The organism is Olsenella sp. An293 (genome assembly GCF_002159495.1).
In the GTDB taxonomy this organism is placed as follows: domain Bacteria; phylum Actinomycetota; class Coriobacteriia; order Coriobacteriales; family Atopobiaceae; genus Thermophilibacter.
In genome coordinates this window covers 113,849-170,885 of the sequence record NZ_NFIT01000003.1, presented here as the reverse complement: position 1 = coordinate 170,885, position 57,037 = coordinate 113,849, and the positions used below count along the sequence as shown (strand labels likewise).

The following is a 57,037-nucleotide window of genomic DNA, read 5'->3' as shown; positions in this document are numbered from 1 at the left end:
GATCATCCTCGTGAACGACGGCTCGCCCGACGGCTCGCTCGAGCTGCTGAGGGACTACGAGACGAGAAACCCCGGGGTCGTGCGCGTGGTTGACCGGGAGAACGGGGGGCTCTGGAACGCCCGATGGAGCGGCACGGACGTGGCGCGGGGCGACTACGTGACCTACGTCGACAGCGACGACCACGTCGACCCCACCTTCGCGAGCGACCTCTACGAGACGGCCGTAAGGGAGGGCGCCGACGTCGTGGTCTGCGGCTTCAGGCGCGTGGCCGAGAAGGACGGGGCAACCCTCTCCACCGAGATGGACGAGCCCAGGCCCTCCTTCGTGGCGCACGACGAGCCCGTGCGCCTCATCGAGATAAACCCCGCCGCCTGGAACAAGTGCTTCCGCCGCGACCTGCTCATGAGGATGCGCCGCCTCGACGCCCCTCCCAAGATCCTCGAGGACGTCACCTTGAGCCAGCTCGCCTACCTCGCAAGCGACGGGCGCGTCGCCTTCACCGGCACGGCCCCCTACCGCTACGTCATCCGCGAGGGGTCCATGATCAACACCGTGACGCCCGAGCAGGTGGAGAGCGTCAAGCGGGCGCTGCTGGAGGTGCGCCGCGACTTCGAGGCGGACGGAGCGAGCGAGGCCCTGCTCCAGGAGCTCGACGCGACGGTCTTCCTCCACCTGGGGGTCTCCATGTCCTTCAGGCTCTCCTGCTCGAGGGAGGTCGACCTGAGCAGAGCCGTCTCGCAGACGACCGCCTACCTCGACGAGCACTTCCCCACCTGGTCGCGCTCTCCCTACCTCGAGCGCTCCTGCGTGCGCGCGCACGGCGGGGCGCTCAGGAGGCTCCGCTTTGCCCGCTCGGTCTACCGCGCCGGGCTCATGCCCGCCGCGCTCGCGGTCTACCGCTTCATGATCGAGCGGCTCCACGTCGACATCAAGTGGTGACGGGCCGGGCGCGAGGGGCGCCGGCCCCTAGAGGTCGATCGGCACGCCCCTGAGCCTGCGCAGGCCGAGCACCAGGTACCACTGGATCGGCGCGAGCAGGTAGCGCACCCTATGTCGCCGCTCCGCCATGACCTCGCGCAGCGCGTCGGAGAGCCGAAGGGAGCAGCGCCCGTCCGCGGCCCACTTGAGCAGAAACCGGTAGCAGGTACGCTTGGCGCAGTCGACGGCCTCGGGCGTGCCGCGGAGCTCCGCGTAGCGGACGAGCGCCCGACCGTAGGAGATCTCCGCGCGGGCGTAGGCCTCGTCGAAGCGCACGCGCGAGGAGTAGCTGCTGCCCCCGCTCCGGACCACGTGGCGATAGGCGGACCAGTCGCTCTGCAGGCAGCGCACCCGTCCCTCGACGAGAAGGGAAAAGGCGTTGCGGCGGTCGCCGGGGTAGTAGGTCCCCGGCTCCATGAGCCCGAGCAGCTCCGCGCGGCCGCGCAGGTAGGGCTCCCTGCGACAGAGCATCGTGGCGCTCTGCCCGGGCATGCGGCTGTAGAAGAACTCCCTGAGGGAGTAGTCGTCATGGGGGCACTGGGGGTAGCGCTCGCCGTTTGGCCTCGAGTCCTCCCCCACCACGTGGCAGCGCGTGTAGACCGCCACGTAGTCCGGGTGCGCCTCGAGGAAGTCCACCTGGGCCTGCAGGCGCCCGTCGAAGGTCCAGAAGTCGTCCCCCTCGACGTGCGCGAGATAGGCGCCCCGCGCGCGCCGGTAGAGGTCCTCGCCGTTGGCGGCGGCGCCGAGGTTCTTCTCGCGGCAGATGATGGTGAAGTTGCCCGGCAGCTCAGGCTCGAGGCGCCGGAGCACCTCGGCCGTCCCGTCCGGGGAGCAGTCCTCGCCGACGATGACCTCGAACGGGAAGCTCGTCTTCTGGGCGGCGATGCCGCGCAGGCACTCCTCGACGTAGGGGGCGTGGTTGTAGACCGAGACCACGATGGAGACGAGCGGCGTCTCGCCCATGAGCGCCCCCTCGCTAGCGCCGCGCGCCGAGGACGACGTCGCAGACCCAGTCCACGTCCTCGAGCGAGAGGTCGGCGTACATGGGCAGCGTGAGCACGCGGTCGGCCACGTGACGGGCGACGGGCGTGAGCGCGGAGTCGAAGCGGCCCTCGTAGCACGCGTAGTCGCTGATGAGCGGGTAGAAGTACTTGCGCGGGTGGATGTCGAGGGCCATGAGGGCCTCGTAGACCTCGTCGCGCGTGGCGCCGAACTCACCCTCCTCAAAGACGACCGGCAGGTAGGCGTAGTTGGGGGTGACGCCCGGCTGGGGCAGGCTGAGACGGACGCCGGGAACGCCCTCCAGGCGCTCCCAGTAGCGCTCGGCCACGTGCCGGCGCTTCTCGATCTCCTCGCGGACATGGCGCAGGTTGCAGATGCCCATGGCGGCGCAGAACTCGTTCATCTTGGCGTTGCCGCCCACGTACTCGACCGACTCGGTGCCCGTGATGCCGAAGTTCTTCCACTGCTCGAGCAAGGGGGCCAGGGCGGGGTCCGAGAAGCACACGGCGCCGCCCTCGACGGTGTTGAAGACCTTCGTGGCGTGGAACGAGAACATCGAGGCGTCGCCGAACGCGGCCGCGGAGATCCCGTCGCGCTCGACCGCGAAGGCGTGGGCCGCGTCGTAGATGACCTTGAGGCCGTGGCGGCGCGCGATCTCTGCGAGCGCGTCGACGTCGCAGAGGTTGCCGTAGACGTGGACCGGCATGATGGCGCAGGTCTCGTCGTCGACGAGGCGCTCGACGCACGCGGGGTCGAGCGTGTAGTCGTCCGGCTTGATGTCGGCGAAGACGGGCGTGAGGCCCTTCCGGACGATGGCGTGGGTCGTGGAGGCAAAGCTGTAGGGAGTGGTGATGACCTTGCCCGAGAGTCCCATCGCCTCGATGACGCACTCGAGCGCGCTGTGCCCGTTCACGAACAGGGCGATGTGGTCCACGCCGAGAAACGACCGCAGGTCCTGCTCGAGTTGGTGGTGCTTCTCGCCCATGTTGGTGAGCCAGTGGGACTCCCAGAGGGAGGCGATCTCCGCCTCGTACTCCTCGAGGGGCGGCATTGACGAGCGGGTGACGAGGATGGGCGTCGCGTGGTGCATCGATGCTCCTAGCTTGCGTGGACGCGGGGTGCGCGGAACCTCTCCATACTAGCCCTCATTTGCCCCTCGTGCCGAGCACGCCGCGCGCCGTGCGCACGAGGTAGCCGAGCTCCTCCACGCGCAGCAGCGCCGCCACGCCGAGGTACGCGACGACCATGACGACGACCTGGCAGACGACGAGCGCCGCATCGGGCAGGCCCGTGAGGGAGAGCGGCCAGGCGATCGCTGCGGCGAGGGCCGAGAGCAGAAACGCCGGACAGATGTCGCGCACCTGCTCGAGGTAGGCGTAGCCGATGACGCGGCGGTTGGGGGATGCGTTCACGAAAGTGCTGAGCACGGCGGTGACGATGTAGCCGGCCACGATGGCGGTGAGGTCGCGCAGGACGAAGGTCGTGAACGCGAGGATGCAGATGCCGAGGAGCTTCTTTATGACCTCGAGCCTGAGGAACAGGTCGCTGCGCCCCATGCCGTTGAGCACCTGCAGGTTGGTGGACTGTATGGGCAGCAGGGCGTAGACGATGCAGTACATCTGCAGAAACGGCACGCACGGCAGCCACGCCTCGCCGAGCAGCAGGCGCACGAGGGGCTCGGCGACCACCGCGAAGGCGAGCATGCCCGGCGCCACGAAGAAGGTGCTCGTCTTGAGGGCGCGCCGCGCGAGGCGCTTGACCATGTCGCGGTCGTCCTGGACGCGCGCCGCCGCGGAGAGCATGACCGGCTGGATCGCGCCGTCGAGCAGCGCCCCCAGGGCGTTGGGGTAGCGCTTGCCCTGGCTCACGTAGCCGAGCTCGGAGGTCGAGAAGACCTTGCCGATGAGCAGGTCCGAGAGGCCCTGGTAGCCCTGCTCGAGCATGCCGGAGGCGAGCAGCTTCCACCCAAAGCGGAAGAAGCGCGCCGCGCGCTCGGGCCGAAAGACCGCCCGCGGCTTCCAGGGGACCTGCGCGGCCAGCACGAGGCACTTGACGAGCTGCTGCGAGAGCTGCTGGGCCACGAGCGCCCAGATCCCGCCCCCGGCGAGCGCCACGGCGACGCCGACGACGCCCGAGGAGACGCCCGCGCTCACCGTGGCGCGAAACGTCTTGCGGAAGTCGAGGCTGCGGGCGACGATGGCCTCCTGGATCGCGTTGTAGGCGTTGACCACGAGCACGAGCAGCAGCACCCGGAGCGGCGCCACCGCCTGCGGGATCGCGTAGAACGCCGCGATCGCCGGCGCCGCGACAAACAGCGCCGCGTAGAGCGCGAGCGAGACGGCGAGGCTCATCCAGAAGACCGTTGAGAAGTCGTCGTCGCTCGCATCGGGCGCCTGGATGATCGCGGTGTTGAGGCCGCTCGTCACGATGACGTTGCCCACGTTGACAAAGACGAGCATGATGGCGAGCACGCCAAACTCCGTCGGCGCGAGCAGGCGCGCCATGACGACCTGAACGAGCAGGGTGACCACGGAGGCGCCCCCCTGCTCGAAGAGCTTCCAGAGGAAGGAGCGAATCGTCGTCGCCTTGAGCTCCTCCGCGCGCACCTCGCCCCCTCTCGCTCGTCTCCCCCGCGCGTCCGCGCAGTATCATCTATTCTGACAGTCTCGCGCCGACAGTCCAGCCCCGTCGGCGCGCCACGGGCAGACGATGGGGAGCACGCGATGGACCACGCAGGCATGACGCTCGAGGAGATGCTCGAGGACGGCTTCACGAGGCGCTTTGCGACGCGCCATCTCGAGACCCTCGAGCGCGAGCGGCGAAGCGGCCTCTATGACCCCGACTACCTCGCCTGGGCCCACGAGCGGGGCTTTACCGGGGAGTCCGCCTGCGCCTACGGCCTGAGCGAGCAGAACGTAGGCTCCTACCTCTCAGACTACGACTACGCGCGCCTGTGGCCCCTCAACGGCTGGCAGCGCATCTGGATCAACGACAAGCTCACGCTGAACGCCCTCGTCCAGGGCTCCGAGCTCGAACGCTACGTCCCGACCTACTTCTACTACACCGAGCCCGGCCGCCTGCTGCCGCTCTCCGGCAGCGGCTACGCCCCCGGGGTCGAGGGGCTTCTCGCGACGCTGCGAGAGCGGGGCGAGTTTGCCTGCAAGCCCTGCAACGGCTCGCTCGCCAAGGGCTTCCACCACCTCGCGTGGCGCGACGGGGGCTACCTGATCGACGGCGAGCAGGCGGGGCCCCGGGAGATCTCCGCGTTTGTGGCCGACCACCCCAACTACGTCTTCACCGAGTTCATCCGGCCCGAGGCGAGCCTCGCGCGCGTGAACCCCCTCATCCACACCATACGCGCGCTCGTGCTCAACCCCACCGGGTGCGACCCCGTGCCCGCGATGACCTACCTGCGCTTTGGCAAGCAGGACGGCGCGCACGGCACGGGCGCCAACTACGAGGAGCCCACGACCGGGGACGTGAGCTCCTTCAACGTTCACGTTGACGTCGCGACGGGCACCTACGGCGACGGCCGGCTCGTCTATGCCAACCGCGTCGAGGCCTGTCCCGCCCACCCCGTGAGCGGCGTGCTCGCCGAGGGCGTCGTCCCGCGCTGGGACGAGCTGCTCGAGATGCTGCGCGAGCTCGCCCTCAAGGTGGGCGCCTGCGAGTACCTGGGCTTCGACGCATGCATGACCGAGCGCGGCCCCCAGATCATGGAGATCAACTCCCACACGGGCATCAAGTACCTGCAGCTCTTCCGCCCCGTGTTCGACGACCCCGTCGCGGGGCCCTACTTCCGCGAGAAGCTCGCGCGCCTCGACGCGCTCACGCCCGAGCAGCGAGCCGCCCGGGCGCAGATCGCGCGCTAGCCGCGCAGCTCGGCGCGAAGCGAGGCCAGGTACTCGGCGAGCTCGTCCTCCCAGTCGCGCGGCGAGAAGCCCGTGGCCTCGAGCTTGGAGAGGTCGAGCGCGGAGTGCTCCGGGCGCGGGGCGACCGGGCCCTTGGCGCTCGCGTAGTAGGCGGCCGTGGTCACGGGGACGACCTTGTCGCCGTTGCCGTTGGCCGCCTCAAAGGTGGCGCGGGCGATGTCGGCCCAGGTGCGCACGGCGCCCGAACCCGTCATGTCGTAGAGCCCAAAGGGCGCGCCGGCGTCCAGCAGGTGGAAGATCGCGGCGGCCATCTGGTCGGTGAAGGTGAGGCGCCCCTCCTGGTCGTCCACGACGGTCACCTGCGCGAGCTCGCCCGCGGCCACGCGGTCGGAGAGGCCCCACATGGTGCGCACGAAGTTCTTTCCGTCGCCGATGACCCAGGAGCTGCGCAGGATGTAGTGGCGGGGGCACCCCATGACGGCGAGGTCGCCCGCCGCCTTGGACTGGCCGTAGACGGAGATGGGCGAGAGGGGCTCCTTCTCGTCGTGCAGCGCGCGCGTGCCGTCGAAGACGTAGTCGGAGGACACGTGCACGAGCGTGGCGCCGTGAGCGGCGCAGGTGCGGGCGAGCAGGCTCGGGCCGGAGGCGTTGGCCCGCCAGCAGCTCACGCGGCCCTCGGGCGTCTCCGCGGCGTCGACCGCCGTGAACGCGCCGCAGTTGATGACCGTGCCATAGGCGTCCCAGTCAAACTGGCCGTAGGCCGCCGGGTCGCCCATGTCAAAGGTGTCGATGTCGCAGAAGTCAAACTCCCCGGCGACGCCGCGCCGCTCGGCGAGCGCGCGCACCGCGCGCCCGAGCTGGCCGTAGCAGCCGGTGACGAGGGTCCGCTTGGAGCCCATTTCTTCTCGCCCTCCCCTACTGGCCCTGCTTGGCGTACTTGGCCTCCGTGGCCGCCTTGGCGGGGCGCCACCAGGCCTCGTGCTCACGGTACCAGGCGATCGTGGACTCCAGGCCGCTCTCGAAGTCGGTGTGCTGCGGCTGCCAGCCGAGCTCGGTCCTGAGCTTGGTGGAGTCGATGGCGTAGCGGCGGTCGTGGCCGGGGCGGTCGCGCACCCAGTCGAAGTCGTCCTCGGGCCTGCCCATGGCCTTGAGGATGGCGCGCAGGACCGTGATGTTGTCCTTCTCGCCGTCAGCGCCGATGAGGTAGGTCTCGCCGATGCGGCCCTTGGTGAGGATGGTCCAGACCGCCGAGCTGTGGTCCTCGGTGTGGATCCAGTCGCGGACGTTCTTGCCGTCGCCGTAGAGCTTGGGGCGGATCCCGTCGATGATGTTGGTGATCTGGCGCGGGATGAACTTCTCGATGTGCTGGTAGGGGCCGTAGTTGTTGGAGCAGTTGGAGATCGTGGAGCGGATGCCGTAGGTGCGGGTCCAGGCGCGCACGAGCATGTCCGAGCTCGCCTTGGAGGAGGAGTACGGGGAGCTGGGCTTGTACGGGGTCTCCTCGGTGAAGCGCGCCGGGTCGTCCAGGGCGAGGTCGCCGTAGACCTCGTCGGTGGAGACGTGGTGGTAGCGGACGTCGTGCTTGCGGCAGGCCTCGAGCAGGCGGAAGGTGCCCACCACGTTGGTCTGGACGAAGGGCTCGGGATCGGCGATGGAGTTGTCGTTGTGGGACTCCGCCGCGTAGTGGACGATGGCGTCGTGGCCCGGGACGATGCGGTCGAGCAGCTCCGCGTCGCAGATGTCGCCCACGACGAGCTCGACTCGGTCCTCGGGCAGGCCCGCGATGTTCTCGGGGTTGCCGGCGTAGGTGAGCTTGTCGAGCACGGTCACGTGGACCTCGGGGTGCTCGCGCACGACGTGGTGCACGAAGTTGGACCCGATGAAGCCGCAGCCGCCGGTGACGATGATGTTTCTGGGCTCGAAGGTCTCGGGCATGTCTACTCCTTGTCGTTGTAGGGGCGGTCGGGCGCGATCTTGCCCTCGGCAACCGTGCGCAGGTGGGCGCCGTAGTTGGACTTGCCGTAGCGCTCGGCGCACTCGAGCAGGCGCTCGCGGCTGACCCAGCCGTTCTCGTAGGCGATCTCCTCGGGCACCGAGACCGGCAGGTCCTGGGCCGTCTCAACGGTGCGGACGAACTGCGAGGCCTCGAAGAGGCTCTCCATGGTGCCCGTGTCCAGCCACGCGTAGCCGCGGCCGAGCGTCACCACGTCGAGCGAGCCGTCCTCGAGATACATCCGGTTGAGGTCGGTGATCTCGTACTCGCCGCGCGCCGAGGGGGTGACGCGCGCCGCGAAGTCGGTCACGCGGGAGTCATAGAAGTAGAGCCCGGTGACCGCGTAGTTGCTCTTGGGGTGCGCGGGCTTCTCCTCGATGGAGATGGCGTTGTAGTTCTCGTCGAACTCGACGACGCCAAAGCGCTCGGGGTCGTCCACGCGGTAGCCAAAGACCGTCGCGCGGCCCGCCTCGGCGTTGGCCGCGGCGCGACGCAGGTGGCGGGAGAGCCCGTTGCCGTAGAAGATGTTGTCGCCGAGCACCAGGGCGCAGGCGTCGCCGGCGCAGAACTCGCGACCGATGACGAAGGCCTGGGCGAGGCCGTTGGGGACCGGCTGCTCGGCATAGGACAGGGAGACGCCGAAGTCCGAGCCGTCCCCGAGCAGGCGCTCGAAGTTGGGGAGGTCGGCGGGCGTCGAGATGATCAGGATGTCGCGGATGCCCGCCAGCATGAGCGTGGAGAGCGGGTAGTAGACCATGGGCTTGTCGTAGACGGGCAGGAGCTGCTTGCTCGTGACCGTGGTGAGCGGGTACAGACGGGTGCCGGACCCGCCGGCGAGGATGATGCCCTTCATGGGTTGCCTCCAGGAGATGCCGAGAAAAACGTCGGCACCATCATACGACTACGGTTGCTACTTCGCCTCAAGCCAGTGCTTGCGGCTCACGAAGTTCCAGATAGAGACCACGACGGTGGCGGCGAGCTTGGTCAGCGTCACCGGCATGGGGCCGTCGCCGAAGGCGGCCGTGCCCGCCCAGATGCACAGGGAGTTGATGACGAGGCCGATGACCGAGAGCGTCACAAAGATGACGAGCTCGCGACGGCGGGAGAGGTCGTCGCGGCGCTCGAAGACAAAGTGCATGGAGGCGAGGTAGTTGAAGACGAGCGAGATGGTGAACGAGATGACCGAGGAGATGACCGGGTCCCACCCGACCACCTGGGAGAGCAGCATGAGCAGGCCGTAGTCGATGACGAAGGCGACGCCGCCCACGACGCCGAACTTGAGGAACTGCTCGACAAGAGCCTTGATGTCCACGCACGCCTCCCGACTCGTCCCGCAACCGCGGCGCCTCTTGCCCCGCACCTGCGGCGCCTTATGCCCCGCACCCCATAATCATACAGAAGAGGGGCCCGCATGAGCGGACCCCTCCCAAGTCGCCGAAAGCGTCTCTACTAGAGCTTGCGGACGTTGGAAGCCTGGAGCTTGCCGTTCTGGCCGGTGGTGATGTCGAACTCGACAGCCTGGCCCTCGTCCAGCGTCTTGAAGCCGTCCATCTGGATCTCGGAGTAGTGGACGAACAGGTCGTCGCCGTCCTCACGAGAGATGAAGCCGTAGCCCTTGTCCGGGTTGAACCACTTGACAGTACCCTGTGCCATGTCGTGCCTTTCTTTCTCTGCCCCGCGGGGCAAAAGCTGCGCTTGCGCGCGATACCCGTGGCCGAAAAGCCACGAGGGATATGTTACCCCGAAACCGCGCCGCCAATCTCGACAATCCGTTGGGGGTCAAAACAGCGCCGCCCGGCAGCGAGCGCTTACGGCAGGCTTACGCCCATCGCGAGCGCGCCTCGCGACGCCTACGCGTGGGAGCGCTCCTCGGGGAGCAGCGCGCGCTTGACCTTGTGCGCGAGCGAGAGCGGGCCCTCGCGGCGCAGCGTGGAGCCCACCTGGCGCACGAGGTGGCGTCGCCATGGGCCGCGGGAGAACTTGGGCGTGGGCAGGCCCATGACGTCGAAGAAGAACTTCTTGCGGTGCGGGGCGAGGTCGTCGATGCCCGCCACGAGCTCGGGGCGCATCATCGAGAACACGCGCAGCGCGCCCTCCTTGACGAGCTGGTTGTCCCAGCCGTCGTCGGAGATGGCGCCAAAGGTGTAGTTGAACCCGCGCAGATAGTGGGCCTTGAGGATGCGCTCGTCGGTCACGCCCAGGCGGTTCAGGACGCCCATCATGTCGATCCAGCGGTCAAACGGCCTGGTGACGGCGTCCGCCGTCTTGTGGTTCTTCGTGGAGCCCGGCAGGTCGCAGCGGTAGTTGTAGTAGGGCTTGTCCAGGTAGACGATGGCCTTGGCCTGGCACATGGTCTCGATGAGGAAGGGGTTGTCCGCCCAGCCGGCGCCGGGGAACGGGATGAAGCGGATGCTCTTCTCGTTGAGGAAGTCCCTGCGGTAGATGGCCGACCAGATGGAGGGGTGCATCTCGATCAGCGCGGTCTGCTCGCCGATGGTGAAGGGCCTCGCGGAGGTCTTCAGGCGGTGCACCATGGTGCTCGGGTAGGCGCGCTGCTTCTTGGGGTCGTTCCAGTTGCAGATGTCGGTCCAGGGGGTCTTGATGACGTCGATCGTCTCGTCGAAGCCCGCGGCAAAGGAGAGCATGTCGCCGTACATGCCGGGCTCGATCCAGTCGTCGGGCTCGATGATCGAGACCCACTCGCCCTTGGCGAGGCCAAGGCCCATGTTGCAGCCCTCGCCGTAGCCGCCGTTCTTCTTGTCGATGAGGCGCACGCGCGAGTCCTTCTCGGCGTGGGCGCAGATGATGTCCCGCGAGCCGTCCGTGCTGCCGTCGTTGATGCAGAGGACCTCGAGGTTGCGGTGGGTCTGGGCCTCGATGCTGGAGAGGCACTGGTCGAGGTACTTCTCGACGTTGTAGATGGGCACGATGACGGAGACGAGTGTCTGGGAGACGTCGGGCATGATACCGTCCTTCATTTGAGCGGGAGACGCGATGTCGGCCGGGTGCGGCCGCACCCCATGATAGCCGAGACGTGCCGCCGGCGGCGGGCGATGGGTTGAGGGACGCGAGAAGGACAGATCCGCTCGGCAGGAGATGGCCCCCGCTCGAGGAAAACCCGCCCGGAGAAAAGTTCGCCTGACATGATCAAATGTCGGACGCGGCCGAAGCAGCTTGCCCAGCTCGTATGACAGCACCAACATATTCCCGACGGCCTCCTACGTCTTGATGGGCTAGGCAGCGCCGTTACTTGGAGATTGGGCCGCTAGCGCTTGCGCTTGCGGCCCTTCCGTTTACGTACTCGCCTACGCGCTCTGGGAAGGGCCGTCGCCACCGCACCCGCGAAGCTGACCAAGGCGGGCCGCAGTGCAATACGCTAGCTAAAGCCAGCAACTGGGACACGTTCCCCACGATGAGCTCATCTGGTGCGACGGCATCTGCCTGCGCGGGACCGAGACGGACGCGCGGGGGCGCCAGCGTTGCGGAAAGCGGGGCCAGGGCGCACTGGCACCGTTGGAACGTAGCAGAAAACGGGGTCGTGGCAGGGGGCTTCCCGGCCACGACCCCATTTGGCGGGTCTGTCCTTATGGGAGACAAAGGCTCTTGCCCTATCAACTGGGCGTTCTTCTCGGCAGAGCCTCGTCTGGAGGCGGCACGGCATCAGCGTTTGGCGATGCGTCACGGGCGGTCGTGACCTCACCCCAAAATGCGCAACGCCGCAGTCCGCCGGTAGTGACCTGACCGAGAAAAGCGCGACGCCGCGCCCGTCGCAGCCCGCCACCGCCCGCCGCGCTCCCCTACCCGAGCGCCTCCACGGCGGCGCGCAGCTCGTCGACGCGGTCGCAGCGCTCCCAGGTGAACTCGGGCAGCTCGCGGCCAAAGTGGCCGTAGACCGCGGTCTTCTCGTAGATGGGCCGGCGCAGGTCGAGGTCGCGGATGATCGCGCCCGGGCGCAGGTCAAAGACCCGTCCCACGGCGGCCTCGATCACACCGTCGGCCACCGAGCCCGTGCCGAAAGTGTCCACCATCACGGAGAGCGGGTGGGAGACGCCGATCGCGTAGGCCAGCTGCACCTCGCAGCGCCTCGCCAGCCCCGCCGCCACCACGTTCTTGGCGACCCAGCGCGCGGCGTAGGCGGCGGAGCGGTCCACCTTGGTGCAGTCCTTGCCGGAGAAGCAGCCGCCGCCGTGGCGGCCCATGCCGCCGTAGGTGTCCACGATGATCTTGCGGCCGGTGAGGCCGGTATCGCCCATCGGCCCGCCCACCACGAAGCGGCCGGTGGGGTTCACGTAGACCTCGGCGTCGTGCCATTCGATGCCCACGGTGTCCATCACGGGAGCGATCACGTAGTCGACCATGTCCGCCTTGATAACGTTCATGTCCTCGATGGCGGCGTCGTGCTGCGTGGAGACCACGATGGCCGTGACCTCGACGGGGCGGTCGTCCTCGTAGCGGACGGTCACCTGGGTCTTGCCGTCCGGGCGCAGGTAGGGAACCTGGCCGTTCTTGCGGACCTCGGTGAGGCGCTCGGCAAGGCGGGAGGCAAGGTAGTGCGGCATGGGCATGTAGACGTCGGTCTCGTCGGCGGCGTAGCCGAACATCATGCCCTGGTCGCCGGCGCCCACGAGGTCAAGCGGGTCGGTCGTGCGGCCGGCCTGGGCGTCGAAGGACTCGTCGACGCCGGCGGCGATGTCGGGGCTCTGCTCGTGAATGAGGTTGAGCACGCCGCAAGTGTCGGCGTCAAAGCCAAACTTGGCGCGCGTGTAGCCGATGCGGCGGATGACGTCGCGGGCGATGCTCTGGACGTCGAGGTAGGCCTCGGTGCGAATCTCGCCGGCGATGATCACGGTGCCGGTGGTCACGAAGGTCTCGCAGGCGCAGCGGACGTTGTCGACGTTGGCGGGCACGCCGGAGGGAGAGACGTAGCCCTCGCTCTGGAGCTGCGCCTCCTTGGCGAGAAGGGCGTCGAGGATGGCGTCAGAGACCTGGTCGCAGATCTTGTCGGGGTGGCCCTCGGTCACGCTCTCGGACGTGAAGAGGTAGCTGCGAGGGGTGGTGCTGGCGGAACGATCGAGCTGGGACATGGCGCTTCCTTTCGCTGGACGAGGCGGGCGGCCGTTACCATTCCGTCCGTCGCCGTTTCAAATGCCTAGTGATGATACCCCGCGGGTGCGGAGGGCATGCGCGCGCCGGTGCGAATCCGGTGCAAATCGCGCCAGATTCACACCGGAAGGCTAGATTCGCTTCGCGCGGACTTCCTTCAGCATGCCCTTCTTGAATTGGGACCAGCTACCGAAGAACTTCTCGTCGGTGGCGGTGGATGCCTTTCCCTCATACTTGAGCGCCGTGAGCTCGGCGGCGCAGATGTAGTCTGCCGCCTGCGAGAGTCGGTAGTCGGCCGCCGAAGCGGGGCGGTACGTGGAGCGCGTAGTCAATCGCCTTGTGAAGTGCCGCAGCGATAGACTGCTGGCCGTCGTCGTAGTAGATCTTCACGCTGTCAAAGGCCTGGAAGTACACAAGATTATCAAAAAGGAAGTCCACGATCTTTCGCCTCATGGCCGCCTCGACGTCGGCGAGGGTCGAGTACTCCCGTGTCCTGAGCACAATGAGACCGTAGCGCACGGGAAGGTGCCGGAAGAAGACGCGGAAGGTCGTGGGCTTTGACAACGCCGAGCTCTCCACGATGCTCACGCCCACGCTCACCACGGTCAACCAGCCGCGCTACCGCATGGGCTACTCCGCCTGCAGGATTCTCATCGACCTTCTCGCCGGATACGAGCTGGGGTCGCGCTCGATGGTCCTCGAGACGGAGCTAATCGTTCGCGAGTCCACCGCGGGCGAGGCGGTCGCCTAGGCGTCAGAGCCTGCCGCCGCGGTCGAGCCCGCGCCCGCAAACCTCTCCCGCCCTGCATTGGTCCCGATCCCGCAGAGCGCGAGGCCCAGGACGTCCTCGGCGGTTGCCCGCACGTCCACCCGCTCAAAGACCAGGAAGGCACCCGCGACCGCCGCCGCGGCGAGGCGCGCGTTGACCTCGGGGCGCACGAGCCCCTCCGCCTTTGCGCGCTCGATCTGGGCCTCCAGCACGTCCACTATGCGCGCGAGGCGCGGCCCCTCGACCGGAGCGGAGCCGGCACCCGCCCCGGCAACGGCCAGCATGAGCGGGCCTCCCGGGCGGGTGGCCTCGGCGAGGGCGTCGAGCAGGCCGGCGATGGAGTCCGCTGCTGAGGGCGCCGTGGAGACGATCCTCTCGACGCTTGCCACCAGGTCGTCCACCGCGCGGTCGAGCACCGCGCGAACGAGCTCAGCGCGGTCGGAGAAGTAGTAGTAGAGCGAGCCCTTGGACATGCCGCAGCGGGCGGAGACCTCCGCCATCTGAAAGTCCGCCGAGCCGCGCTCCGCCATGAGGGAGGTCGCGGCCGCCATGATCTTCTCGCGCGTGGCCGCGCTCTTGGGCGTTGCCGTGCCGGGCCTTGCCGCCATGTCCTTCTCCGTTCCCTCGTGCCGCGCCGCCAGGCGCCGTCGTGCCAACGCGTCAATCTTAGCATCTGTTCAGCTGTTTTGAACTTGGCTCAAAATTATTGGACTCCTGAATAAAACTCGCCCCGCGGGGTACCTCTTGAGCCATTGAACGCGTAACACGTCTCGCTCAAGGGAGCCTCTCATGGGAACCATCGCGCGCATCCTCGGCCGCGACCTCAAGCGCCTGGCGGCAAGCCCCGTCGCCCTGGTGGTGGCGGTTGGGGTCTGCCTCGTCCCCGCGCTCTACGCGTGGGTGAACATCCTTGCCAACTGGGACCCGTACCAGAGCACCTCCACCGTGCCCGTGGCCGTGGTCGTGGAGGACAAAGGCGCCGAGGTCCCCGGCATGGGAGAGGTCAACGCCGGCGACATGGTAAGGGAGAGGCTCGAGGAGAACCACCAGCTCGGCTGGACCTTCGTGGACCAGGACGAGGCGCTCGAAGGCGTCCGCGCCGGCCGCTACTACGCCGCCTTTGTCATACCGCCCGACTTCACCTCGACCCTCGCGGGCGTGCTGGACGGCCACCCCACGCAGGCCCGCATTGGCTACTACGTCAACGAGAAGGCCAACGCGGTGGCGCCCAAGGTGACGGACACGGGGGCAACCACGCTCGAGGACCAGATCGCCGGGCAGTTTGTGTCGCTCGCCGGTAAGACCGTCACCCAGAAGCTCCAGGGCGCGGTGGGGTCCGCCGCGGGGGATGTCGACGGGGCGAGGTCGTCCGCGCTGAAGAGCCTCCGAGCCACGCAGGGGCGCCTCGACGACCTGGCGGACTCCCTCGAGGACGCGGGCGGGACCGTGGATGCGGCCCGCGAGGCCGTGGGCCGCGCGCGTGAGACGCTCTCCGCCACGGCGGACGCGGCGGGAGGGCTCGCCTCGTCGATGGACTCCGCGCTCGGGTCTCTTTCCGACGCGCGCGAGGGGCTGCGCTCCTTTGCCCGCGGCCTTGACGACAGGCTGGGCGAGGGCGCCTCCGCGATCTCCGGACTGTCCTCGACGGCGAGCCAGGACATCGGCCGCATCGCCGGGGACGTGGGCTGGGCGCAGGGGCGCCTCGACGCGGCGCTCTCGCGCCTGCGGGCGGCAAACGACGACGTGACGGGCATGGCGGAGTCGCTCGGGGCGGCGCGCGACAAGGTCGCCTCCCTCGAGCCCGCCGACGACGCGCAGCGCGCCCTCCAGCAGCAGGTGGTCTCCGCGCTCGACGAACAGGTGGCGCTTCTCGAGGGGCTTGCCAGCGGGCAGGCCTCCGCCCTCGACGAGCTCCAGGGGATAAGCAACGAGGTGAGCGACGGGGCCAAGAGCGTGGACGGGCTCGCCACCTCGGTAAACGACGCCGTCCAGGCGGGCACGGGCTCGCTCGACGCCCTGCGGACGGACCTCGCCACGGGCGCGGCACCCGAGCTCTCCTCCGCGCTCGACGCCCTCGCGGACGCGGGCGGTCGCCTTGCCGGCGGAACCGGCTCGCTCGTGCCGATGATCGAGCAGGCGGACGCCGGGCTGGCCCAGCTCGACGCGCTTCTCGCCCAGAGCCAGTCCACCCTGGCGGAAACCGCCGACTCCTTGAGGGGCTCCGCCGATCGCATGGGCGCGCTGGCAGACGACCTCGCCGCCGTGCAGAGCGCACGGGCCCTGCCCGCCGTGGGCGACGTCCTCTCCCTCGACCCCGCCTCCACGGGCGCGGCGCTGGGCTCGCCGGTCCAGATGGTCGACGAGCCGGTGTTCCCCGTTGCCAACTACGGCTCCGGGGTGGCGCCGTTCTACACCAACCTCGCGCTGTGGGTGGGCGGCTTCGTGCTCGTGGCCATCTACAAGCTAGAGGTGGACCGCGAGGGGCTGGGCGACGTCGAGGTCACGCCCACGCAGGCGTTCTTTGGGCGCTGGCTCCTGCTCGCCCTCCTCGGCCAGGTGCAGGCCCTGACGTGCTGCGTGGGCGACCTGGCGCTTGGCGTCCAGTGCGTCTCCCCCGTTGCGTTTGTGCTCGCGGGCATGGAGGCGTCGCTGGTCTACGTGCTCGTGGTCTACTCGCTCGCCGTGGCGCTCAAGCACGTTGGCAAGGCGCTCGCGGTGCTGCTGGTGGTGCTGCAGATCCCCGGGGCATCCGGCCTCTACCCCATCCAGATGCAGCCCGCCTTCTTCCGAGCGCTGGGGCCGTGGCTCCCCTTCACCTACGGGATCGGCGCCATGCGCGAGGCGGTGGCGGGCTTCTATGGCACAAACTACGCGCGCGACCTCGCCGTCCTTGCGCTCTTTGCCGTTCCCGCGCTGCTTCTGGGCGTGGTTGCCAGAAGGAGGCTCCTCGGGGCAAACGCGCTCTTTGACCGCAAGATGGCCCAGACGGACCTCCTTGTGACCGAGCGTGACGGCGAGAAGGACGCCGGGCGCCTGGCGCTCCTGGTGGACGCGCTCGCCTCCTCCCCCGCCCACCGCGAGGCGTTCCTGGCACGGGCCGCGCGCTTTGAGCTGGCGTACCCGCGCCGCGTGCGGCGCGGCGTCGTGGCGCTGCTGGCCGTGCCGCTGGCCCTTCTCGCCCTGCTCTTTGCCCATCCGGCAAAGCTGTTGCTGCTGAGCCTGTGGGTGGTCTCCCTGGTTGCCGCGAGCGCGTACCTCATCTGGCTGGAGTACGTGCACGAGCGGCTGGCGGAGCGCGCCGGGCTGGCACGGATGGACAGAGACGAGCTGGTCGCGCTGGCCGAGGACGCCGCGCGGGCCGAGAAGGGAGGCGAGGCACGATGAGAGGGGTCTGGGAGCTTGTGCGCCGCGACGCGCGTCACGTGCGGGCCAACGCCATCGCACTAGTGGTCTTTGTGGGAATCGTCGCCGTGCCGTCCTTCTACGCGTGGTTCAACATCGCGGGCAGCTGGGACCCGTACGGCAACACGGGCAACATCCGCGTGGCCGTTGCCAACGAGGACGAGGGCTACTCCGGGGAGCTGGTGCCCCTGACCGTCAACATGGGCGAGCGCGTGGTGGCCGAGCTGCAGGGTTCCGACTCCATTGGGTACGTGGTCACCTCGGAGGCCGACGCCGTCGAGGGCGTGCGCTCGGGCGAGTACTACGCGGCCGTGGTGATTCCGCCGGACTTCTCGCGCGACATGATGACCACCTTCTCCGCCGATCCCGTCCGTGCCGAGGTGCGCTTCTACCAGAACGAGAAGGCAAACGCCATCGCCACCATAGTCACCGACAAGGCGTCCTCGGCCGTGATGGCGCAGATCGACTCCGGATTTGCCGAGGCGGTGAGCGCCGTTGGCGCGGGCGCCCTCAAGGAGCTGGGCTCCGCGCTCGACGACGACGCGGTGACGGGCCTCGCGGCGCGCCTCGACGCCGCGGTGACGGACTCCGCCGACGCGCTCTCCGGAACGGCGGGCTCCGTGAGGGACTTCGCGGACCTGCTCGAGTCGACGCGCGGGCTTCTGGGCAGCGGCGCGGGGGTGGCCGACGCGGCGCTCTCCCCCACGGCGGACGCCGGCGAGGTGCTCGGCGAGACGGCGTCGGGCCTTGCGGGGGCCGGGTCGGCGATAGACGACGCAGAGACATCCGTGGCCGGCGCGCTCGAGTCCGCGGGCGCGGGGCTCGACGGAGTGGACGCAGCGATAGACGATGCACTCGACGTCGCGGGCGCGCAGGAGGCAAGGATCCAGAAGGGCCTCTCCGCCGCGCGGGACGCCGTAGGCGAGCAGATCGATGCGCTCGAGCGGCTGGACGGCGCGCTTGGGGAGCAGCTCGACCTCATGCGCGAGCTTGAGGGGACGCTTCCCGAGGGCAGCCCCGTGCGCGAGGGGCTCGGCAGCGCGATTGCGGGCGTGGGCGGTCTGCGCGACCGCGTTGACCGGGCGCTCGTTGAGCTGCGCGACCTCTCTGACGGGCTGGGCCAGACGATGGACGACCTCGACGCCGGGGCAGCGGACGCCGAGGAGGCGCGCGAGCGGCTTAAGGGCCTCGTGGACGAGGCGCGCACGGCGGTGGGCGGCGCGGGGCAGCTCTACGACGACGAGGTGCGCGGCAGCCTCGGGAACCTTGCTGGGCAGGTGGCCGAGGCCGCCGAGCAGGCGGACGCGATCGAGGGAAACCTCGCCGGGACCCTTGCGGCCGTGGGCTCCGCGGCAAAGGACGCGAGCGACGGGCTCGCCGGGGCACGCGACGACCTCGACGAGACCGCGGACAGCCTGGACGCGGCGGCCGAGAAGCTCGATGGCCTGCACGAGCGGCTGCGCTCCGCGCTTGACTCGGGCGACGCGCGGCAAGTGAGGGAGGTTCTGGCGTCTGGCCCGGAGGGGCTCGCCGAGTTTGTGGCGGCGCCGGTCTCGGTCGAGCGCACGGCGGTGTTTCCCGTTGAGAACAACGGCTCGGCCATGGCGCCCTTCTACACGACGCTTGCCATCTGGATCGGCGGGGTGGTGCTCGCGGCGCTGGTGCGCGCGAAGCCCTCCGAGGCCGCGCTCGAGGAGACGGGCTGCTCGCACGCGCAGGCCTACGTGGGACGCCTTGCGCTCTTTGTTGTCGTGGGGCTGGCCCAGGCGGCGCTCATCTGCGGCGGAGACCTCTTCTACCTGGGAGTTCAGTGCGAGCACCCGTGGCTCATGCTGCTTGCGTGCCTGGCGTCGTCGCTCGTCTACGTCAACTTGATCTTCTCGCTCACGGCGTCCTTTGGCGACGTGGGCAAGGCCGTTGCCGTGGTGCTCATGGTGGTCCAGGTGGCCGGCTCGGGCGGCACGTTCCCGCCCGAGATGCTGCCCGCTCCGTTCCAGGCGGTCTACTCGTGGCTGCCGTTTGTGCACAGCGAGGCGGCGCTGCGGGCGGCGATGTTTGGGGTCTGGGACGGAGACTTCTGGCGCGAGCTGGGCGTTCTTCTCGCCTACCTGGTGCCGGCGCTGCTCCTGGGCCTGGTGCTGCGCCGTCCCGTGATCCGCCTGAACGAGTGGTTTGAGCACCGCCTGGAGCGCACGCGCCTCATGTGAGGCCGCGCGGGCGACGCGCGGTGCCGGTGGAGCCGAGAAACCCGCTCGGTTGCGACGGACTCGCCGGGCGCGAGCCCAAAATCGGCCATGGTTGCGACGAAATCAGGGCGATCGCGTCGCAGCCACGGCGGATTCCAGGCTCATCACGGGCCACGACTGGGCATCACCGTCGCAGTCGCCGCCGATTCCGGGCTCGACGCCGGAGCACGCGTCGCCGCTCGTCGCAGTCGCCGGCAATTCCGGGCTCGCGGTTGCCGTGCGGACATCGTCGGGACGTCGCCGTCCTTCTCGCCGGCGCTGTATACTAGGTGCGTATGTGACGATAAGAACCACGGAGAGGAACCTCATGTCCGAGACCCCCGTTCGCGTGCGCTTTGCGCCCTCGCCCACCGGCAAGCTCCACGTTGGCGGCGCGCGCACCGCAATCTACAACTGGGCGTTTGCCCGCGCCAACCACGGCACCTTCATCCTGCGCATCGACGATACCGACCCCGAGCGCTCCACCGAGGAGAACACCCAGATCATCCTGCGCGCCATGCGCTGGCTGGGCCTCGACTGGGACGAGGGCCCGGAGGTGGGCGGCGACTTCGGCCCCTACAAGCAGACCGAGCGCGCCCAGATGTACCGCGACGCCGCCCAGCGCCTCTGGGACGAGGGCAAGGCGTACCCGTGCTTCTGCACGCCGGAGCAGCTGGCCGCCGACCGCGAGGCCGCGCAGGCGCGCAAGGACCCCTTCCAGGGCTACCAGCGCCGCTGCCGCGACCTCGACCCCGCCGAGGCGAAGCGTCGCATCGACGCCGGCGAGCCCTACGTCCTGCGCATCAAGGTCCCCGAGGACCGTGGCGACGTCGTCGTGCGCGACGCCGTCCACGGCGACGTGACCTTCGCGGCGCGCGAGCTCGACGACTTTGTCATCCAGCGCACCGACGGCACGCCCACCTACAACTTCGCCACCGTGGTGGACGACGCGATGATGGGCATCACCCACGTCATCCGCGGCGACGACCACCTCTCCAACACCCCGCGCCAGGTCATCGTCTACGAGGCCCTCGGCGCGCCGGTGCCCACCTTCGCTCACATCTCCATGATCCTGGGCGCGGACGGCAAGAAGCTCTCCAAGCGCCACGGCGCCACCAACGTGGAGGAGTACCGCGACGCGGGCTATCTCTCCGATGCATTTGTCAACTACCTGGCGCTTCTCGGCTGGTCGCTCGACGGCGAGACCACGATCATCCCGCGCGACGTGCTGGCCTCGCAGTTCTCGCTCGACCACGTGTCCAAGAACCCGGCGACCTTCGACCCCAAGAAGCTCGACTGGATCCAGGCCGAGTACATCCGCTCCATGAGCGACGCCGACTTCGCCGACCAGGTCATGCTGCCCGAGCTCCACGAGGCCGGCCTGGTCTGCGACGGCTTCGAGGCCGACGAGGCCTGGGTCGACGCGCTGGCCGCGATCGTGAAGCCGCGCACCAAGTTCCCGGCCGACGTTGTCACCGTGGCGGCGCCGGTCTTCGCGACCGCCGAGACGCTCGCGTATGACGAGAAGAGCGTCGAGAAGGGCCTCGCCAAGGAGGGCATGGGCGCGGTGCTGGACGCGGCGCGCGCGGCTTTGACTGGGGTCGACGAGTGGGCGCCGGCCGCGATCGACGCGGCGCTGGAGACGCTGCCCGAGGCGCTCGACATGAAGAAGCGCCTGGTCTTCCAGGCCGTGCGCGTGGCGGTGTGCGGCAACATGGTGTCGCCGCCGCTCGGCGAGACGATGGCGCTCGTGGGCCGCGAGGACTGCCTGGCCCGCATCGACCGCGCGCGGGGCATGGCGCTGTAGGAGCCCCTCATACGACCGACGTCCGGGAGCTGCTTCGTTGAGGTGCGGCTCCCGGACGTTTTTCTGGGAAGAGTGTCGCGTTCCCGCACGTCAGCGGGTGGGGTGCGGAAATGCGACGATCTTCTCGGCAGAACCGTCGCATTCCCGCACGTCAGCGGGAGGGGTGCGGAAACGCGACGATTTCAGACCGAGAAGGACCCGCCTACTGCTCCGTGCCCTCGCCGGCGACCACGGCGTCGTCGGAGCCCGCGACCGCGGCACCGATCATGGCGGTGAGCCCGGCGACCATCATGTCCACGCTCATGGACGCGGTGCCCTCGCCCATCCCCACGACCTGCTCGGCCGCGTAGGGCACGTGCACGAAGCCGCCGCGCACGCCGGGGTGGCGCGTCGCGAGGCAGTGCAGCAGCTCGTAGAGGACCTCGTTGCAGCAGAACGTGCCCGCCGTGTAGGAGACGGCGGCCGGCACGCCCGCGGCGCGCGCGGCGTCGGCCATGGCGAAGACCGGCACCGTGGCGAAGTAGGCGTCGGGGCCGTCCGCCTCGAGGCGGCCGACGGGCTGGTTGCCCTCGTTGTCGGGGATGCGCGCGTTGGCGTAGTTGATGCCCACGAACTCGGGCGTGATGTGGCTGCGGCCGCCCGCCTGGCCGATGCACAGGACCACGTCGGGGCGCTCGGCGTCGATCGCGGCCTCCACCGCGGCCGGGCCCTTTCCAAAGACCACGGGGATCTGCGCGGTGACGACCTCGGCGCCCGCGACCTCGCGCGGCAGGCGCTGCACGGCCTCGAGCGCGGGGTTGATGGTCGCGCCGCCAAAGGGCTCGAACCCGGTGACCAGTACCTTCATGAGAATCCTCCCTTTCCTAGGGGCCGGGCACCGCTTGAGGGTATGTACACCGCCGCTTGAGGGTATGTACACCGCCCCGGATGGGTCCGGCCAAAGACGTGCAGGTCAGAGGGCTGCCGAGAAGAACGTTCTTCTCGGCGCGCGTACATACCCTCAGGGGCGGTGTACATACCCTCACGAGGCGCCCCGCGGGGCGCCGACGGCTACAGGCCAAAGACGATCATGTAGACGATCTGCGCCACGAGCATGAACAGCGCGATCGGAACCTGCTTCTTGATGACGCCGTAGGAGTCCTTCATCTCGAGGATCGCCACGGGCACGATGTTGAAGTTCGCGGCCATCGGCGTCATGAGGGTGCCACAGAAGCCGCAGGTCAGCGCCACCGAGCCGATGAGCGCGGGGTCGGCGCCGAGCGCCAGCACAAACGGTGCGCCGATGCCCACCGTCATCACGGTGATGGCGCCGTAGGCGTTGCCCATGACCATCGTGAAGACCGCCATGCCGATGGCGTAGACGATCACGCCCACGACGGCGTTGCCCTGCGGGATCACGCCCGAGACCAGCTCGGAGATCACGTCGCCCACGCCCGCGGCGGTAAAGATCGCGCCCAGCGCGGCGAGAAGGACCGGCAGCATGGAGAGCGGGCCCACGGTGTCGAGCATGCGGCGCGTGTCGTCGAGGAAGACCCGTGGGGTGTTCTTGCGCGAGAAGGCCATGAGCAGCACGCCGCCCACCACCACGCCGAAGGTCAGGCCCACGAGCGAGCTGATGTTGGTGAACAGGGCGAAGACCAGCGCCATCACGCCCAGCGAGAGCGCCGGCACGAAGAGCTTCATGCCGATCTTCTCGTAGTTGCCCTGCATCTCCTCGGCCGTGGGCTCGCCGCCCACGCCGCGGCCCACCTGCTTGAGGATGGGCGGGATGACCATCAGCACCACGAGCACGCCCGCCACGGTGGACGGGACCCAGCGGCCCACGATGAACAGGATGCCGAGCACGCACCAGAAGAAGGCGGTGCCCAGGCGCTTCTCGTTGGTCTGGTCCATGGCGTTGCGCACGCCCGCGTAAAACGCGATGAGGCCGATGAGGATGTAGACGACCTCGAGGAGCTTGTCGGAGAGCGTCACGTCGGCACTCTGGAAGAACTGGACGAACTCAGTCATCGGGCGTCACCGCCCTTCTCGGCGCGCTCGTCCTTTGACGCGGCCTCGGCCGCGGCGGAGGCCTCCTCCAGGCTGGTGGAGCCGGTCGCCTTGATGACCTTGGAGCGGCGCCTCATGAGCCGGCGGTCGATGACGTTGTAGTAGACGATGGCGGCGAGCATGGCCACGATGGCCACGGGGACCTGCACCGCGGCGAGGTCCGCCAGGCTCACGTCGTAGCCAAGACCCGCGAGCGTGCCCTGGACGAGCAGGCCGCCGGAGCCGCCGATGAACAGCACCTGGCCGAAGAACCACGCGACGTTGTCGATGCCCGCGGAGATGCCCTTGAGCTCCTCGAGGTGCTTCTCGCCGATCTTGCTGCCGTCGCGCTCGACGGCCGCCTGCTCCATGGGCATGACGACCGGGCGGATGAAGCCCGCGACGCCGCCGAAGTTGACGTTGAACGCGGCAAAGGCCACGCGCACGATGCCGTATGCCGACACGATCATGCCGGCGGAGGCGTTCTTGAGCTTGCGGATGAGGGCTGCCGCCGCCTGGCGCAGGCCGCTGCGCTCGAGCGTGCCGGTGATGACGAACGTCATGATGAAGATGCACATGCTGCGGTTCGAGACGAAGCTCTCACCAAGGGTGTCCAGGAACGCCACCGGGTCCATCCCGCCCACCACCGCAGTCGCCACGGCGGCGACCATGATGATGAGGATGGAGTCGAGCTTGAGGGCAAAGCCCGCCACGACGATGACGATTCCCAGGAGCTTGATCAGCTCTGCGGGATCCATCGGTCCTCCTTGCTTGCAGGTAGACAGTACGACTTGGGTATCGTATCCAAGCCCGCGCTCCGGGCGGGCGGCGCGGGCGGGGCTTCCCCAATTGGTAACAGTGCCGCAAGGGCGGCCCAAGCCAGCCCGCACCCTGCTAAGCTAGCTGTCGAGAACAATGGCCCGCCGTCACGGGAGACGCATATGGCAGCGAAGCCCCAGACCCTTGCCACCACCTCAGCCTTTGAGGTGCTGGGCCCCGTCATGGTGGGCCCCTCCTCCTCGCACACCGCCGGCGCCCTGCGCTGCGCGCGCGTCGCGGCGTCGCTCGTGGGCGGGCGCATCGCGCGCGTGCGCTTCACGCTGTGGAACTCCTTCGCCCACACCTATCACGGCCACGGCACCGACCGGGCGCTCGTGGCGGGCGTGCTGGGCCTAGACACCGACGACGAGCGCATCCGCGACGCCTTTGACCTGGCGCGCGAGGCGGGCCTGGACTTCGAGTTCGTCGAGGCCGGGGACGACTCCTCGGTGCACCCCAACACCGTGGACATCGACATGGAGGGCGCCGGCGGCCAGCGCTGCCAGGTGCGCGGCGAGAGCCTCGGCGGCGGCAAGATGCGCATCAGCCGCATCGACGGCGTGGGCGTGGACATCTCCGGGGCGTACGCGACGCTCTTCGTGGCGCACCGCGACGCCCCGGGCATCCTGGCCTCGCTCACCCACCTGCTGGCCATGGCCGAGGTCAACATCGCCTTCTGCCGCACCTACCGCACCGAGCAGGGCGGCCAGGCCTACTCGGTCTTCGAGACCGACGGATCCCCAGACGCCTCCGTGCTGCCCATGATCCGCCGCATCCGCGACGTGAGCTTCGCGACCTTCATCTCCGTGCCGGGCTCTGCCGTGGCCCCCGGCGTCACCGCGGCGGAGCTCTTCGACGACGGCGCCCAGCTGCTCGAGGCCTGCGCCGAGCGGGGGCTTTCCATCGGCGGCGTCATGCGTCTGCGCGAGCTCGGCCTCACGGGCGAGGAGCGCGCCGAGGCGTCCATGCGCCGCGTCATCGAGGTCATGCGCGAGGAGACGAGCGCTCCCATCTGCGCGCCGGCGCGCTCGCTCGGCGGCTTCATCGGAGGGGAGGCGCGCCTCGTGAGCGAGGGCTCCGGGCGCTGGGCGGAGGCACTCATGGGCGCCGCGCAGACCGACGCCGTCGCGCGCGCGATGGCGGTGCTCGAGCGCTCGGCCGCGATGGGCGTCATCGTGGCAGCTCCCACCGCGGGGTCGGCCGGCGTGGTCCCCGGCTGCGTGCTCGCCGTCGCCGATGCCGTGGGCGCAGGCGACGACGCCGTCGCCGAGGCGCTCTGGTGCGCCGCGGCGGTGGGCCTCAACATCCAGACGCACGCCTGCGTCGCCGGCGCCGAGGGCGGCTGCCAGGCGGAGGTGGGATCTGCGGCGGCGATGGCGGCCGCGGCGCTCGTGGAGCTGCTCGGCGGCACGCCGGAGCAGGCGCTCTGCGCGAGCTCGATCGCGATCTCCAACCTGCTGGGGCTCGTCTGCGACCCGGTGGGCGGCCTCGTCGAGGTCCCCTGCCAGGCGAGAAACGCCATCGGCGTGGCGGCGGCCTTCTCGGCGGCGCAGCTCGCCCTCTCGGGTATGAAGTGGCTCGTGCCCTTCGACCAGGTCGTCGCTGCGATGGCCGAGGTCGGTCACGCCCTGCCGTCGCGCCTGCGCGAGACCGCCCGCGGCGGCCTCGCGGCCACGCCCGCGGCGCGCGCGGCGTGCGCGGGCTGCGCCGGCTGCGCGTAGGGGGACGGTGCGGGGCGGCACGTTCTTATCGGCCCTCCCGCACTTCTCGCTATACGCCGGGAGCGAGCCCGCACTTCTCGCTTTTCATATCCAGTGCGGGCCACAACGCACTGGATGCGCGCACTCAAGAAGATCCGCCAAAAGCGAGCCCGCACTCGATGCCCATAGCCCCCGATTTTGCCCGCACTTCTCGCCCGCCCCTCAGGCGCGGGCATCGACGCCAAGGAGGCCTCGCGTGTACGAGCTGATCCAGGTCACCGACCGAACCTTCTACATCGAGAGCCCCGCCAAGATCGGCCTGGTGCGACTCGACGAGACCGACGTGTGCCTCATCGACAGCGGCAACGACAAGGACGCGGGCCGCAGGGTGCGCAAGCTGCTGGACGAGCGGGGATGGCGCCTGACGGCGATCTACAACACCCACTCCAACGCGGACCACATCGGCGGCAACCGCTACCTGCAGGCGCAGACGGGGTGCCGGGTCTTTGCGCCGGGCGTCGAGTGCGCGTTCACGCGTCGGCCCGAGCTGGAGCCCGCGTTTCTCTACGGCGGCTACCCGTGCCGCGACCTCAGGCACAAGTTCCTCCTGGCACAGGAAAGCGACGCCGAGCCCCTGACGGCCGAGGAGCTCCCCGAGGGCCTCGAGGCCATCGGGCTGCCGGGCCACTTCTTCGACATGGTCGGGTATCGCACGGCGGACGACGTCGTCTTTCTCGCCGACTGCCTCTCGAGCGCCGAGACGCTCGAGAAGTATCGGGTGAGCTTTGTCTATGACGTCGCCGCCTACCTCGAGACCCTGGAGATGGTCAAGGGCCTCTCCGCCCGGATGTTCGTCCCCGCCCACGCGCCCGCCACGGAGGACGTCTCCGAGCTGGCGCAGCTCAACATCGACACGGTGCACGAGGTTGCCGAGAAGATCGTGGGGCTGTGCGCCGAGCCGCGCTCCTTCGAGGGCATCCTGCAGCGGGTCTTTGCCGACTACGGCCTGCGGATGACCTTCGAGCAGCACGCGCTCGTGGGCAGCACCGTGCGCTCGTACCTCTCCTGGCTGCGCGACGCGGGGCGCGTGGGGGTCGAGTTCGAGGACAACGTGCTGCTCTGGCGGCAGGCGTAGGGCTCGGGCGGCGACGCACAAGTTCTCCAAAAAAGACGCTTGCGCGGCCGACGTCTTTCCCGTATAGTGTTTTCCCGCGCTGAGAGGCGCATGAAGTGGCAAATTGGGACTTCGTCTAGTGGTAGGACAGCGGATTCTGGTTCCGTCAACGGGAGTTCGACTCTCTCAGTCCCAGCCATTTGCCCCTTCCAATCGCATATGTGGCCCGTTCGTCTAGCGGTTCAGGACGCCGCCCTCTCAAGGCGGAGATCACCAGTTCGAATCTGGTACGGGCTACCAAATGGCCCGTTCGTCTAGCGGTTCAGGACGCCGCCCTCTCAAGGCGGAGATCACCAGTTCGAATCTGGTACGGGCTACCAACAAGACCGCAGGTCAGGGGATGCGTCCTCTGGCCTGTTTTCTTTTGAAGCCTCATCGCTCCTCCTTCGTGGGACACAATCTGGACACAACGGGGACTGGGACACAATCCGGGGCGCAATCGCCTTAGACCGCGACCCTGAGAGCTCCTTCCTGCCTTGCCTGCTCGCTCGGCGTTTCGGAGAACAGGCTGCCGATGAGCTGAGCCGCCTGGGCGTCGTTCTCGGGTAGCGCGTGGGCGTAGAGGTTCATCGTCAGGGTTGCCGAGGCGTGGCCGAGCCGGTGCTGGACGGTCTTCATGTCCATGCCGCCGGCGACGAGCTGCGTTGCCTGGGTGTGCCTGAGCTCATGGAACTTCAGGCCCTCGAAACCGTGGGCCTTCGTGAAGGACCGCCACCAGCGCGAGAAGTTCGTCGGGGCGATGAGGCCGCCTTTGTCGTTGCAGCAGACGGGTGTGTCCCTCGTCTGTTCGAGCGACAGAATGGCGAGCTCTTCTCGCTGGAACTGCTTCCACCGCCTCAGGTGCTCGATGGTCTTCTCGTCCACGGCGATGACGCGCTTCCCCGCCTCGGTCTTGGGCTCCTTCACCTCACCGTAGGTCGTGACCGACTGGGTGACGCGGATGGTTCCCCGTGCGAAGCTGATATGGCCCCACGTGAGGCCCAGGACCTCTCCGCGTCGCATACCGGTTGCGAGGCCGATGCGTGCGGCCATGACGTTGCCGATGCTGGACAGGCCTCGCAGGTAGCTCCGCTCCGAGGTGTCACCGCGCTTCTCCTGCCGTTCCTCGATGGCGTCACGGGACGCATAGGCCTCGTTTTCCGCCTCATCGATGGTTGCGAGCAGCCGCCGCGCCTCGGCGGTGGTGAGGGAGCGACGGTCCGGCGTGTCGCAGCGCGGTGCCTTGACCTTCTCGGCGGGGTTGCGCAGGATGAGGTCGTAGTCTACGGCACGGGAGAGGATCTGCTTGAGCAGCTTGTGGATCATGTTCATGGTGGTGCCGCTGCACTTGCCCTTCTCCTCCGTCTTGTCCCAGCGCATCTTCATGTAGAGCCCTTCGATGGTCTGGGCGGTGATGTCGCGGAGCTTGATGCCGCCGATGTAGGAGCACATGTCCTCGACGATGGTGCGCTCCCGGCGAAGGCGCGTCTTGCTGATCTCTGCCGCAGTCTCTCGAGCCTGCTGCCACTGCTCCGCGAACTCGGCGAAGGTCATCTTGTCGGCGTTGGCCGAGAGGCCGCACTCGAGATCTGCCTTGAGCTGGTCGCGCAGCTTGCAGGCATCGGACTTGGTGCCCTTGATGTTTCTCGAGACCACGTCACGCTTGCCGGTGATAGGATTCGTACCGAGGTCGATGCGGACTTTCCAATGCTTGGGGGCGTAGCTGGTTCCGTCGGGCTTCTTTACCTCCGTAATGCTTCCGTCTCCTTTTGCCATTACATTCACCTCCTTGGTTGGCGAGCGTCGTGAGCAGGTCTTTTGCTATTCCATTACGCCCCTATGGGGCGGGGTGGGCATTGATGGTGATTTCATTTCTACTGAGCATTCGTTCAGCGGTTGTAACAGCTATGCCAGCTGCAGCGGATGCCTCCTTTAGATTCATGTGCTCCTCGTTTACGAGATGGGCAAATCTGAGGGCTCGTTTGTACTTCCGCTTGCACGTATCGTTGCAATACTGACGTTTCGACCCACGCTCTTTTGTAACGATGATGGGAAGCCCGCACGCCTTGCACCTCGTTACGCGAGAATCGCGGAAGGTCTCTGTAAGGCAGAGCCAGAACGAGGTGAAGTTTGTGTCTGCTTGTGGTGCAAGTATCCCGTCTCGTGTTTGAATCCGAAGGCCCTGAATGCACGGGCGGATAATCATGTCTATAAAGAAGAGTGCTCGTTGGGGACCATATGAAATCTCTTTTCTGAGATTGCCTCCAAAGAAGGACATGACAGGGTAACGCTTGCTCGGATCTAGGGACGAAGCCATCTCTCGCTGGCTAAAGAGGTAGAGCTTCTGTTTTTGAATCTGGTGGGCTGGGGCAAAGGACAGTGCGACATGGGGACAGAAGAAGGATCCATCTGAATCTAGGTACCCCATTTTGATGAGATCGTCATCGCTTAACCCATGGTCTTTAAACTCGGCGTAGAGGCTCTTCTCTGCGGCTTCGCAGTGGTTGGTACCTCTAATGACGCGGGATAGGGTGTTTGAAGAAGCCAGGAAGTTGAGATCAGCGCTCTCGTGGTTCTCGGTGCCACCTCTCCCGAATCTAACGCCAAGGTTTTCAAAGTTCTCCTTGGAGCATGCGTCATCATCAACGAGCCGCTTGAGGGTGAGAACCAATAGGATGAGCGCCCGCGTGTCGGACACCGCCTTTAGCTCATCTTCAAAATCAGGGTGCTCCCAACTTTTTCTCCAGCTCATGAATGGAAACCATTGGGCGGTGAACTCCCTGAGCTTGCTCGGAGAATCAGCATTTATAAGCTCGTTGAGGGCATCCTCATCAGGGGTTTTAACTCCGCGTCTTGTTCCGGTCTCTTCATCAAAGTCAATCCACTGGCGATGAAGTGTTATCTCAGTAAATGCGTTCATTGACACCCCTTTAATCATTCTTATCAAGGGAAATGACACCCGTATAATAGATGTATACGGTGACATACGTCAACACCAAAAGGAAGGTGAATCATGGAGTTGACCAAGGAACAGATCACTGCAAGGCGGGAGAGACTCGGCCTGTCGAAGTCCGCCTTTGGGCGGGAGTCGGGGCTGCACGTCTCCACGATCTCTCAGATTGAGAACGGCCATCTCGTCCCGTATCCCGGGCAGGTCAAGAAGATGCTCGCTGCGTTCGAGCGACTCGAGGCGAAGGAGCGTCTCCAGAAGGTGGCGTCGTAGCCATGGGGCGTAACCATCCAGTTTGCCAGTCCGGTTCGGATGGAGCGGCTCCAGGGTCATCTGTTGAGATCTTCTCGGCATACCCCGACCTGCTGACACCCGCGCATATTTCGGAACTGACCGGGTTCACGGTTGAGTACGTGCGAAAGCTCTGTCGAGAGCACAAGATCCCCGCCGTGCAGGTGGGCGGCAGACAGTGGTTCGTGCCGAAGCCGCGATTCGTTGAGTATGTGATGGGCGGTGGCGCATGACGGGAAACGACGAGCGCAGACAGATGGCGCTCCAGCTCGCGGACCATCACGGATTTGCAGTGTTCACGCTTGCTGCCTGTGCGAAGGAGCCACATAAGGGCTCGCATGGCTTCAAAGATGCGACCAGCAATGCAGCTATCATCGAGGCGATGTTCGCCGCTCACCCTGACAGCAATATTGCTGTTGCCTGTGGTTCCGTCTCCGGCAACATTGGCGTCATCGACCTGGACGTAGCTGAGGACGGGTCCTTCGACGGGCGTGAGGAGCTTGCTGAATGGCAAACGGAACACGGTAAGTTCCCAGATACAGCGAGCGCGGTGACGGGCAGAGGCGGAACCCACCTCTACTATCGATTCCCTGATGGAGCGCCAGACTCCTACAAGAACGAGAACTCGCACGTGGACTTCCGTGGTGAGAAGGGCTATGTCATGCTTCCCGGATCGATTCATCCCAACGGACGGGAGGTCTTTTGGGATGTGAGCCCCGACGAGTGTGAGATAGCAGATGCAGACGAGAACGTGCTTGCTTTTGTGATGCAGCATCGCCCCGGTACTGACGGAGCGATGGCAATCACGGAGGGCGAGAAGGCGCGGAAAGCACCATTCAGGCTGCCTGAGAAGCTTCACGAGGGCGCGCGAGATGAGACAATCTACCGCTTTGCATGCTCGATGAACTCGAAGTGCACGCCGAAGGACGTCGCGCTTGCGGCTGCCCGCGCATATAACGAGAGCCACTGTGTGCCGTCCTTGCCGGACTCGATCATCGTCCAGAAGGTTAACAGTGCCTATCGTCATCCGCCTGGAACGTCATGGAGAGGTTCCGTCGATGACGGAGGCGTTAAGACAATCAGCGGGGAGAGCATATGGAGCAACCCCCATCTCGAAGCCAAGATCAACAAGGACGGAGACTGTGTTGGTTTCTATGCCCCTACCGTGCCGGCTCTCGCTTGGTGGATGCAGGAAGACCCCGGCCTTAAGGGGGTGCGTCTAGAGCGTATGAGCCAGCAGGTGGTGGCTGAGGATGGGCTCCCATGGGCAGCAGAGACAAAGCTCTGGCGTCCGGTTGACGATGACTACCTCTTCGCGCGCATGCAGGAGCGCTACAAGTTTGATGGGAGATCGCTCGTACGCTCGGATAAGAACGTGTTTGCGGCCTTCTCGATCTTTTCGGATGGCAGGAGCTTCGACGCCCTTACCGATATGCTCGATGCGCTGCCAAAGTGGGACGGGACTCCCAGGAAGGATCTTCTGCTTGTTGAGTGTCTGGGCGCGGAGGACACTCCATACGTTCGGGCGGTGACGGCGCTCCTGCTGAGAGCAGCTGTCGCGCGTGCGTATCAGCCAGGTTGTAAGTATGACTACATGGTCGTTCTGCAGGGACCGCAGGGAATCGGCAAGTCGACCCTCCTGCGCCGGCTTGCGATGCGCGACGAGCTCTTCGTGGACGATGTGAAGAACATCGGGACCAAGGAGGCGCAGGAGCTTATTCAGGGGCGCTGGTTTGTGGAGCTTGCTGAGCTGGCAGCGTTCAAGGGCAGGCAGGTCGAGACCCTGAAGTCGTTCATCACGAGTCAGACCGACAGCTATCGAGTCCCCTATGCCAAGCGACCGGTGCAGCTGCCGAGGCGTTGCGTGCTCGTGGGCACAACCAACCTAGGCGAGTACCTGGAGGACCCAACGGGCAACCGACGCTTCATGCCGGTTCGTTGCGGAAGAAGGGCGGCTCGGGACATCTTCGCGCCGGACTTCGCTGAGTACGTTCAGCAGGTGTGGGCAGAAGTGCTCGCAGACTATCGCGCGAATCCCAACTGCGGCCTCGTGCTTCCGAGGTCGGTAGAGAGCGAAGCTAATGCCATGCGTGAGCGTGCGACCACTGAGGATCCGTGGATAGGGCTTGTCGGAAGATACCTGTTGAGAAAAAAGCAGGGAGAGCCCGTGTGCACGATGCAGATTCTTGTCGAGGCCATCCAGATACCCCGCGAGGGCGTGAAGAAGGGGGACAACATGCGCGTTTCAAACATCATCACTCGCTGCTTCCCCGAATGGAAGCGCTGCCCGAGCAATCGCATCGTAGAAGGCTATGGCTCGCAGCGGGCTTTTGTTCTCAAGACCCCAGAAGAGCTTGAGACTGAGCGTAATGGTGTTCAGGGACGTTTGCCGGGTGTTTGACGTGTTGGGCTGCGGAAACGAACACCCTAAACACCTGAACACCTCATTGTGGAGTGTCGGGGATGATGGTGGGGAGAGAGGCCCTGTAGGAGTGCGAGGGGTAATCCTGAGTTTGTCGAGCTCCGGTGTTCAAGGTGTTTTCTCGCTGGTCAGACGCGCGAACACTGTGGACACCTCGAGTAGTTTTCCAGCAGTGGTGTTTTTCGTGGGCGATGATGCGGCGTGAGCGTGTGGACAACTGGACAGAATGACGTGATCCGCGAGCTGGGGCATCGGGGAGCCGCTGCCGTGCGCGAGGAGATCCGCCGGCGCTACGGCGTGGAACGGAGCGTCCGTGCCATCGAGATGCAGGCATCGCGGATTCACGCGAGTCTAAGAGTGCTCTCGGTGTGCCCGCAGTGTGGAGCAGTCGGGGTACGCCTGAACCGCCAGAGTGGGATGTGCCCACGCTGCACGGAGGAAGCGCACGTTGCCGAGGAGAGGGCGTTCAACGAGATTCTGCGCCGCGAGGCCGAAGGGTGCGAGGAGGGACCGGAGATTGAGGCTGCGCGCCGGGAGTATGCGCGGCTACGGCAGCAGAACTCGCGGCTCATGCGCAAATTTGGGCTCAAGGGTAAGCGGGAGCGAGAGTGACGCGACACAATCTCACGTAGGGTGTGGGGTTACGACCGAGCTTCAGGAAGCGCCACCGTGAGGGTGGCCAGAGACTTGTCGAGGCCTCGCATCCGCGCGCGGCCCTCTCCTCCATTCTTTGTGACATCTCCGGACAATGAGCCTGTACGAATGTGAATTTGTCACGGAGGGAGGTGCCCGGCATGAGGGCAAAGCTCACCGAGGAGCTGATTCAGCAGATGGCCTCGCTCAAGGGCGATGGCCTCTCAAACAAGGATATCTGCCGGGCGGTGGGCATTCACGAGGCAACGCTGTACCGCTGGCTCTCCAAGCCGAGCGGGAGGCTGCATCGCGCGTTAGGCGAGTCGCTAAAAAAGGCAGAAGCTGACTACAAGCGGACGCTGCTCACCACCATCCGCGAGGCGGCTACCAAGAAAAACGGCCAGTGGACGGCGGCCGCGTGGCTCCTGGAGCGCAAGTACCCCGACGAGTATGCACAGGCAACCCGCGACAAGGGCGAGCGCGCCGAGGCGGCCCCGCAGATCGTGCTCGGCGTGGCCGTGGGCGCGGCGAAGCCGGGGGCCGATGAGGGTGAGGACGTCGATGATTAGCGCCGCCGACCTCTGTATCCCGCGCTTCCACGACGTGCTCGGTGACGTCATGGCGCATGGGCATACGCACTACTGGTTGCACGGAGGCCGAGGGAGCACGAAGTCGAGCTTCATCAGCCTGTGCATCGTTCTTCTCGTTGTGGCTTTTCCCTATGCGAACGCCTGTGTGGTGCGGCGCTTCTCCAACACGCTGCGCGACTCGGTGTACCAGCAGGTGCTCTGGGCGATCGAGGCGCTGGGGCTCTCGGCGTACTTCAAGGCGAAGCTCTCTCCGATGGAGATCGTCTACCTGCCCACGGGGCAGCGCATCGTGTTCCGCGGGGCGGATGACCCACTCAAGCTCAAGGGCGTAAAGTTCACGCGCGGATACTGCGCCATCACGTGGTTCGAGGAGCTTGACCAGTTCGACGGCATCGAGGCGGTTCGCTCGATACTCAACTCGCTGCGTCGCGGTGGTGAGGACTTCTGGATCTTCTACTCCTACAACCCGCCCAAGACGATGTGGAGCTGGGTGAACGTTGAGTGCATCGAGCGGAAGCGGCGGGCGGACACGCTCGTCAGACACTCGTCATACCTCGACGTGGTGGAGACGCGCCCGGGATGGCTCGGCGCGCCCTTCGTCGAGGAGGCGGAGTACCTGCGCGAGGAGAACGAGCGCGCGTGGCGCTGGGAATACCTCGGCGAGGTGACCGGGACGGGCGGAGCGGTCTTCGACAACATCGTGGAGGCGAGGCTGACCGACGAGCGTGTACGAGGTTTCGAGCGCATTCGCAACGGCGTGGACTGGGGTTGGTTCCCCGACCCGTGGCGCTTCGTGCGCTGCGGCTGGGAGCCGGACGCGCGCAGACTCACGGTCTTCGAGGAACACTCGGCAAACAAAATGATGCCTGCCGACACGGGGCGCATCGTGGTGGACGCGCTCACCTATGCCGACGAGCCGGGCGCGGAGCCCTACTTCCACGACCAGATGGTGTGGTGCGACGACACTCCCGACTCGAAGGTGCAGATGGCAACCTGGCGGCGCGAGCTCGGCATCCGCGTACACCCTGCGAGGAAGGCGCGGATGCGGAGGCTCTCCTATGACTGGCTTGCTGGTCTGAGGGAGATCGTCATCGACCCCGCGTGTTGCCCGAGGACGTTCGAGGAGTTCACCTGCAAGGAGTTCCTGCGCGACCGCGACGGGCGCTGGATTGACGAGATTCCCGACGGTGATGACCACTCCATCGACGCAGTTCGCTACGCGATGATGGATGACGTGCTGAGAGGGTGAGGGACGTGCTTCTCGGCATATTCAGCTGCCAACTGAAAACGCGAGGTAGCGGACGTTCTTCTCGCCAGTTTAAACGCGGGGAGGACGGACGATGCGATGTGCCGTTGATGGGCGGGCGGGATTCTCGGCATCAAAAGCTAAAGCCTGAGGGGCATGAAGGGGCTGTGCGGAAGCGTGTGACGGAAGTAGCGCGTTCTTCTCGCCAAGCGAATGAAAAGGAACGAAGGCTGGACGGGCTGCCAGGAGAGCCGGTTGGATGCGGGCGATGGAGGGCGATGTAGATGGCACAGACGTACGAGGAGGAGTACTGGGTGCCCGAGCACGTGCGGGAGTACCTGCGGGCGCTCGGGTTCGCGCTGCCGCTCGAGGCGATGGAGCCGCACATACGCGCGTGGCACGAGTGGATGCAGGCGTGTGGCTCGTTCTACGACTACAAGGACACCGACGGCGTTGGGCGCATGTACGAGGTGCACAGGCGCTCGATTCATCCGGCAATGCGGGTGTGCCGGGAGTGGGGGTCGCTGCTGCTGAACGACAAGACGCAGGTGGTGTGCGGGACGCAGGAGTGCACGGACTGGCTCGAGGGGTTTCTCGCCCAAAGCGGCTTCATGGCGGCGGCACAGGCAACCGTGGTCAAGGCATTTGGCATGGGGACGGGCGCGTGGGCGCTCTGGGTGGACGCGGATGCGGGGAGCGTGCGCATTAGGCACTACGACGCACGCATGGTGATACCGCTCACGTGGGACGAGGAGGGCGTGACGGAGTGCGCGTTCGTCACGCGGGCGTTCTGGCGGGGGCGCGCGGTCGACCAGCTGCAGATGCACCTCAAGGGTGCTGGGACGGACTTCTCGGCCGCTTTGTCCTTCTCGCCTAATGAGAGCGTGGGGAGGGGCGGTTATCGGATCGTCACGGTGTGCTTTGACGAGCACGGCAACGAGGTCGCGCCTGCGGGCGTGTGCCCCGTGTACGAGACGGGCTCTCCCTATCCCACCTTCGCCATCGTGAAGCCGGCCGTGGACAATACGCGCGTGGACATGAGCCCGTACGGGCAGAGCGTGTTCGCGGATGCGGTGGACGCGATCCAGGCGGTGGACCTCGCCTTCGACGCGATGATCTCCGAGGTGGACAATGGCAAGATGCGTGTGTTCCTCAGTGACGTGATGTTCGACCAGGAGACGGACGGTAAGAGTAGGAAGGTCTCGATACCGTTCGGGCGGCAGGACTGCACCGTGTTCAGGAAGGTCATGAGCACGGAGGACACGATTCAGGAGTTTGCGCCGGCGCTTCGGACCGACGCGCAGGTGAGGGCGTTCAGGTGTGCGCTGCAAATGCTCGGTGACCTGACGGGCTTTGGCCTGGGGTACTTCGACTTCGACGGCGCCGGATACGTGAAGACCGCCACGGAGGTCTCGGCTGACAACTCGGCGCTCATGCGTAACATCCGCAGGCACGAGCACGCGTTGGAGGGTGCGATCGCGGGCATCTGCAGGGCCGTTATGGCGGCGTCGCGCTCGCTCGGCGTGGGGCTCCCTGATGAGGGCGAGGTGCGCGTCACGTTTGATGACAGCATCATCACGGACACGAGTGCCGAGAAGCGACAGGACATGGCGGAGGTGGCCTCGGGCCTCATGAACGCGTGGGAGTACCGCGCCAAGTGGTACGGCGAAGATGAGGAGACCGCGAGGAGTCTCGCGGACACGGGCGGTTCTGGCGTCGGCCGTCCCCGTGCCTTCGGGGCGAACTCGGCGGGTGCGGCCTTGGACGAATAGCGATGGGCGTCGTGGCAGTGGAGCGCCGTCATGCAGGCTCGTACGGCTTCGTATGGGTCGGTGGCGTGCTTGCCGGCCTGGACGCCGTGGCGCTGCTGTGCGGGCGTCCTTGGCCTTCTGAGCGGCGCTTGCGGGCAGTCGGAGCCGATCCGCGCTTGCGCGGATGACGGGCATGCGTGAGACTCTCGGAGCCGTTGCGCGCGCGGGCCGGTGGTCTCGCGAGTAGGTACGCCGCCCGCCCTGGACGGCTGACCGGTTGCGTGCGGACAACCCGCATGCGGCAGCAGACCGGACGGCCGTGCGCAGGGTGCGCGCCGCTGGACGGGCGCGGCACGCGGCTGACATGGCGCCAGTTATCCTTGCATTAGGCCTTGGGCGCATACCGTGCGTGGCTGAACCCGAACATGCGGAGGCAGACCGCGCAGCGGGCTGCCGGAGCCGCGGTGAAGACGCGTGCGGTATGCGCCCAAGGGCGTCCTGGTTGACTTACACGCGCCATGGCTGACGCGTGGCGCGAACGGCCCGGCAGCGCACCCGGAGCGCGGGCGGCCGGGATGCGGTCGATCATCGTCAACGTAGCACGCGGCCGGGCAGGCGGCCAGGACTGGCGGCGGGAAAGCGTCCAACGGTTGACATGCTGGGTCGTTGTGCTTTCTGCAATGTGTGGGATGTGGTCGGAATGACGAAGACTGGTGTTAGCTGGCGTCGCGAGCTCTCGTTCTTCTCGTTTTTCTAGGCTCCAAAGTCGATGCTTTAGCCATTGTTTGATGGGCTGTTACTGATACGGGAGATTGCGCGTTGGTGGATTGACGTGCCTCGGGCCACGCGTGGCGCATGGTAAAATCTTCTGCTTGCAAGGAAAGGCATTACAACGGACGGTGCAACAGCATCGGGCAGAAAGGGCAGGTCGGCGCGTGTCTGCGAATCAGGTACAGAGCAAAAGCATCACTGCTGTGGACCTCTTCTCTGGCTGCGGTGGCATGTCCCTCGGCTTCGAGAACGCTGGGTTCGAGGTGCTTGCCGCCTTCGACAACTGGACACCAGCTGTCGAGGTGTATCGCAAGAACTTCTCTCATCCCGTTTATCAGAGAGACCTGAGCGAGGAGTCGGTTGTGAGGGAAATTGCCTCCCTAGAACCGGATGCCATTATCGGTGGACCACCTTGCCAGGATTTCTCGCAGGCCGGAAAGCGTTCCGAGGATGGGGGCAGGGCTGTCCTAACGGTCAGGTATGGCGAGATTATTGCACAGTGTCTGCCTCGCATCATCGTTATGGAGAACGTTCCTCGCGTACGCATGAGCAAGGCGATGAATCAGATTCGCGGCATTCTGAAAGAGTGCGGCTATGGCCTCACTGGGCGCGTACTTGATGCAAGCCGCTGCGGCGTTCCGCAGGCAAGAAAGCGGTTCATCCTGGTTGGGTGCCTTGGGGCTGAGGATGACTTTCTGGGTGCGGCTCTCGACGAGGGGCTTTCTGGCCGCCAGATGACAATTCGCGACTACCTTGGTGACAGCCTGGGAACCGAATATTACTTCCGTATTCCTCGCAGCTACGATCGTCGGGCAATCTTCAGCATAGATGAGCCCGCTATGACCGTTCGGGGTGTCGATAGGCCGATTCCTCCCAACTACAAGCTGCATCCGAATGACGCTGCGCCATTGAGCGAGGCGCGCTGTCTGACTCCAAAAGAACGAAGCCTTCTTCAAACGTTCCCCGAAAGCTTCGAATTCTTTGGCTCGAAGACCGACGTCAATCAGATGGTCGGCAACGCCGTGCCCGTAAAGATGGCTGAGTATGTCGCGCGCGCGATTATCAAATACCTGGGAGGTGCCCCGCATGAGATGCGTTGATTTGTTTGCTGGATGCGGCGGGCTCTCCCTGGGGTTCCAAAACGCCGGCTTTGATATCGTCGCTGCCTACGACCGATGGGAAGCTGCCGTCAACATCTATCGGGAGAACTTTGATCACCCTATATTCGAGGCGGATCTCTACAAGGATGAAACGCTCGATAATATCGCTGGGTACAAGCCGGATATCATCATCGGTGGTCCGCCCTGCCAGGATTTCTCTATAGCAGGTGCACGAAACAGGGGCGAGCGGGCTAATCTTACTGTTCGATACGCGAAAATAATCGCCGAGATCAAGCCCGAGTGGTTCGTGATGGAGAACGTTTACAACATCGAGCGCATGGATGTTCTACCCGAGGCGCTCGCCATATTCAAAGATGCAGGGTACGGGCTGACTAAGCGCGTTTTGAATGCGAGTCTCTGTGGTGTCCCGCAGATCCGTAGGCGCTTTTTCCTTATCGGACACCTTGGCGATCAGGATGACTTCCTCGGAGAGCTTCTCGATTCGCGGCTTGCAAAAAAGCAGATGACGGTGAGGGATTACCTTGGTGATAGCCTGGGAACCCAGTACTACTATCTTCATCCACGTAACTTCAATCGCCGTGGAGTATTCTCGATAGATGAGCCGGCAGTTACTGTCCGTGGTACAAACAGGCCCATCCCGCCTTCGTACAAGAGACATCCTGCCGACAAGGCGGATATTTCCGATGGCGTAAGGGCTCTGACGTACAAGGAGCGAAGCTATCTGCAGACGTTTCCGGAGTCTTTTGTCTTCACTGGGTCTAAGACTGACATCGAGCAGGCAATAGGCAATGCTGTCCCGGTTAAACTTGCAGAGTACGTTGCTGGGTGCATAAGGGATTACGCGAGTAGTTAAGAGTGGTGAATGCGATGTCCTTCCGAGAAATGTGGAACCTCAGCTATCCGATAGACGATGATGCGCTTGATCAAAGTGCTCTCAGCGTTCGCGGAAGGACGACGAGTGGGGCCGGGCAATTCGAGCTTGCGGGCGTAGGATTCGCTGCGGACGGCTCACGGGTGCGGGCTCGCGATATCGTGGACCACTCCATCAGCTTTGAGGTGCTGATACGAGGGACCAGTCGAACGATTTGCATCGATGAGCGTTATCCCGTTCGAGAGGTTGGCGGAAAGGTCAGAATCAATGTTCAGGATAGTTCTGGAGTAAGGCCGAATATCGGAAATCTATTCGCCGTCCTGTTTCTCCTGCCCGATGTAAGCCAGGTTGGCAAGGCGTCTGAACTGGATGAAAAAGGCCTTTCTGACAAGGCGTACTGGATTGACGCAATCAGCGTTACGGTGGCCGATTCCAGCTCCGACACGTTTGTTCTCAGGCCTACGCGATTTGTGTTCGCCACTGCAAATAAAGATAACCCCGGTCAGTTCTCTGCGGCGATGGCGTTCGATTTCGACGAGCGCCTTGCCGCGATTCTTGCCATATGTCGCAAGGGAATGGATATTGCTGCCGGAGGTGTGCCGGCAGCGCTGAAATACTATTCAGACGTATTTGAGGGGCGCGCTCGCTTCGAGCACAATGTTGCCAGCGCTATGCGCAGGGTAATCGTTGACTACCTTGAGTCCTCTCAGGACGTTCAGTATCAGGCTGGAGATGATCCGCTCGCTGCGTTGCAGAAGCTAGTTGATGCTAGGCCAGAAGAGCAAGGCATCTCCCATGTCGAGCCTGTTTTGAGCGCAAGTGTCCCCGAGCCTCGCAACCTCATCTTCTTTGGGGCTCCTGGTACGGGCAAGTCGTACCGGCTCGCACGGCAGGCGGAGAAGTATTTCGACAAGAGGAACGTCAGGCGCGTCACCTTCCACCCCGACTACACCTACGCTCAGTTCGTGGGCTGCTACAAGCCGGTCACGACGATGCGCACGGTGACCGATGAAGATGGAACCGAGAGCACCCAGAGCGAGATCAGCTACGGTTTCGTTCCGGGGCCGTTCCTGGAGACATACATCGCTGCGGTGCAGAACCCCGGCACGAACTACTTGCTTGTCGTTGAGGAGATCAATCGCGCGAACCCGGCGGCCGCGTTCGGTGACGTGTTCCAGCTGCTTGACCGCGACTCCGACGGTCGCAGCGAGTACGAGATTGCTGCGCCGCGCGAGATGCGCGAGTACCTGCGCGTGTTCCTACCGGAGTACGCCACGACTGCGTATATCCAAGACCCGGAGCGGTTACTCTCCGAACAGCTGCGTCTCAGGGACGAGGCGGAGCGGCTGTCGTTGCCGCCCAACATGTTCATCTGGGCAACCATGAACAGCGCGGATCAGGGCGTCTTCCCGATGGACACCGCTTTCAAGCGTCGCTGGGACTTCCGCTACATGGGCATAGACAAGGGCTCGGACAAGATCGCCGGCTACGCCGTGCCGGTCGGGACGCCCGCGCGCATGGTGAGCTGGGACGCTTTGAGGCGTGGCATCAACCAGGTGCTGCTCAATGCGGGCGTGAACGAGGACAAGCTGCTCGGGCCGTTCTTCATCTCGCCCGCGAGGCTCGCTGATCCCGACGGCTTCACTCAGATTTTCAAGGACAAGGTGCTGCTCTACCTCTTCGAGGATGCCGCCAAAACCAAGGCTTCGAAGGTGTTCTCTCACGAAGGCCGTGCGACGTACTCGGATGTTTGCGAGGACTTCGAGAGTTTTGGAGAGCTGGCGTTCAGGGGTATGCGCGAGTTGCCGTCCTTCTCGCCGGCCAATGTGAGCGATACTGAGTTGCTTGAGTCTGGCGAGGTTGCGGGCGCTGCGGAGGAGCCGGTTGCCGACGGTGCGGAGTAGCGCTATGCGTACGGTCTACATTCGCGAGCGTTCGTTCCACTCGCCAGTGAGTCTCGCGCGGACGCTCGGCATCGGGCTGGATGACGCTGACCGCTACATCGCCCTTCTGTGCGCGCACGGCGTGCTTCGGTTGAGGACGGGTGACGAGCCGAAAGAGTACGATCCGCTTGGAGGGAGCGCGCCGCGCGGGACCTATCAGTTCGTCTACGTGGGCCTTGCCCTAGTGGAGAGCGTCTGCATTGTCGTGTACCCGAAGTATCTGCCCGAGATTGACCCGAAGCGCCCCGATGACGCCACGTGCGCAGCTATGAGTCAGGTGTTCAGGGTGCTTCGCAAGAGCGGTGGAAGCTACGCCAGCATTGCCGCCGCGACTGAGGAGGGCATGGGGGCGAACGACCGCCTGGCGCTCATGCTCTCGCTGCTCGAGATGTATGACGAGTATGGCGTCTACTCTAACTACGTGCGCACCATTGCGGACAACGGGTCGGGCAACATCAGCTGGGAGCGCACCATCGCGGCGAACCTTCCCTTCGTGCGGGATGGGCGTCCCATCTACTTTGACTACAAGACCGTGGAGACTGACGCCGACGCCTCTGACTTCGTAACGCGACTGCACCGCGCGGTGCTTACGGAGTGCTCGCGCTTCATGCAGGAGAGCGGGCTGGCTCAGCTGCTGGCGCTCGACGAGGTGTGGCTGAGCGATTCCTCCGTGGCGGACTTTGGGGACGCCGACTTCGTGGCGTACCGGCTGGAGTGCGAGCGGGCGGTGCAGTTCGTCACGTGGAAGCAGGACGTAATCGACCTCCTCGTGCGCTATGTGCGCGACGAGGGCATGTCTGCGACGTCGGACGCGCCTCTGTGCCTGGGGACGTCAAGCTTCCATCACGTGTGGGAGACGGCGTGCAAGGTCGCGTTCGGTGACGTGCTGGCCGTTCGACTGGGGGAGCTGGGGATTGAGCTGGCTCCGCCGTTCGCGGGGATGGCGGAAAAGCGGCTTATCGATGTCATCCCGAGACCGGAGTGGGCTGCATTAGGCGCCGGCGAGGAGCGGGCGTGCGGCGAGGTTGCGACGCTGATCCCGGACATCGTGACGGTGCGAGGTGCCGGCGGGCGCGCCGCCGCCGGGGGCGGGACGTTCGCCATCCTCGACGCCAAGTACTACACGCCGCTGCTGGGCGAGCGTGTTGGCGGCGTGCCGGGCGTGGAGTCGGTGACCAAGCAGTTCCTGTATCAGGCCGCGTACCGCAACTTTATGCTCGCGCACGGGTTCTCCAGGGTGGTGAACGCGTTTCTCGTGCCGTCGTGCGGTGACGCCGTTGAGCATCTGGGGCGCGTGCGCTTTCCCGGCGTGATCGCTGCCGAGGAGTCACCGTTCTCGAACGAGGTGGAGCTGTACGCGCTGCCGGCGGAGTCAGTGTTCGACGCCTATGTGGGCGGGCGGGAGTTGGACGCCGCGCGCCTTGCTGAGGTGATTGGCTAGGCGGGGGCGTGCCTGTCGGTTTTGGTGGCCGCATCAGCCGATGCGTCTGCGGTGGTTTCCTCGCTGTTCTCGTCAACTATGACCCACGTCCATGAGCCGGCTCCTATGGGGTACAGGTGCCGTCCGTCGATGTCTGTGCCGGGGAAGGTCTCGGTGAGGTCGGGATCGTAGGTGGTGCTGAAGGCGTCTGACTCCTCGTCGTAGACGAGCGAATCGTCGAACTCGGGCAGCCACGCAGCCATGCGCTCGACCTCGGCGCGCTCGAAGTAGGGGCACGCCCATCCGTTCCACTCCTCGGCGGGGTCGAGGTAGGCGCGGTGGACGCACTCGGGGCGGTCTTCGAGGTCGGCTATGGCTACGCGGTGGGGTTGCATGGGCGGCTCCTGGAGACGGTTGGCTTGCGTTCCTATCACTTTACCTGGCTCGTTAGCAGATTGCCTTATAGACCAACCATGGCTCTAACTTGGTTTGTTAGACGAATGTTCTGATGCCAGAAGTTGTACTGTTCAAGCTGCTGAGGCACTTCGTTATACAGTTCGGATTGTTTGGTGGAATCGCGGAGTGTAATGATGACGCAGTAGTCTTGGCTGAGCGGTAAACCATTCCTGTCTGCGTTGCGTTCCGTTTGGTGGCGATAGGTTCCCTTCAAGTGCAGGAACCAGAGACGTCCTGCGGCCACTTTCTCCCTGTTGCTTTTCGTAAGATCAGCGAGATCTATTGCATACTTCTTTACCGGTGAATACTTGCCCTTGTATTGAATGAGCATTCGTTCGCGAAGAGCAAAATCCGTACCGCCCTCCCTGAGTCGTGGCTTGCTATAAAACGTCCGGTTCAGCAGGTTGAGAGAGTCCTTTCGCCCTATAGGGTTGAGAATGCCGTTTTGTGTGGTGTCTCGCTCCTCCTTGAAATCGTACGTTCCGAACGCAATCTCAACATCTGACTGGCAATACTCACCACCTTGGCCGATTGCTCTGATTGGAGATAGCGCGGCAGTGAGAATAACCTGCCCTGTGTAGTATCCATCGCGTATGAGCGAAGGCGGCATCGGGAAGTCCTTGATATCAATGACCTGCCCTCTTGGAAGTTTGCCCCTAAGAATGAGCGTTGAAGAATAGATGTCATCCGACAGAATCGATCTGATGTTGCCCGGTATACCGAAGCCCATCTCCTGCACCCGCTCGTCTGCGGGAATTAATGTATCCCCAGGGAAGGAAGCGGAATGTGTGATAAGGGCTTTTACAAGCAACGGGTCAAAATCTCCGCCTATGGCCTGTTGAAGGTTCGCTGCGAGGGCGGCGACGCGTGGAGTAGAGAAGCTTGTACCCACATTTCCTGCAGGGCCACCATCAACGCCAAACGAGTGAACTTCCGAGCGCGTGATGCCTGAAGGGGTCCATCCCGCATTGCCACCGTAGTGGCAGACCTCAGGCTTGATGATGTATTCGGGGCCTGGCCCCTTGCGAGAAAACGGCGAGGCCTGGCCTATCTCGGCTGCGTCATGGATGTCTTTTTCATGAGCGGCAGACCCAACGGTTAAGGCTCGGATGGAATCGGCACCTACCAGCAGTTTCCCTTTAGCACCGTCGTATGAGAGCTCGCAGTTTCCCGCAGATTTGCAGATGAGCACGCCGTACTCGTCCTGAATGTCATCTAGAGCCATTCCGAACTCGGAATACTCGTGCTCACTAACCTCTTTGTTGAAGCTGAGCGAAAGGTTCCAGACCTTCACCCTCTCATGCATTGCACCGATGATGGTGCGGATGGAGTCGACCATCTCCAACTCATCGACGTCTCCGTCACCGGGCATTACCGCAGCGTCAACAAGGCGAGCGGGCAGTCCGCCAACCCAGTCCTTCTGCTCAAGCCCGTCACCGTATGCCGCAATTCCTGCAACGAACGTCCCATGGGCTTTATCCAAATCGGTGTCGATATAAGGAGACACTCGCTTACCCAGAAGCCATGGGGAAAGATGAGGAATCTCCTCGATCCCGCTGTCAAGTATGCCGATGAGCGGATAGTCCACTCCCGGATTGGGTGACTGTATTCCGGGAATAGCGAGTCCAGACGCGCCGTCAAGCGTGGCAACACATCTTGGCATCGGGCGAATGAAAAACAGTGTCTCGCCTGCCGCTCCGTCTACCACCGCCTTGACCTGATCGGTGCTCGCATGGATGCGATACACCGTCAAACCCTTTGCATACTCCAGCTTCTTGTGCGGGATGCCGAGCTTCCCGAGTTGTTCTTCGAAGATTTCGGCATACGGGGAGCTTTCCTCCTCGAAGTCTAGTAGGCGGACCTTATACACGTCTTTATCGATTTCCATTTCGATTGTGGGGTGGAACCTCTCGATTGAGTCGATGCATGACAGCGCCATGTCGTAGCGCTCGTAATCTTCAAGGCGCGTTTGTATCGTCTGCAACTGCTCGTTGCCCCAGGCGCGGACAATGAGGCTCTTGCTTCCGCGCATCCCCATGACGCGGGACGCTCCGTCGGCCCCGTCCACCTCGAACATGTCTGTTATCGCTCTGCGTTTCGACTTGGCGGTATCGCGCTTGTCTAGAGTCACTTCGTAGACGTAGGGCAAGTCGGGATTGTGCTGAGCGTCGGCATAACTTTCAACGAAATCGCTCACGAGGGCGTGCGATTTATTAACAAGGTCATCTCCTGTAAGGACCCACTTTGGCTTTTCCTTCTGTCCGCGACCCTCAACTCGCTCCTCATCGATAGAGCGCTGACGAAACACCGTTATGGGCAGAAAGTCATCAGGCATTGCTACTCCTCACTTCTTGCTGCTCGAGAAACCGTTTGGATGCGACGCATCGATATTGATGTCCTCTCATGGATTTCTCTCAAGGTGCATCCCGCATCGATGAGATAGCGGATAAAACCCTCCTGGTCATCAAGCCTGTGATGCTTGAGAAGATACGTTTCACGTGCGAGATGGTATGCCGTAAACATGCCGTCTAAACCTTCGAGCGTGGCGCTATAGAATGCGTTCTTGGTTGCCGTGCTGAGATCCGAAAAGCTAAGGCCCCCAAGCGCGCTATAGAGCTTCGGTTTAATTCTCGTAGACATGCAGGGCTGAATGAAACGCTGAGCATATGCTTCAAGCTCGCCATTCGCGGGCATGGGAACCTCTATGACCTTGTTGAACCTACGCCAGACGGCGGGGTCCAGCAGATCCTGATGGTTCGTCGCGGCAATGAGGATGCTCCCCTCACCGAACGAGTCGATATTCTGAAGAAGGCTGTTCACCACCCGCTTAAGCTCCCCAAGCTCGTTTTCGTCATCTCGGCGCTTTGCGACCACGTCAAACTCATCGAGAAACAGCACGCATTCTTGCTTTGCCGCGTAATCGAATACCTTACGAATGTTCTTTGCGGTACTCCCAAGCAGAGAGGATACAAGGCTGTCAAGACGGGCTGTTACGAGCGGGAGACCGGTCTGCGCCGCTATATAGCGAGCTATGCTGGTCTTTCCACATCCAGGTGGGCCATACAGCAGCAAATAGTTCTGCGCGTCCATTCCGTGACGTGCCAGGATGTCTCGCTTGCCGCGCATTGCTACGACGCCGTCAATCTCATTGCGGAGAAAGTCGCTGAGGATGAGATCAACGTCTTCCGGCAAGACAATCTCAACATCGACGATTTCCATGCGGCTTTCTTGGTCTACGGGCTTTGAAGAGAGCCCGTCAAGCGTCGCAACATTGAAACGCTTGCCCGCCAAAGTCGTGCGTATTCGCTTCGCGAAGCGAGGGTCCCCAGACTGCTCCAAGTTGTCCGCCAACGTTCTGGCGTAGTTGAGCACTTTGGTTCTGTCTCCAGTGAGTCCGCCCTCTATAATACGTAGCACTTCAGCTTGCATGGCCCTCTCCATATTCATTGCCAAGCATTCTGTATACAAACAAAGCATGTTGTAAACATCTAGGTAAGATTGTACTCGAACATTGGTCTTCTGTATACAAGAGGAAATTCTTCTGCTCACAGAGTTATTACGCCCGCAGTCATCGAGCTCTTCGGAGAGCGTGCTTGTGACACGCCGATAGCCTGTATCCGTGGAATACCGGGTGCAGGCTTTTTCTTGGCCTGCCCGACGAGAAAGGCGGGCCCATCTATGGACGGTGAGGTCGATGGCAAGACGCGGGAGCTCCAGGAGACGAACAGTCAGGCGGCGCGGGGCGAACCGCAGCAGGCGGCGCAGGAGCCGCTGACGTCCGGCGGCGCCGGCGCAGCGGGAGCGGGTACGGACTACGAGGCTCTTCTCGCCGAGCGTGACGCAAAGATTGCAGAGCTAGAGGGAGCGATCGCGGAGGCGGCCAAGTCCGCCGAGGCGGCAGAGGCCCTGCGTGCGGAGATGGACGAGCTGCGGCGCCAGGGCGAGGAGCAGCGCGTCGAGTTCGAGCTCACGATGGCTGGCGCGCGCAACGTGAGGGCAGCCCGCGTCCTTCTCGACGAGCACGGCGGGGACGTCTCCAAGCTGAAGGAGGCCGAGCCGTGGCTGTTCGAGGGGGTTGCCTCCAGGCAGGGCGGCAAGACCGGTCTCCCCAACGCGGGGGCCGCATCCGACGAGGGCAAGACGATGAAGCGGTGGCGCGAGATCGCGGGCATCGTGGACGAGGAGTAGCAGATGGCCAACAGTATCGCATCCACCAAGAACTACACGACCATCCTCGACGAGGTCTACCAGCGCGCGGCGGTCTCCGCGTGCCTGAACAGCCCGCGCCGCATGGTGCGCGCCGGCCGCAACGCCAAGGAGATCATGGTGCCGAAGATCCAGGTCTCGGGCCTCGGCGACTACACGCGCAACGTGGGCTACAAGACCGGCAGCATCACCTACGAGTTTGAGACGAAGACCTTCAACTACGACCGGGGCATCCGCCTTCTGGCCGACGTCATGGACGTGGAGGAGGCCGGCGTGCTCGACTGCTTCGTCGAGGCCGGCTCCGAGCTCCAGCGCACGCAGGTGGCGCCGGAGGCCGACGCCTTCACCTTTGCCGAGATCGCAGGGTACGAGGGCGTTTCCACCGCCACGACCGACTATTCCGACGCCGAGGCGGAGGACGTGCTCGCCGCCCTGCGCGCCGTGACGAACGCCATGGACGAGGCGCAGGTGACCACGGGCTCTCGTTACCTCTTCATCACGCCGACGCTCAAGGGCGTGCTGGATGACTTCAGCCTTGCGAACCCGACGCGCTCGAACCGCGTGCTCGAGCGGTTCTCCCGCATCGTTGAGGTGCCGCAGGTGCGCTTCTACTCGCACATAGACCTGCTCTCCGGTGACGAGGACCAGTTTGGCTATGCGCCTGCCGAGGGCGCCTACGAGCTCACCTCCGACACCGATATCGTGAGCGGCAAGACCTACTACACCGAGAGCTCCGGAACCTACTCCAAGGTCGCGAGTCCGCAGAAGAGCGGCCTCTCCACGTATTACGAGCTCGTGGGCGCGGGCGCGCCGATCAACTTCCTCGTGGTGGAGAAGAGCGCCGTGATCAAGTTCGACAAGCACGTGGCGAGCCGCGTGTTCAGTCCCGACGAGCTGGAGACGCTTGACTCCTACATGATGAAGTATCGCAAGTACGGCATCGTGGAGCTGCTCGACAACAAGCTCGACGGCGTGTACGCGTCCGTGGCCCCGCTGGAGTAGGGGCTCGTTGTGGGCTGTGCAGGCGCGACGTCGGTTGACTTTGGCTTCTATCGCGACACGTACGGCGGCGGGATGGGCGTGGAGGCGTTCACGGGCGCACTTCCCGCCGCCGAGCGTCACGTGCGATGGATCTGCGGCGGTCGCGTTCCCGCGTGCGAGGCGGACGAGCTTGCGTACCGGCGTGCGGTGTGCGCGGCAGCCGAGGCGTTCGCGGAGTTTGGCGAGGGACAGGTGGGCGGATTCCAGCTCGGGTCCTTCTCGGTGACGCACTACGACAACCGGGGAACCACCGGTGAGGAGCAGGCGACCTACGCCTGCGAGAAAGAACTTGCTGGGACGGGGCTCCTGTTCTGCGGGGTGCGCTGATGGCGTGGCTGCGTCCGATACCCGCGAGGCTGCTGTCGGACTCGTGCCTAGTGCGCGAGCCGGCGGTCGATGGCGGCTTTGGCGAGCCGCGCGCCATCTCGCACGTGAGGTTCGAGCGGGCACAGTCGGTGGTCGCCAATGCGCACCGCAGCGCGGACGCCGGGGCGGGCACGCTCTTCGTGGATGCCGTCATGAGCGCAGGTGCTTTCGAGATTCCCGCGGGCTCGCGCGTCGAGGTGCATGGGAGGTCGTACGTGGCTGCTAAGGTTTCGCGCTTCGAGGGGTTCAACGGACGCGTGCACCACTGGGAAGTGGAGCTGCGATGAGGGCGGTCGTGGATGCCGTGGCGGGGATGCTGCGCGCGGCGGGAGTCAGTGACGTGTTCTGTATCGCGCCAAGCGCACTGTTGAGCGAACAGCCCGTCGTGGTTCGCTGGGCGGGCTTCTCGCGTGAGAGCCGCCAAGACGGCGAGGAACGCGGAGTCTCTTCGGTGGAGGTGTTTGCCGTCCGCGAAACGGATGCTGCCGCATGCGATGTCGCGATTCTGTGCGAAGCGGCTGTGCGCTTGTCCGGTCGCGCCGAGTGGAACGTGGCGGGTTCCGGGGTGCGCATCCTGGGCATCGATACGGACGCGCCGGCTTTCAGGGAGCGCGACTCGAGCGGGCGCTTCGTGTGGGCATTCACGGTGAGGCTGACGGTTGCGAGGGAGATATGACCGATAGGAAGGGCACGAAGAGCGGGGCGGGTGGCAGTCAGGGCACTTGGCACGACGAGCGCGGTTCTCACGCCGACGTTCGCCTGCGCCGTTCCGGTGACCGCTTCCGAGACGAGGAGCTCTCGGAGCGAGAGCAGCGCCGAGCGGTGTCCTATGGTCGCGCGAGAGGACGGCTCTGATGGCGCGCTCCATCAAGTTCGATGGGCACGACTTCTCGTCCTTCTCGACCGCCGAGGTGGTACTGCCCGCGGCACACGGCCTCTCCGTGGACGCCGCTGAGGTGCCAGGCCGTGCCGGTGCGGTCCTGCTCTCTGCACGTATCCCGCCCAAGACTCTGCGCGTGCGGCTCTTCCTCGACCTTGCCGAAGACGAGGACGCGGAGGGGCTCTCTGCGTTGCGCCACGAAGCGGCGGCGTGGCTCGCCTCGGATGCCGGATGCGACTTGGAGCTCCCCGGCGAACCGGGGCTCGTCTATCGCAACGCCGTGTGCACAGGCGCGGATGCCTGGGACGCCCTCTTCGAGGACGGTTCCTGCGAGCTGGCGTTCACGGCGTTCGATCCCGTTGCATGGGGGCAGGGGCAGGAGGTCGTGCCCGCTGGCGGCGGCGCAGGACTGTCGTTTGTCGTTGGCGGCTCGTATAGGACGTTGCCGACGTTCGTGATGGAAGCGGCGGCTGGTGATGGAGTGACCGTCGAGGACGATGACACGGGTGCTCATGTCGAGGTGGAGCGAGCGTTCCTGGGCGGCGAGGAGGTCATCATCGACTGCGGTGCCGGGCGCGCATGGGTTGACGGCGAGGCTGCAGATTCCGACGTGACGCTCGACAGCGACTTCTTCTGGCTGGAACCGGGTCCGCACGAGCTGTCCTTCACGGGCTGCGCGGACTTCACAGCAAACTTCACAGAAAGATGGCTCTGATGGGCGGCACGGCTCCGACGCTCTTCTGGTTCGACCGCGCTGATGAGCGTATCGGGATTCTGCACCCGGCTGGCGCGGTGGAGCATCGCGAGGAGCTGGGAGGAGAGGACGTACTCTCGTTCCCCTGCCTGGAGACGCCTGAGAAATACGATCGCATCCTGTGGCGAGACCCCCAGGACGGGCGATGGCGCGAGCACGTGGTGGTGCGCACGGACGAGGCGCTGGGTGCCGCGTGCGAGGTATACGCGGAGTCGAGCCTGTGCGACCTTCTCGGTAGCTATGTCGAGGAGGAGCGGGTGTCAGGCTCGGGGCTCTACGGTGCGTTGGGCGTCGTGCTCGAGGGGACGCGTTGGCAGGCATCCACGCTTGGTTGGTTTGGCGATCACGGCTGCTACATCTACCACGTGAACCGGCTCGCGGCTCTCAGGCGCGTGTGCGAGGTGTGGGGGTGCGAGATTGAGCCCGCGATCGCGGTTTCGGGCGGCTGCGTGTCATCGCGCACCGTGCGAGCGGTGGCTGCTTTGGGCTCGTGGCGCGGCGCGCGGCTCGAGTACGGGCGGAACATGGCGGGATGCACGCGCACGGTTGCTGAGGACGAGGTCTTCACGGCGCTCTACGGCTATGGGGCCGGGTTGCCCGTGGTGGACGAGACGGGCGCCTTCACGGGCGGGTATCGGCGCAAGCTCACGTTCGGTGAGGTGAACGGTGGTGTCGACTGGGTCGGCGACGATGAAGCGAGGCTGCTGTGGGGCCTGCCAGACGGCTCGGGCGGCCGCGTGCACCGCTTTGGAGAGGTGACGTTCGCGGATGTTGAGGACCCCGAGGTTCTTCTCGCCCGCACGCAGGAGGCTCTTGCGGAGACGTGCGCTCCGCTGGTGAGCTACGAGGTGGACGCCGTGGCGCTTTCGGGTGCTGTCTTTGTTGGACTCGGAGACGAGGTCGCGGTGGTGGACTCGTCGCGCGATCCTGCATGGCGCCTTCGGGCGCGGGTGGTGCGTCGCGTGCGGCTCTTCGGGGATGCGGTGGAGGCGCGCTACTCGATCGGTGCTGTCCCGCGCACGGCGTTTGCGGAGCGCAGCTCTGTCGAGGCTCGGGTGGCGGCGGTTGAGGACGTGGCGGGTGCTGCGGGCGATACCGTTGCCGCCGTGGGCGCGAGCGTGGCTGCCATCGAACAGGCGGCAGGCGTGGCTGCCGGTGGCGAGGTGCCCGCGCTGGCAACAAAGGAGTACGTTGCGCAGCAGATAGCCGCGCTCGATGACCTCTCGGGGGTGGAGTTCTGATGGCTGGTCTTGATGGTTTCGGCCTGCATGAGCTGGTCTGGGAGTCCTGCGATGACGTGTTTGCGGGCGCCTTGGTTGCCTCTCCCGCCGATGCGGAGGGGCGTGGCATCGCTCTTTTGGTGAGGCGGGACGGTGAGGCGGTCGACCTTTCGGGTGCGAGCGTGTATCTGCTGTGGCGTCACCGCGCGACGCGCGAGCGAGGGTGCGAGCCGTTCGATGAGGTTGATACGGAGACTGGTGCATTCTCCGTGTTCTATCCGGCTGCTATGGCATGCGCCGAGGGTTCGGTCGACTGCCAGGTGATGGTGTCGCTTCCCGGAGGGAGCTCAATCTCGACGTGTGCGTTCGAGGTGCGCGTGGAGAAGGTGCTCGTGGGCGGCGCCGAGTCTGAGGACGGATTCTCGCTCTTTCTCGACGCTATAAAGAAATACGAGAATGCCGATACGCTTATTGCCGAGGCAGTTTCCAAGGCGCAGGAGGCGGTTACGACGGCCCAGGGCGCGGTTGCCACAGCGGAGCAGGCGGTTGAGGAGGCTGCTGGAGCTTCGGGCGCCGTTGCCGCGGCGAACGCTGCCGCCGCGGCTGCGATAGAGGCAAAAGAGGAGCTGCTGGCTGCTGCCGAGCGCGGGGACTTCGACGGGGCCGACGGCGAGCCGGGGCCTGCGGGCGTTGACGGTAAGGACGGGGCGCCTGGTGTTGACGGCAAGGACGGAGCCGATGGTGCTCCCGGCGCCGATGGTAAGGATGGGGCGGACGGTGTGAGCCCGACGGCCTCCGTGACGCAGACTGCCGAAGGGGCGGTGGTTGTGGTGACCGACGCCAGCGGCACTACTACGGCAACGCTTCTCCACGGCGCGAAGGGAGACAAGGGCGATGACGGCGAGCGTGGCGAGAAGGGCGATGCCTTTACGTATGCCGACTTCACCGCCGAGCAACTGGCGGCGCTCAAGGGGCCGAAGGGCGATCCGGGTGAGGATGGTGCGGACGGGCTGGATGGTGCACCGGGAGCCGATGGCGCTGACGGAGTGAGCGTCACGCACTCGTGGAATGGCACGGTGCTTACGGTGACGAGTGCGAGCGGCACGAGCTCTGTCGACCTCAAAGGCGAGCGGGGCGAGAAGGGTGACCCGTTCACCTACTCGGACTTCTCGTCCGAGCAGCTCGAGGCTCTGCGTGGCCCGCAGGGAGTCCCGGGGTCACCAGGTGCCGACGGCGAGGATGGGGCCGATGGCCAAGACGGCGCGCCCGGCGCTGACGGCCAGGACGGGGCCGACGCCGAGATCACGGGCGCGACCGCCACGGTGGACTCGTCCACGGGCACGCCGTCCGTGACCGTGACGCTCGGCGGCACGCCGGGGGCGCGCACGTTTGCGTTCGCCTTCTCCGGCCTCAAGGGCGAGGCGGGAGAGCAGGGGCCGCAAGGCGCACCCGGGCAGGACGGCGAGGACGGGGCGCCGGGCGCGACGCCCGACCTCTCCGCCTACGCGACCAAGGAGTACGTGGCGCAGCAGATCGCGGCGCTCGACGACCTGAGCGGGGTGGAGTTCTGATGGCCGTGGGGACGATAGACAAGGGCGTGCTCACCGACATCGCCAACGCGATCCGAGTCCAGAACGGCGGGACGGGGACCTACCTGCCCTCCGAGATGGCCGCTGCCGTGCTGGCCCTCGACGGATCCAAAACGGGGACGCCCTACCAGGCGCCGGCGACGTCCGGCACGGGCGTGATCTCAGACTCCGTCTTCGACGGCATCGCCGACGCGATCCGCGCGCAGAACGGGCTCTCCGAGACCTACCTGCCCTCCGAGATGGCCCCGGCGATCCTTGCGCTGGCCTGGGACGTGGGCGTGAAGATGCGCGCCCTCCTGCTCGCGGACGGGACGCTCGAGTTCAACTACCGCGACGGGCGCTCCTCCGACGTGCCGGGAGCCGTCATCCTCAAGGCGTGGGAGGTCGACCCGGAGGGCTACTCGTCCGCCGGCGCCCGCCCCTGGGACGAAGACAAGCTCTCCGTCACGCGGGCGGTGTTCGACGACGACTTCTCCGAGGGAGGCCTCGAGAGCGCCGCCTACCTCTTCCACGGCTTCGAGAACCTCGTGGAGGTGGAGGGCTTCGAGGAGCTCTCCGGCGTGACGAGCATGAACCAGATGTTCGTGAGCTGCGCCTCGCTCGAGACGATCTGGGCGGAGGTTTTCATGGGGAGCGTGACCTCCGGCTCCCTGATGTTCAGCGGCTGCAGGAGGCTCGTCGGCGGGGAGGGGTACGTCCCCGAGCAGACGGACGACCACGACGCGCTCAACTTCGGCGAGTCCGGAGTGCTGACCTACCCCGACGCCGACAACCGGGAGTGGTTCCGATGCTTCCTCTACGCGGACGGCGAGCTGGTGCTTACCTCCGCGACCGAGCCGGAGGCGGGGCGCGAGCTCGTGTCGTCGGGGCGCCTGTGCGCGAACGCGCGGTACAACTCGGTGGGCTACCAGCCCTGGTACGACCACCGGCACGACGTGGAGTGGGTGACCGTAGCGGCGGACATGGCCTCCTACGACCACGTGAACACGAACTACTGGTTCTACGGCCACCAGGCCATCACCGAGGTCGAGGGCATGGGGAACCTGAGGGGCGTGCGCGAGATGCAGCACACCTTCAACAGCTGCGAGGGGCTCACGGAGATCGACCTCTCCGGGCTCGACCCGTCCTCGCTCGAGGACCTCGCCTACACCTTCGGCGGGTGCGGCTCGCTCGTGACGATCTGGGCGGACGCCGACTGGGCGCTGCCGTCCTCCGGGATCTCCGGCTTCCAGACGTTCTACCAGTGCGCCTCGCTCGTGGGCGGGGCGGGCACGACCTACGCGAGCTCGCGCGCGGGCTACCAGTACATGAGGATCGACGGCGCGGGTGGTGCGGGGTACCTCACTGCGAAGGGCTCCTAAAAGGCACCCCTCCGGCGTACGTGGCAGGACATCCGTGCAGAATCTATAATCTTTGTATTGATCCTTCGCTTCTTAGGGGGCGCGATGTTCGGTATCCCAGAGCCCGAGACCATTGTCATCGTGGAAGCCGATGGGCGCGGCAAATACTCGAAGCTGCTTCACAACCTCGTGGGTACCGCCGACGATAAGGATCGTGATCACGTTGTCGGCCCAGTTGACGGGTCGATTCGCACCGTCATTTACAACGAGCGGCTCTTCAACGACAACCCGCTCACGTCCGACCAGAAGGTCGTGTTCGTCGGGGACCCTGGCTTTGCTCGTGACTACATTGAGGCCCTCAATGCCCAGTCGACTGACAGGATCGAGGGTGGCGGCGTCCATATCCTCGTCAGTGGAAAGCAGGCTTCCATCGCCGTCGATTCAGGTCCTGGGACTCGCGAGCAGTATTGGGATTTTCTTGCTTTCGCTCGGTCATACGGCCAAGACTTCCCCGACCTTCTCGCCGACTTCCACGTGGCGGACACTGACTCGAAGGACGGTCCCAACAACCCACTTGAGGTCATCGGGGGCTTCTTCGAGGGAATCGGCGGCTTTATCAAACATGGAGTTGACGACCTCACCATCTTTGCCACAAAAGGTGCTGAGATCGAGGATCAGAAGTACCAGTTCGCTGTCAAGCTTTTCTACACCGAGAAGATGCGTGGTTTCGCGGAGGCGTGAGATGGATGACTTCGAACGCGGCTACGATTTCGTTCTCAGACAGGGCGGCGGCCATCTTGGCGCGGAGGTTGGCGTCAACTACATTCGCGGCGTCCAGGCGGCAATAGACGAGCTTTACCGTCGGATGAACGCATACGACTACTATCAGGCAACAAAGCCGGCCCAGGAGTCCCTCAAGGGATTCCTCGCTGAGGAGTATGCCGCTGGGACGGCGAACATCGACGCCGCCGTCAAGGGAAGCGATGTGAGATTCGAGGTTCTTCACTCGCACGACCTCGGCTCGGTCGATGTTGCGGGACCTGGTACGGCGTACCAGCTTAAGATTTACGAGAGCCCCTATCAGACCGTTAGGGCGCTTGGCACCACTCTCTTTGACCGGTACAAGGCATCCGCCGATTCAGCGATGATGGGCTTCGACGAGTGGGCGGCGCTTAAGGGAAGGCCCGGTGCGAGCCCCTCCGACCTTCTCTACGAAGGGCAGTTTGGTCTCGTTGCACCTGACAAGCTTGAAGATTGCCGGCAGGAGGCCTTCAAGCTTCTCGCAAAGAGCAAGGCACTCGGCAAGGACGCTGAGGTGCAGAGGTGGAAGAAGGTTGCCGACGGACTTGTAGATCGCGTGAGAGGCGAAGACGGCGTCGAGGGGAGGGCGCTGACAGTAGACGAGGCGAGGAAGAAGGCCATTGAGGTGAGCAGTGGCCGTCACCTCGATTCTGCGGATGACGGCATGACCCCGGCTCAGCTCGTCGAGACCCAGCACCTGCTGAGGCAATCTCTCAAGGCGGGCGCAACGGCTGCTGCTGTTTCTGCCGCCTTAAAAGTTGCTCCGGAAATCTACCGCGCTATAGACAAGCTCATCACTGAGGGAGAGCTTTCAGAGGAGGACATTCGCACCATTGGTGCCGCCACCTTGGACGGGGGGACAACGGGTTTTATCAACGGTTCAGCATCTGCAGCAATCACCGCTGCCGCTGCGAAGGGCATGTTCGGGCAGGGAATCATGAGGGCGGCGAGCAGATCCATGGGGCCAGCGGTCATTGGGACACTTGTTGTGCTCACCGTTGAAACATGCAAAGACGCTTTTCTCGTCGCGAACGGACAGAAGACCCAAAAGGAGCTTATGGACGGATTCACACAGGGAGCATTCGTCTCGGCTATCTCTTTGGTCGGCGCTGGGGTGGCATCCGTTGTCTCGGGTGGCGCTGCCATCCCCATGCTCATTGGCTCTCTTGTCGGGTCTGCTGCGGGCGGTCTCGCGTTCTCCCCGGCGAAGTCTCTCGTGCTGAGTCTTGCCAACGAGTCTGGGTTCACCTTCTTTGGGCTGGTTCGGCAGAGCTACGAGCTACCCGAGGGGACAAAGGACAGATTGGGAATCAAGAAGGCCTCGGTGAAAAGTGCCAACTTGGCTAGCGCAGATGTCCGTCTTGGAAGAACCCGGACAGCCTCTGTTAAGCACGCCTCCCCCCATACCATCAGCATCAGCTACGACAGGCGAGGAATCGTGGGCGTGGACAAGATAGGCTATATGCCAAGCTAATGCCGTCGCTATCCCCTCTGTGGTATGAGGTATACGTTTTCGACGCGAA

Annotated in this window: 50 protein-coding genes and 3 tRNA genes (1 of these 53 only partly in view); 33 read left to right on the top strand and 20 right to left on the bottom strand. The window is 65.1% G+C overall.

The window, feature by feature from the left end:
* Window positions 1–940, top strand: partial view of a glycosyltransferase gene (locus B5F85_RS02940; RefSeq protein ID WP_087314241.1) — the 3' portion only. Its footprint begins 113 nt before the window's first position; the window shows 940 of its 1,053 coding nt (coding positions 114–1,053); the start codon falls outside the window, past its left edge; its stop codon occupies window positions 938–940.
* A gap of 27 nt (window positions 941–967) precedes the next feature.
* On the opposite strand, the gene B5F85_RS02935 is transcribed toward B5F85_RS02940, so the two are convergent.
* From B5F85_RS02935 to B5F85_RS02925, 3 genes are read right to left on the bottom strand one after another with little or no spacing between them, the layout of a single operon-like run.
* Window positions 968–1,942: a glycosyltransferase gene (locus tag B5F85_RS02935; RefSeq protein ID WP_087314239.1), complete on the bottom strand. Its 975-nt coding sequence runs from the start codon at window positions 1,940–1,942 to the stop codon at window positions 968–970.
* 13 nt (window positions 1,943–1,955) lie between these two features.
* Entirely contained in the window at window positions 1,956–3,071 is a 1,116-nt protein-coding gene (locus tag B5F85_RS02930) for a DegT/DnrJ/EryC1/StrS family aminotransferase (RefSeq protein WP_087314237.1), read from the bottom strand.
* A 55-nt stretch (window positions 3,072–3,126) separates the two neighbouring features.
* The gene (locus tag B5F85_RS02925) at window positions 3,127–4,587 is read right to left on the bottom strand and encodes a lipopolysaccharide biosynthesis protein (RefSeq protein ID WP_087314235.1); all 1,461 of its coding nucleotides are present in this window, start codon (window positions 4,585–4,587) and stop codon (window positions 3,127–3,129) included.
* A gap of 117 nt (window positions 4,588–4,704) precedes the next feature.
* Here B5F85_RS02925 and B5F85_RS02920 point away from each other — a divergent pair, with 117 nt between their 5' ends.
* Window positions 4,705–5,853, top strand: a complete 1,149-nt coding sequence (locus B5F85_RS02920; RefSeq protein WP_087314233.1) for a sugar-transfer associated ATP-grasp domain-containing protein — start codon at window positions 4,705–4,707, stop codon at window positions 5,851–5,853.
* Here the strand turns inward: B5F85_RS02920 and B5F85_RS02915 are convergent.
* The 8 genes from B5F85_RS02915 to B5F85_RS02880 all read right to left on the bottom strand — a co-directional run bounded on the left by B5F85_RS02915 (window position 5,850) and on the right by B5F85_RS02880 (window position 13,513).
* The gene (locus B5F85_RS02915) at window positions 5,850–6,752 is read right to left on the bottom strand and encodes a sugar nucleotide-binding protein (RefSeq protein ID WP_087314230.1); all 903 of its coding nucleotides are present in this window, start codon (window positions 6,750–6,752) and stop codon (window positions 5,850–5,852) included. The genes B5F85_RS02920 and B5F85_RS02915 overlap by 4 nt on opposite strands.
* A gap of 16 nt (window positions 6,753–6,768) precedes the next feature.
* Window positions 6,769–7,788 carry a dTDP-glucose 4,6-dehydratase gene (gene rfbB / locus B5F85_RS02910; RefSeq protein ID WP_087314228.1) on the bottom strand — a complete coding sequence of 340 codons (1,020 nt, stop codon included), beginning with the start codon at window positions 7,786–7,788 and terminating at the stop codon, window positions 6,769–6,771.
* 2 nt (window positions 7,789–7,790) lie between these two features.
* Window positions 7,791–8,699 (bottom strand): glucose-1-phosphate thymidylyltransferase RfbA, encoded by a 909-nt coding sequence (rfbA, locus tag B5F85_RS02905; RefSeq protein WP_087314226.1) that lies wholly within the window; start codon window positions 8,697–8,699, stop codon window positions 7,791–7,793.
* A 57-nt stretch (window positions 8,700–8,756) separates the two neighbouring features.
* Window positions 8,757–9,158, bottom strand: a complete 402-nt coding sequence (locus B5F85_RS02900) for a GtrA family protein (protein ID WP_239386624.1) — start codon at window positions 9,156–9,158, stop codon at window positions 8,757–8,759.
* 137 nt (window positions 9,159–9,295) lie between these two features.
* Complete coding sequence (locus tag B5F85_RS02895) at window positions 9,296–9,499, bottom strand: cold-shock protein (protein WP_072371401.1); 204 nt, start codon at window positions 9,497–9,499, stop codon at window positions 9,296–9,298.
* A gap of 197 nt (window positions 9,500–9,696) precedes the next feature.
* Entirely contained in the window at window positions 9,697–10,809 is a 1,113-nt protein-coding gene (locus tag B5F85_RS02890) for a glycosyltransferase (protein WP_158094546.1), read from the bottom strand.
* Window positions 10,810–11,643: 834 nt separating this feature from the next.
* Entirely contained in the window at window positions 11,644–12,930 is a 1,287-nt protein-coding gene (gene metK, locus B5F85_RS02885) for a methionine adenosyltransferase (protein WP_087314222.1), read from the bottom strand.
* Window positions 12,931–13,177: 247 nt separating this feature from the next.
* A complete protein-coding gene (locus B5F85_RS02880) occupies window positions 13,178–13,513 on the bottom strand; it encodes a hypothetical protein (protein WP_204204610.1) in 336 nt (111 codons plus the stop codon).
* On the opposite strand from B5F85_RS02880, the gene B5F85_RS02875 reads away from it, so the two are divergent.
* Window positions 13,500–13,700, top strand: coding sequence for a substrate-binding domain-containing protein (locus B5F85_RS02875; protein ID WP_239386622.1), 201 nt, complete (start codon window positions 13,500–13,502; stop codon window positions 13,698–13,700). The genes B5F85_RS02880 and B5F85_RS02875 overlap by 14 nt on opposite strands.
* Here B5F85_RS02875 and B5F85_RS02870 read toward each other — a convergent pair.
* Entirely contained in the window at window positions 13,697–14,326 is a 630-nt protein-coding gene (locus B5F85_RS02870) for a TetR/AcrR family transcriptional regulator (protein ID WP_087314218.1), read from the bottom strand. The genes B5F85_RS02875 and B5F85_RS02870 overlap by 4 nt on opposite strands.
* A gap of 181 nt (window positions 14,327–14,507) precedes the next feature.
* Here B5F85_RS02870 and B5F85_RS02865 point away from each other — a divergent pair, with 181 nt between their 5' ends.
* The 3 genes from B5F85_RS02865 (at window position 14,508) to gltX (ending at window position 21,152) form a co-directional block, all read left to right on the top strand.
* On the top strand, window positions 14,508–17,102 hold the full coding sequence (locus B5F85_RS02865; RefSeq protein ID WP_087314216.1) for a YhgE/Pip domain-containing protein: 2,595 nt from the start codon (window positions 14,508–14,510) through the stop codon (window positions 17,100–17,102).
* Entirely contained in the window at window positions 17,099–19,327 is a 2,229-nt protein-coding gene (locus B5F85_RS02860; protein ID WP_087314214.1) for a YhgE/Pip domain-containing protein, read from the top strand. The genes B5F85_RS02865 and B5F85_RS02860 overlap by 4 nt, the downstream gene beginning before the upstream one ends.
* A gap of 346 nt (window positions 19,328–19,673) precedes the next feature.
* The gene (gene gltX, locus B5F85_RS02855) at window positions 19,674–21,152 is read left to right on the top strand and encodes a glutamate--tRNA ligase (RefSeq protein ID WP_087314212.1); all 1,479 of its coding nucleotides are present in this window, start codon (window positions 19,674–19,676) and stop codon (window positions 21,150–21,152) included.
* A 202-nt stretch (window positions 21,153–21,354) separates the two neighbouring features.
* On the opposite strand, the gene pcp is transcribed toward gltX, so the two are convergent.
* The 3 genes from pcp to B5F85_RS02840 all read right to left on the bottom strand — a co-directional run bounded on the left by pcp (window position 21,355) and on the right by B5F85_RS02840 (window position 23,938).
* Window positions 21,355–21,999: a pyroglutamyl-peptidase I gene (pcp, locus tag B5F85_RS02850; RefSeq protein WP_087314210.1), complete on the bottom strand. Its 645-nt coding sequence runs from the start codon at window positions 21,997–21,999 to the stop codon at window positions 21,355–21,357.
* Window positions 22,000–22,202: 203 nt separating this feature from the next.
* Entirely contained in the window at window positions 22,203–23,162 is a 960-nt protein-coding gene (locus B5F85_RS02845; protein WP_087314208.1) for a DUF979 domain-containing protein, read from the bottom strand.
* On the bottom strand, window positions 23,159–23,938 hold the full coding sequence (locus B5F85_RS02840) for a DUF969 family protein (protein WP_087314206.1): 780 nt from the start codon (window positions 23,936–23,938) through the stop codon (window positions 23,159–23,161). Before B5F85_RS02840 ends, B5F85_RS02845 begins: the two co-directional genes overlap by 4 nt.
* Window positions 23,939–24,121: 183 nt before the next feature.
* Here B5F85_RS02840 and sdaAA point away from each other — a divergent pair, with 183 nt between their 5' ends.
* The 5 genes from sdaAA to B5F85_RS02815 all read left to right on the top strand — a co-directional run bounded on the left by sdaAA (window position 24,122) and on the right by B5F85_RS02815 (window position 27,193).
* Complete coding sequence (gene sdaAA, locus B5F85_RS02835; RefSeq protein ID WP_087314204.1) at window positions 24,122–25,720, top strand: L-serine ammonia-lyase, iron-sulfur-dependent, subunit alpha; 1,599 nt, start codon at window positions 24,122–24,124, stop codon at window positions 25,718–25,720.
* Window positions 25,721–25,955: 235 nt separating this feature from the next.
* Window positions 25,956–26,834 (top strand): MBL fold metallo-hydrolase, encoded by an 879-nt coding sequence (locus B5F85_RS02830; protein ID WP_087314202.1) that lies wholly within the window; start codon window positions 25,956–25,958, stop codon window positions 26,832–26,834.
* A gap of 104 nt (window positions 26,835–26,938) precedes the next feature.
* Window positions 26,939–27,012 (top strand) — tRNA-Gln (locus tag B5F85_RS02825).
* Window positions 27,013–27,036: 24 nt separating this feature from the next.
* A tRNA-Glu gene (locus B5F85_RS02820) sits at window positions 27,037–27,113 on the top strand.
* A 3-nt stretch (window positions 27,114–27,116) separates the two neighbouring features.
* Window positions 27,117–27,193 (top strand) — tRNA-Glu (locus B5F85_RS02815).
* Window positions 27,194–27,317: 124 nt separating this feature from the next.
* Here B5F85_RS02815 and B5F85_RS02810 read toward each other — a convergent pair.
* Together B5F85_RS02810 and B5F85_RS10520 are read right to left on the bottom strand one after the other, a co-directional pair.
* Window positions 27,318–28,628, bottom strand: a complete 1,311-nt coding sequence (locus B5F85_RS02810) for a site-specific integrase (RefSeq protein ID WP_087314200.1) — start codon at window positions 28,626–28,628, stop codon at window positions 27,318–27,320.
* A 61-nt stretch (window positions 28,629–28,689) separates the two neighbouring features.
* The gene (locus B5F85_RS10520; RefSeq protein ID WP_143786119.1) at window positions 28,690–29,772 is read right to left on the bottom strand and encodes a hypothetical protein; all 1,083 of its coding nucleotides are present in this window, start codon (window positions 29,770–29,772) and stop codon (window positions 28,690–28,692) included.
* Between the two features lie 93 nt (window positions 29,773–29,865).
* Between B5F85_RS10520 and B5F85_RS02805 the strand changes: the two genes are divergently transcribed.
* From B5F85_RS02805 to B5F85_RS02755, 11 genes are all read left to right on the top strand, one after another.
* Window positions 29,866–30,075: a helix-turn-helix transcriptional regulator gene (locus tag B5F85_RS02805; protein WP_087314198.1), complete on the top strand. Its 210-nt coding sequence runs from the start codon at window positions 29,866–29,868 to the stop codon at window positions 30,073–30,075.
* 2 nt (window positions 30,076–30,077) lie between these two features.
* Entirely contained in the window at window positions 30,078–30,326 is a 249-nt protein-coding gene (locus B5F85_RS02800) for a helix-turn-helix domain-containing protein (protein ID WP_087314196.1), read from the top strand.
* The gene (locus B5F85_RS02795; RefSeq protein WP_087314194.1) at window positions 30,323–32,494 is read left to right on the top strand and encodes a VapE domain-containing protein; all 2,172 of its coding nucleotides are present in this window, start codon (window positions 30,323–30,325) and stop codon (window positions 32,492–32,494) included. The genes B5F85_RS02800 and B5F85_RS02795 overlap by 4 nt, the downstream gene beginning before the upstream one ends.
* Window positions 32,495–32,782: 288 nt before the next feature.
* Window positions 32,783–33,127 (top strand): hypothetical protein, encoded by a 345-nt coding sequence (locus B5F85_RS02790; protein ID WP_239378276.1) that lies wholly within the window; start codon window positions 32,783–32,785, stop codon window positions 33,125–33,127.
* A gap of 182 nt (window positions 33,128–33,309) precedes the next feature.
* Complete coding sequence (locus B5F85_RS02785; protein WP_087314190.1) at window positions 33,310–33,717, top strand: transposase; 408 nt, start codon at window positions 33,310–33,312, stop codon at window positions 33,715–33,717.
* Window positions 33,710–34,987, top strand: coding sequence for a phage terminase large subunit (locus B5F85_RS02780; RefSeq protein WP_087314188.1), 1,278 nt, complete (start codon window positions 33,710–33,712; stop codon window positions 34,985–34,987). Before B5F85_RS02785 ends, B5F85_RS02780 begins: the two co-directional genes overlap by 8 nt.
* A 281-nt stretch (window positions 34,988–35,268) precedes the next feature.
* A complete protein-coding gene (locus B5F85_RS02775; RefSeq protein ID WP_239386620.1) occupies window positions 35,269–36,756 on the top strand; it encodes a hypothetical protein in 1,488 nt (495 codons plus the stop codon).
* Window positions 36,757–37,670: 914 nt separating this feature from the next.
* Window positions 37,671–38,606: a DNA cytosine methyltransferase gene (locus B5F85_RS02770; RefSeq protein WP_087314186.1), complete on the top strand. Its 936-nt coding sequence runs from the start codon at window positions 37,671–37,673 to the stop codon at window positions 38,604–38,606.
* Window positions 38,593–39,480, top strand: coding sequence for a DNA cytosine methyltransferase (locus tag B5F85_RS02765; RefSeq protein ID WP_087314184.1), 888 nt, complete (start codon window positions 38,593–38,595; stop codon window positions 39,478–39,480). The genes B5F85_RS02770 and B5F85_RS02765 overlap by 14 nt, the downstream gene beginning before the upstream one ends.
* 14 nt (window positions 39,481–39,494) lie before the next feature.
* Window positions 39,495–41,402 (top strand): AAA family ATPase, encoded by a 1,908-nt coding sequence (locus tag B5F85_RS02760; RefSeq protein WP_239386618.1) that lies wholly within the window; start codon window positions 39,495–39,497, stop codon window positions 41,400–41,402.
* 4 nt (window positions 41,403–41,406) lie between these two features.
* Complete coding sequence (locus tag B5F85_RS02755) at window positions 41,407–42,882, top strand: LlaJI family restriction endonuclease (RefSeq protein ID WP_239386616.1); 1,476 nt, start codon at window positions 41,407–41,409, stop codon at window positions 42,880–42,882.
* Here the strand turns inward: B5F85_RS02755 and B5F85_RS02750 are convergent.
* The 3 genes from B5F85_RS02750 to B5F85_RS02740 all read right to left on the bottom strand — a co-directional run bounded on the left by B5F85_RS02750 (window position 42,879) and on the right by B5F85_RS02740 (window position 46,746).
* Entirely contained in the window at window positions 42,879–43,256 is a 378-nt protein-coding gene (locus tag B5F85_RS02750) for a hypothetical protein (RefSeq protein ID WP_087314180.1), read from the bottom strand. The two genes, B5F85_RS02755 and B5F85_RS02750, sit on opposite strands and share 4 nt — an antisense overlap.
* Before the next feature lie 65 nt (window positions 43,257–43,321).
* On the bottom strand, window positions 43,322–45,652 hold the full coding sequence (locus B5F85_RS02745; protein ID WP_087314179.1) for a S8 family peptidase: 2,331 nt from the start codon (window positions 45,650–45,652) through the stop codon (window positions 43,322–43,324).
* Between the two features lie 2 nt (window positions 45,653–45,654).
* Window positions 45,655–46,746: an ATP-binding protein gene (locus tag B5F85_RS02740; protein WP_158094545.1), complete on the bottom strand. Its 1,092-nt coding sequence runs from the start codon at window positions 46,744–46,746 to the stop codon at window positions 45,655–45,657.
* 249 nt (window positions 46,747–46,995) lie between these two features.
* Here B5F85_RS02740 and B5F85_RS02735 point away from each other — a divergent pair, with 249 nt between their 5' ends.
* The 11 genes from B5F85_RS02735 (at window position 46,996) to B5F85_RS02685 (ending at window position 56,988) form a co-directional block, all read left to right on the top strand.
* A complete protein-coding gene (locus B5F85_RS02735) occupies window positions 46,996–47,505 on the top strand; it encodes a hypothetical protein (protein ID WP_087314174.1) in 510 nt (169 codons plus the stop codon).
* A gap of 3 nt (window positions 47,506–47,508) precedes the next feature.
* Window positions 47,509–48,525 (top strand): hypothetical protein, encoded by a 1,017-nt coding sequence (locus B5F85_RS02730; RefSeq protein WP_087314172.1) that lies wholly within the window; start codon window positions 47,509–47,511, stop codon window positions 48,523–48,525.
* A 9-nt stretch (window positions 48,526–48,534) separates the two neighbouring features.
* A complete protein-coding gene (locus tag B5F85_RS02725) occupies window positions 48,535–48,891 on the top strand; it encodes a hypothetical protein (RefSeq protein WP_087314170.1) in 357 nt (118 codons plus the stop codon).
* Window positions 48,891–49,217: a putative minor capsid protein gene (locus B5F85_RS02720; protein WP_087314168.1), complete on the top strand. Its 327-nt coding sequence runs from the start codon at window positions 48,891–48,893 to the stop codon at window positions 49,215–49,217. The genes B5F85_RS02725 and B5F85_RS02720 overlap by 1 nt, the downstream gene beginning before the upstream one ends.
* Window positions 49,214–49,606, top strand: coding sequence for a hypothetical protein (locus tag B5F85_RS02715; protein WP_087314166.1), 393 nt, complete (start codon window positions 49,214–49,216; stop codon window positions 49,604–49,606). Before B5F85_RS02720 ends, B5F85_RS02715 begins: the two co-directional genes overlap by 4 nt.
* 178 nt (window positions 49,607–49,784) lie before the next feature.
* Window positions 49,785–50,525, top strand: a complete 741-nt coding sequence (locus B5F85_RS02710; RefSeq protein WP_239386614.1) for a phage tail domain-containing protein — start codon at window positions 49,785–49,787, stop codon at window positions 50,523–50,525.
* Window positions 50,525–51,805 (top strand): phage tail spike protein, encoded by a 1,281-nt coding sequence (locus B5F85_RS02705; RefSeq protein WP_087314164.1) that lies wholly within the window; start codon window positions 50,525–50,527, stop codon window positions 51,803–51,805. The genes B5F85_RS02710 and B5F85_RS02705 overlap by 1 nt, the downstream gene beginning before the upstream one ends.
* The gene (locus B5F85_RS02700; RefSeq protein ID WP_087314162.1) at window positions 51,805–53,355 is read left to right on the top strand and encodes a collagen-like protein; all 1,551 of its coding nucleotides are present in this window, start codon (window positions 51,805–51,807) and stop codon (window positions 53,353–53,355) included. The genes B5F85_RS02705 and B5F85_RS02700 overlap by 1 nt, the downstream gene beginning before the upstream one ends.
* On the top strand, window positions 53,355–54,734 hold the full coding sequence (locus tag B5F85_RS02695) for a hypothetical protein (RefSeq protein ID WP_087314160.1): 1,380 nt from the start codon (window positions 53,355–53,357) through the stop codon (window positions 54,732–54,734). Before B5F85_RS02700 ends, B5F85_RS02695 begins: the two co-directional genes overlap by 1 nt.
* Before the next feature lie 84 nt (window positions 54,735–54,818).
* Window positions 54,819–55,454, top strand: a complete 636-nt coding sequence (locus tag B5F85_RS02690; RefSeq protein ID WP_087314158.1) for a hypothetical protein — start codon at window positions 54,819–54,821, stop codon at window positions 55,452–55,454.
* Between the two features lies 1 nt (window position 55,455).
* The gene (locus tag B5F85_RS02685) at window positions 55,456–56,988 is read left to right on the top strand and encodes a hypothetical protein (protein WP_087314156.1); all 1,533 of its coding nucleotides are present in this window, start codon (window positions 55,456–55,458) and stop codon (window positions 56,986–56,988) included.
* Window positions 56,989–57,037: the final 49 nt, after the last annotated feature.

Bases quoted from the DNA above. Each gene is read 5' to 3' on its own strand.
- B5F85_RS02685 (WP_087314156.1), top strand. From the start codon at position 55,456: ATGGATGACTTCGAACGCGGCTACGATTTCGTTCTCAGACAGGGCGGC.
- B5F85_RS02870 (WP_087314218.1), bottom strand. From the start codon at position 14,326: ATGGCGGCAAGGCCCGGCACGGCAACGCCCAAGAGCGCGGCCACGCGC.
- B5F85_RS02920 (WP_087314233.1), top strand. From the start codon at position 4,705: ATGGACCACGCAGGCATGACGCTCGAGGAGATGCTCGAGGACGGCTTC.
- B5F85_RS02700 (WP_087314162.1), top strand. From the start codon at position 51,805: ATGGCTGGTCTTGATGGTTTCGGCCTGCATGAGCTGGTCTGGGAGTCC.
- B5F85_RS02895 (WP_072371401.1), bottom strand. From the start codon at position 9,499: ATGGCACAGGGTACTGTCAAGTGGTTCAACCCGGACAAGGGCTACGGC.
- B5F85_RS02710 (WP_239386614.1), top strand. From the start codon at position 49,785: ATGGCGCGCTCCATCAAGTTCGATGGGCACGACTTCTCGTCCTTCTCG.
- B5F85_RS02715 (WP_087314166.1), top strand. From the start codon at position 49,214: ATGAGGGCGGTCGTGGATGCCGTGGCGGGGATGCTGCGCGCGGCGGGA.
- rfbA (WP_087314226.1), bottom strand. From the start codon at position 8,699: ATGAAGGGCATCATCCTCGCCGGCGGGTCCGGCACCCGTCTGTACCCG.
- B5F85_RS02730 (WP_087314172.1), top strand. From the start codon at position 47,509: ATGGCCAACAGTATCGCATCCACCAAGAACTACACGACCATCCTCGAC.
- B5F85_RS02755 (WP_239386616.1), top strand. From the start codon at position 41,407: ATGCGTACGGTCTACATTCGCGAGCGTTCGTTCCACTCGCCAGTGAGT.
- B5F85_RS02915 (WP_087314230.1), bottom strand. From the start codon at position 6,752: ATGGGCTCCAAGCGGACCCTCGTCACCGGCTGCTACGGCCAGCTCGGG.
- B5F85_RS02705 (WP_087314164.1), top strand. From the start codon at position 50,525: ATGGGCGGCACGGCTCCGACGCTCTTCTGGTTCGACCGCGCTGATGAG.
- B5F85_RS02745 (WP_087314179.1), bottom strand. From the start codon at position 45,652: ATGCCTGATGACTTTCTGCCCATAACGGTGTTTCGTCAGCGCTCTATC.
- B5F85_RS02690 (WP_087314158.1), top strand. From the start codon at position 54,819: ATGTTCGGTATCCCAGAGCCCGAGACCATTGTCATCGTGGAAGCCGAT.
- B5F85_RS10520 (WP_143786119.1), bottom strand. From the start codon at position 29,772: ATGAACGCATTTACTGAGATAACACTTCATCGCCAGTGGATTGACTTT.
- B5F85_RS02750 (WP_087314180.1), bottom strand. From the start codon at position 43,256: ATGCAACCCCACCGCGTAGCCATAGCCGACCTCGAAGACCGCCCCGAG.
- B5F85_RS02720 (WP_087314168.1), top strand. From the start codon at position 48,891: ATGGCGTGGCTGCGTCCGATACCCGCGAGGCTGCTGTCGGACTCGTGC.
- B5F85_RS02845 (WP_087314208.1), bottom strand. From the start codon at position 23,162: ATGACTGAGTTCGTCCAGTTCTTCCAGAGTGCCGACGTGACGCTCTCC.
- rfbB (WP_087314228.1), bottom strand. From the start codon at position 7,788: ATGCCCGAGACCTTCGAGCCCAGAAACATCATCGTCACCGGCGGCTGC.
- sdaAA (WP_087314204.1), top strand. From the start codon at position 24,122: ATGGCAGCGAAGCCCCAGACCCTTGCCACCACCTCAGCCTTTGAGGTG.
- B5F85_RS02795 (WP_087314194.1), top strand. From the start codon at position 30,323: ATGACGGGAAACGACGAGCGCAGACAGATGGCGCTCCAGCTCGCGGAC.
- B5F85_RS02890 (WP_158094546.1), bottom strand. From the start codon at position 10,809: ATGCCCGACGTCTCCCAGACACTCGTCTCCGTCATCGTGCCCATCTAC.
- B5F85_RS02800 (WP_087314196.1), top strand. From the start codon at position 30,078: ATGGGGCGTAACCATCCAGTTTGCCAGTCCGGTTCGGATGGAGCGGCT.
- B5F85_RS02785 (WP_087314190.1), top strand. From the start codon at position 33,310: ATGAGGGCAAAGCTCACCGAGGAGCTGATTCAGCAGATGGCCTCGCTC.
- B5F85_RS02740 (WP_158094545.1), bottom strand. From the start codon at position 46,746: ATGCAAGCTGAAGTGCTACGTATTATAGAGGGCGGACTCACTGGAGAC.
- B5F85_RS02735 (WP_087314174.1), top strand. From the start codon at position 46,996: ATGGACGGTGAGGTCGATGGCAAGACGCGGGAGCTCCAGGAGACGAAC.
- B5F85_RS02935 (WP_087314239.1), bottom strand. From the start codon at position 1,942: ATGGGCGAGACGCCGCTCGTCTCCATCGTGGTCTCGGTCTACAACCAC.
- pcp (WP_087314210.1), bottom strand. From the start codon at position 21,999: ATGAAGGTACTGGTCACCGGGTTCGAGCCCTTTGGCGGCGCGACCATC.
- B5F85_RS02765 (WP_087314184.1), top strand. From the start codon at position 38,593: ATGAGATGCGTTGATTTGTTTGCTGGATGCGGCGGGCTCTCCCTGGGG.
- B5F85_RS02780 (WP_087314188.1), top strand. From the start codon at position 33,710: ATGATTAGCGCCGCCGACCTCTGTATCCCGCGCTTCCACGACGTGCTC.
- B5F85_RS02865 (WP_087314216.1), top strand. From the start codon at position 14,508: ATGGGAACCATCGCGCGCATCCTCGGCCGCGACCTCAAGCGCCTGGCG.
- B5F85_RS02930 (WP_087314237.1), bottom strand. From the start codon at position 3,071: ATGCACCACGCGACGCCCATCCTCGTCACCCGCTCGTCAATGCCGCCC.
- B5F85_RS02810 (WP_087314200.1), bottom strand. From the start codon at position 28,628: ATGGCAAAAGGAGACGGAAGCATTACGGAGGTAAAGAAGCCCGACGGA.
- B5F85_RS02695 (WP_087314160.1), top strand. From the start codon at position 53,355: ATGGCCGTGGGGACGATAGACAAGGGCGTGCTCACCGACATCGCCAAC.
- metK (WP_087314222.1), bottom strand. From the start codon at position 12,930: ATGTCCCAGCTCGATCGTTCCGCCAGCACCACCCCTCGCAGCTACCTC.
- B5F85_RS02860 (WP_087314214.1), top strand. From the start codon at position 17,099: ATGAGAGGGGTCTGGGAGCTTGTGCGCCGCGACGCGCGTCACGTGCGG.
- gltX (WP_087314212.1), top strand. From the start codon at position 19,674: ATGTCCGAGACCCCCGTTCGCGTGCGCTTTGCGCCCTCGCCCACCGGC.
- B5F85_RS02760 (WP_239386618.1), top strand. From the start codon at position 39,495: ATGTCCTTCCGAGAAATGTGGAACCTCAGCTATCCGATAGACGATGAT.
- B5F85_RS02840 (WP_087314206.1), bottom strand. From the start codon at position 23,938: ATGGATCCCGCAGAGCTGATCAAGCTCCTGGGAATCGTCATCGTCGTG.
- B5F85_RS02775 (WP_239386620.1), top strand. From the start codon at position 35,269: ATGGCACAGACGTACGAGGAGGAGTACTGGGTGCCCGAGCACGTGCGG.
- B5F85_RS02805 (WP_087314198.1), top strand. From the start codon at position 29,866: ATGGAGTTGACCAAGGAACAGATCACTGCAAGGCGGGAGAGACTCGGC.